This is a genomic window from Pseudomonas fragi, assembly GCF_900105835.1.
GTDB lineage: Bacteria > Pseudomonadota > Gammaproteobacteria > Pseudomonadales > Pseudomonadaceae > Aquipseudomonas > Aquipseudomonas fragi.
The window spans coordinates 2,535,001-2,592,002 of sequence record NZ_LT629783.1; the positions used below are offsets into that span (position 1 = coordinate 2,535,001).

51 protein-coding genes (1 of these 51 running past the window's edge) are annotated in these 57,002 nt (G+C 60.0%); 26 read left to right on the top strand and 25 right to left on the bottom strand.

Annotated elements, in window-relative coordinates; translation table 11 throughout:
* On the bottom strand, window positions 1-1,337 hold the 5' portion of the coding sequence (locus BLU25_RS11615; protein WP_016783595.1) for a CoA-acylating methylmalonate-semialdehyde dehydrogenase. The gene continues 157 nt to the left of window position 1, outside the view; 1,337 of the gene's 1,494 nt are visible here — the first part of the coding sequence; it begins with the start codon at window positions 1,335-1,337; its stop codon lies off the left edge, out of view.
* A gap of 82 nt (window positions 1,338-1,419) precedes the next feature.
* On the bottom strand, window positions 1,420-2,769 hold the full coding sequence (aptA, locus tag BLU25_RS11620; protein WP_016783594.1) for an omega-aminotransferase AptA: 1,350 nt from the start codon (window positions 2,767-2,769) through the stop codon (window positions 1,420-1,422).
* A 124-nt stretch (window positions 2,770-2,893) separates the two neighbouring features.
* Between aptA and BLU25_RS11625 the strand changes: the two genes are divergently transcribed.
* The 5 genes from BLU25_RS11625 to BLU25_RS11645 all read left to right on the top strand — a co-directional run bounded on the left by BLU25_RS11625 (window position 2,894) and on the right by BLU25_RS11645 (window position 7,015).
* On the top strand, window positions 2,894-3,814 hold the full coding sequence (locus BLU25_RS11625; protein WP_016783593.1) for a LysR family transcriptional regulator: 921 nt from the start codon (window positions 2,894-2,896) through the stop codon (window positions 3,812-3,814).
* 38 nt (window positions 3,815-3,852) lie between these two features.
* Entirely contained in the window at window positions 3,853-4,503 is a 651-nt protein-coding gene (locus BLU25_RS11630; protein WP_016783592.1) for a TetR/AcrR family transcriptional regulator, read from the top strand.
* Window positions 4,504-4,516: 13 nt separating this feature from the next.
* Entirely contained in the window at window positions 4,517-5,119 is a 603-nt protein-coding gene (locus BLU25_RS11635; RefSeq protein WP_016783591.1) for an IMPACT family protein, read from the top strand.
* Between the two features lie 157 nt (window positions 5,120-5,276).
* A complete protein-coding gene (locus BLU25_RS11640; RefSeq protein ID WP_016783590.1) occupies window positions 5,277-5,963 on the top strand; it encodes an SDR family oxidoreductase in 687 nt (228 codons plus the stop codon).
* A gap of 98 nt (window positions 5,964-6,061) precedes the next feature.
* A complete protein-coding gene (locus BLU25_RS11645) occupies window positions 6,062-7,015 on the top strand; it encodes an adenosine deaminase (RefSeq protein WP_016783589.1) in 954 nt (317 codons plus the stop codon).
* 140 nt (window positions 7,016-7,155) lie between these two features.
* Here BLU25_RS11645 and BLU25_RS11650 read toward each other — a convergent pair whose 3' ends face one another.
* Window positions 7,156-8,073: a LysR family transcriptional regulator gene (locus tag BLU25_RS11650; RefSeq protein ID WP_016783588.1), complete on the bottom strand. Its 918-nt coding sequence runs from the start codon at window positions 8,071-8,073 to the stop codon at window positions 7,156-7,158.
* 124 nt (window positions 8,074-8,197) lie between these two features.
* Here BLU25_RS11650 and BLU25_RS11655 point away from each other — a divergent pair, with 124 nt between their 5' ends.
* Together BLU25_RS11655 and BLU25_RS23595 are read left to right on the top strand one after the other, a co-directional pair.
* Window positions 8,198-9,223 carry a zinc-binding alcohol dehydrogenase family protein gene (locus BLU25_RS11655; protein WP_016783587.1) on the top strand — a complete coding sequence of 342 codons (1,026 nt, stop codon included), beginning with the start codon at window positions 8,198-8,200 and terminating at the stop codon, window positions 9,221-9,223.
* A 112-nt stretch (window positions 9,224-9,335) separates the two neighbouring features.
* Window positions 9,336-9,506, top strand: a complete 171-nt coding sequence (locus BLU25_RS23595; RefSeq protein WP_016783586.1) for a hypothetical protein — start codon at window positions 9,336-9,338, stop codon at window positions 9,504-9,506.
* A 1-nt stretch (window position 9,507) separates the two neighbouring features.
* On the opposite strand, the gene BLU25_RS11660 is transcribed toward BLU25_RS23595, so the two are convergent.
* Complete coding sequence (locus BLU25_RS11660) at window positions 9,508-10,704, bottom strand: multidrug effflux MFS transporter (RefSeq protein WP_016783585.1); 1,197 nt, start codon at window positions 10,702-10,704, stop codon at window positions 9,508-9,510.
* Between the two features lie 275 nt (window positions 10,705-10,979).
* Window positions 10,980-11,180: a heavy-metal-associated domain-containing protein gene (locus BLU25_RS11665; protein WP_016783584.1), complete on the bottom strand. Its 201-nt coding sequence runs from the start codon at window positions 11,178-11,180 to the stop codon at window positions 10,980-10,982.
* Between the two features lie 147 nt (window positions 11,181-11,327).
* Here BLU25_RS11665 and BLU25_RS11670 point away from each other — a divergent pair, with 147 nt between their 5' ends.
* The 3 genes from BLU25_RS11670 (at window position 11,328) to cueR (ending at window position 14,600) form a co-directional block, all read left to right on the top strand.
* Window positions 11,328-11,708 (top strand): hypothetical protein, encoded by a 381-nt coding sequence (locus BLU25_RS11670; protein WP_016783583.1) that lies wholly within the window; start codon window positions 11,328-11,330, stop codon window positions 11,706-11,708.
* Between the two features lie 123 nt (window positions 11,709-11,831).
* Window positions 11,832-14,180 (top strand): heavy metal translocating P-type ATPase, encoded by a 2,349-nt coding sequence (locus BLU25_RS11675; protein WP_050901304.1) that lies wholly within the window; start codon window positions 11,832-11,834, stop codon window positions 14,178-14,180.
* Window positions 14,181-14,189: 9 nt separating this feature from the next.
* Entirely contained in the window at window positions 14,190-14,600 is a 411-nt protein-coding gene (cueR, locus tag BLU25_RS11680) for a Cu(I)-responsive transcriptional regulator (RefSeq protein ID WP_016783581.1), read from the top strand.
* A gap of 124 nt (window positions 14,601-14,724) precedes the next feature.
* Here cueR and BLU25_RS11685 read toward each other — a convergent pair whose 3' ends face one another.
* From BLU25_RS11685 to BLU25_RS11695, 3 genes are read right to left on the bottom strand one after another with little or no spacing between them, the layout of a single operon-like run.
* Window positions 14,725-15,531 (bottom strand): sulfite exporter TauE/SafE family protein, encoded by an 807-nt coding sequence (locus BLU25_RS11685; protein ID WP_083369647.1) that lies wholly within the window; start codon window positions 15,529-15,531, stop codon window positions 14,725-14,727.
* 8 nt (window positions 15,532-15,539) lie between these two features.
* Window positions 15,540-17,105, bottom strand: coding sequence for a bifunctional protein tyrosine phosphatase family protein/NAD(P)/FAD-dependent oxidoreductase (locus tag BLU25_RS11690; protein WP_016783578.1), 1,566 nt, complete (start codon window positions 17,103-17,105; stop codon window positions 15,540-15,542).
* A 43-nt stretch (window positions 17,106-17,148) separates the two neighbouring features.
* Complete coding sequence (locus BLU25_RS11695; RefSeq protein WP_016783577.1) at window positions 17,149-17,478, bottom strand: ArsR/SmtB family transcription factor; 330 nt, start codon at window positions 17,476-17,478, stop codon at window positions 17,149-17,151.
* A 92-nt stretch (window positions 17,479-17,570) separates the two neighbouring features.
* On the opposite strand from BLU25_RS11695, the gene BLU25_RS11700 reads away from it, so the two are divergent.
* Window positions 17,571-18,434 carry an MBL fold metallo-hydrolase gene (locus BLU25_RS11700; protein ID WP_083369648.1) on the top strand — a complete coding sequence of 288 codons (864 nt, stop codon included), beginning with the start codon at window positions 17,571-17,573 and terminating at the stop codon, window positions 18,432-18,434.
* Window positions 18,435-18,596: 162 nt separating this feature from the next.
* On the opposite strand, the gene BLU25_RS11705 is transcribed toward BLU25_RS11700, so the two are convergent.
* Both BLU25_RS11705 and BLU25_RS11710 read right to left on the bottom strand, forming a co-directional pair.
* Window positions 18,597-19,490: a PA4780 family RIO1-like protein kinase gene (locus BLU25_RS11705; protein WP_016783575.1), complete on the bottom strand. Its 894-nt coding sequence runs from the start codon at window positions 19,488-19,490 to the stop codon at window positions 18,597-18,599.
* Window positions 19,491-19,616: 126 nt separating this feature from the next.
* Window positions 19,617-20,411, bottom strand: a complete 795-nt coding sequence (locus BLU25_RS11710; RefSeq protein ID WP_016783574.1) for an AraC family transcriptional regulator — start codon at window positions 20,409-20,411, stop codon at window positions 19,617-19,619.
* 82 nt (window positions 20,412-20,493) lie between these two features.
* Here BLU25_RS11710 and BLU25_RS11715 point away from each other — a divergent pair, with 82 nt between their 5' ends.
* Window positions 20,494-21,528: a bile acid:sodium symporter family protein gene (locus BLU25_RS11715; protein WP_016783573.1), complete on the top strand. Its 1,035-nt coding sequence runs from the start codon at window positions 20,494-20,496 to the stop codon at window positions 21,526-21,528.
* A 101-nt stretch (window positions 21,529-21,629) separates the two neighbouring features.
* On the opposite strand, the gene BLU25_RS11720 is transcribed toward BLU25_RS11715, so the two are convergent.
* The gene (locus tag BLU25_RS11720; protein ID WP_016783572.1) at window positions 21,630-22,904 is read right to left on the bottom strand and encodes an acetyl-CoA C-acetyltransferase; all 1,275 of its coding nucleotides are present in this window, start codon (window positions 22,902-22,904) and stop codon (window positions 21,630-21,632) included.
* A gap of 122 nt (window positions 22,905-23,026) precedes the next feature.
* On the opposite strand from BLU25_RS11720, the gene BLU25_RS11725 reads away from it, so the two are divergent.
* From BLU25_RS11725 to BLU25_RS11755, 7 genes are all read left to right on the top strand, one after another.
* Window positions 23,027-24,379 carry a 3-oxoacyl-ACP reductase gene (locus BLU25_RS11725; protein ID WP_016783571.1) on the top strand — a complete coding sequence of 451 codons (1,353 nt, stop codon included), beginning with the start codon at window positions 23,027-23,029 and terminating at the stop codon, window positions 24,377-24,379.
* Between the two features lie 2 nt (window positions 24,380-24,381).
* Window positions 24,382-25,236 carry a MaoC family dehydratase gene (locus tag BLU25_RS11730; RefSeq protein WP_016783570.1) on the top strand — a complete coding sequence of 285 codons (855 nt, stop codon included), beginning with the start codon at window positions 24,382-24,384 and terminating at the stop codon, window positions 25,234-25,236.
* Window positions 25,237-25,485: 249 nt separating this feature from the next.
* Window positions 25,486-25,791, top strand: coding sequence for a nucleotide pyrophosphohydrolase (locus BLU25_RS11735; RefSeq protein WP_016783569.1), 306 nt, complete (start codon window positions 25,486-25,488; stop codon window positions 25,789-25,791).
* Window positions 25,788-26,537, top strand: a complete 750-nt coding sequence (locus BLU25_RS11740; RefSeq protein WP_016783568.1) for a methyltransferase domain-containing protein — start codon at window positions 25,788-25,790, stop codon at window positions 26,535-26,537. The genes BLU25_RS11735 and BLU25_RS11740 overlap by 4 nt, the downstream gene beginning before the upstream one ends.
* A gap of 23 nt (window positions 26,538-26,560) precedes the next feature.
* A complete protein-coding gene (locus tag BLU25_RS11745) occupies window positions 26,561-27,175 on the top strand; it encodes a DUF4136 domain-containing protein (protein WP_016783567.1) in 615 nt (204 codons plus the stop codon).
* A 28-nt stretch (window positions 27,176-27,203) separates the two neighbouring features.
* Window positions 27,204-27,791, top strand: a complete 588-nt coding sequence (locus tag BLU25_RS11750; protein ID WP_016783566.1) for a DUF4136 domain-containing protein — start codon at window positions 27,204-27,206, stop codon at window positions 27,789-27,791.
* A 213-nt stretch (window positions 27,792-28,004) separates the two neighbouring features.
* Window positions 28,005-29,975 carry a pilus assembly protein TadG-related protein gene (locus BLU25_RS11755; protein ID WP_016783565.1) on the top strand — a complete coding sequence of 657 codons (1,971 nt, stop codon included), beginning with the start codon at window positions 28,005-28,007 and terminating at the stop codon, window positions 29,973-29,975.
* Window positions 29,976-30,103: 128 nt separating this feature from the next.
* Here the strand turns inward: BLU25_RS11755 and BLU25_RS11760 are convergent, their stop codons facing one another.
* Window positions 30,104-32,848: a PAS domain-containing sensor histidine kinase gene (locus tag BLU25_RS11760; RefSeq protein ID WP_169716052.1), complete on the bottom strand. Its 2,745-nt coding sequence runs from the start codon at window positions 32,846-32,848 to the stop codon at window positions 30,104-30,106.
* Entirely contained in the window at window positions 32,838-33,281 is a 444-nt protein-coding gene (locus tag BLU25_RS11765) for a TadE/TadG family type IV pilus assembly protein (RefSeq protein WP_016783563.1), read from the bottom strand. Before BLU25_RS11765 ends, BLU25_RS11760 begins: the two co-directional genes overlap by 11 nt.
* A 71-nt stretch (window positions 33,282-33,352) precedes the next feature.
* Between BLU25_RS11765 and BLU25_RS11770 the strand changes: the two genes are divergently transcribed.
* Together BLU25_RS11770 and BLU25_RS11775 are read left to right on the top strand one after the other, a co-directional pair.
* Window positions 33,353-33,826, top strand: coding sequence for a prepilin peptidase (locus BLU25_RS11770; RefSeq protein WP_016783562.1), 474 nt, complete (start codon window positions 33,353-33,355; stop codon window positions 33,824-33,826).
* A gap of 117 nt (window positions 33,827-33,943) precedes the next feature.
* Window positions 33,944-34,726, top strand: coding sequence for a response regulator transcription factor (locus tag BLU25_RS11775; protein ID WP_083369650.1), 783 nt, complete (start codon window positions 33,944-33,946; stop codon window positions 34,724-34,726).
* A gap of 150 nt (window positions 34,727-34,876) precedes the next feature.
* Here BLU25_RS11775 and BLU25_RS11780 read toward each other — a convergent pair whose 3' ends face one another.
* From BLU25_RS11780 to cpaB, 8 genes are read right to left on the bottom strand one after another with little or no spacing between them, the layout of a single operon-like run.
* A complete protein-coding gene (locus BLU25_RS11780; protein ID WP_016783560.1) occupies window positions 34,877-35,143 on the bottom strand; it encodes a DUF3613 domain-containing protein in 267 nt (88 codons plus the stop codon).
* 17 nt (window positions 35,144-35,160) lie between these two features.
* Entirely contained in the window at window positions 35,161-35,850 is a 690-nt protein-coding gene (locus BLU25_RS11785; protein ID WP_029611737.1) for a tetratricopeptide repeat protein, read from the bottom strand.
* A gap of 14 nt (window positions 35,851-35,864) precedes the next feature.
* Window positions 35,865-36,749 (bottom strand): type II secretion system F family protein, encoded by an 885-nt coding sequence (locus tag BLU25_RS11790; protein ID WP_016783558.1) that lies wholly within the window; start codon window positions 36,747-36,749, stop codon window positions 35,865-35,867.
* Window position 36,750: 1 nt separating this feature from the next.
* Complete coding sequence (locus BLU25_RS11795; RefSeq protein WP_083369651.1) at window positions 36,751-37,635, bottom strand: type II secretion system F family protein; 885 nt, start codon at window positions 37,633-37,635, stop codon at window positions 36,751-36,753.
* Window positions 37,636-37,645: 10 nt separating this feature from the next.
* Entirely contained in the window at window positions 37,646-38,920 is a 1,275-nt protein-coding gene (locus BLU25_RS11800) for a CpaF family protein (RefSeq protein WP_016783555.1), read from the bottom strand.
* A complete protein-coding gene (locus BLU25_RS11805; RefSeq protein WP_016783554.1) occupies window positions 38,917-40,122 on the bottom strand; it encodes a protein TadZ in 1,206 nt (401 codons plus the stop codon). Before BLU25_RS11805 ends, BLU25_RS11800 begins: the two co-directional genes overlap by 4 nt.
* Entirely contained in the window at window positions 40,119-41,345 is a 1,227-nt protein-coding gene (locus tag BLU25_RS11810) for a type II and III secretion system protein family protein (RefSeq protein ID WP_016783553.1), read from the bottom strand. Before BLU25_RS11810 ends, BLU25_RS11805 begins: the two co-directional genes overlap by 4 nt.
* Window positions 41,346-41,381: 36 nt before the next feature.
* Window positions 41,382-42,311 (bottom strand): Flp pilus assembly protein CpaB, encoded by a 930-nt coding sequence (gene cpaB, locus BLU25_RS11815; protein WP_016783552.1) that lies wholly within the window; start codon window positions 42,309-42,311, stop codon window positions 41,382-41,384.
* Window positions 42,312-42,644: 333 nt separating this feature from the next.
* Here cpaB and BLU25_RS11820 point away from each other — a divergent pair, with 333 nt between their 5' ends.
* Together BLU25_RS11820 and BLU25_RS11825 are read left to right on the top strand one after the other, a co-directional pair.
* Window positions 42,645-42,866 carry a Flp family type IVb pilin gene (locus BLU25_RS11820; protein ID WP_016783551.1) on the top strand — a complete coding sequence of 74 codons (222 nt, stop codon included), beginning with the start codon at window positions 42,645-42,647 and terminating at the stop codon, window positions 42,864-42,866.
* Window positions 42,867-42,914: 48 nt separating this feature from the next.
* On the top strand, window positions 42,915-43,328 hold the full coding sequence (locus BLU25_RS11825) for a response regulator (RefSeq protein WP_016783550.1): 414 nt from the start codon (window positions 42,915-42,917) through the stop codon (window positions 43,326-43,328).
* Between the two features lie 60 nt (window positions 43,329-43,388).
* Here the strand turns inward: BLU25_RS11825 and BLU25_RS11830 are convergent, their stop codons facing one another.
* From BLU25_RS11830 to pbpC, 3 genes are all read right to left on the bottom strand, one after another.
* Window positions 43,389-45,071, bottom strand: coding sequence for a ShlB/FhaC/HecB family hemolysin secretion/activation protein (locus BLU25_RS11830; RefSeq protein WP_029611736.1), 1,683 nt, complete (start codon window positions 45,069-45,071; stop codon window positions 43,389-43,391).
* Between the two features lie 193 nt (window positions 45,072-45,264).
* A complete protein-coding gene (locus BLU25_RS11835) occupies window positions 45,265-46,809 on the bottom strand; it encodes a collagen-like triple helix repeat-containing protein (RefSeq protein WP_037001783.1) in 1,545 nt (514 codons plus the stop codon).
* A gap of 324 nt (window positions 46,810-47,133) precedes the next feature.
* The gene (gene pbpC / locus BLU25_RS11840) at window positions 47,134-49,470 is read right to left on the bottom strand and encodes a peptidoglycan glycosyltransferase PbpC (protein ID WP_371838421.1); all 2,337 of its coding nucleotides are present in this window, start codon (window positions 49,468-49,470) and stop codon (window positions 47,134-47,136) included.
* A 91-nt stretch (window positions 49,471-49,561) separates the two neighbouring features.
* On the opposite strand from pbpC, the gene BLU25_RS11845 reads away from it, so the two are divergent.
* The 3 genes from BLU25_RS11845 (at window position 49,562) to BLU25_RS11860 (ending at window position 51,756) form a co-directional block, all read left to right on the top strand.
* Complete coding sequence (locus BLU25_RS11845; RefSeq protein ID WP_016783546.1) at window positions 49,562-49,855, top strand: hypothetical protein; 294 nt, start codon at window positions 49,562-49,564, stop codon at window positions 49,853-49,855.
* A 747-nt stretch (window positions 49,856-50,602) separates the two neighbouring features.
* On the top strand, window positions 50,603-50,896 hold the full coding sequence (locus tag BLU25_RS11855; protein WP_083369542.1) for a transposase: 294 nt from the start codon (window positions 50,603-50,605) through the stop codon (window positions 50,894-50,896).
* The gene (locus BLU25_RS11860; RefSeq protein ID WP_083369543.1) at window positions 50,893-51,756 is read left to right on the top strand and encodes an IS3 family transposase; all 864 of its coding nucleotides are present in this window, start codon (window positions 50,893-50,895) and stop codon (window positions 51,754-51,756) included. The genes BLU25_RS11855 and BLU25_RS11860 overlap by 4 nt, the downstream gene beginning before the upstream one ends.
* A gap of 159 nt (window positions 51,757-51,915) precedes the next feature.
* Here BLU25_RS11860 and BLU25_RS11865 read toward each other — a convergent pair whose 3' ends face one another.
* Entirely contained in the window at window positions 51,916-56,805 is a 4,890-nt protein-coding gene (locus tag BLU25_RS11865; RefSeq protein ID WP_083369653.1) for an alpha-2-macroglobulin family protein, read from the bottom strand.
* Window positions 56,806-57,002 lie beyond the last annotated feature (197 nt).

Here is a 57,002-nt window from a genome sequence, read left to right on the forward strand (position 1 = left end):
TAGGCAACAGGTACCGGTAGCGGAACGTTGACCCCTACCATGCCGACTTCAATCTCATCACAGAACAAACGGGCTGCTTCACCATCACGGGTGAAAATGCAGGTGCCGTTACCGTACTCGTGATCGTTGATCAGTTGCATCGCCTCTTCCAGGCTCTTGACTCGCACGATGCACAGCACTGGACCAAAGATCTCTTCTTTATAGATGCGCATCTCTGGCGTTACGCGATCGAACAGACAACCACCGAGGAAGAAGCCTTCTTCATGCCCCTTGATGCTCAACCCGCGACCATCAACCACCAGCTCGGCGCCTGCTGCAACGCCATCGTCGACATAGCCACTGACCTTGTCCCGCGCCTGTCCGGTTACCAGAGGCCCCATGTCCAGCCCGCAGGAAGTACCCGCGCCAATTTTCAGGGCCTTGATTTGCGGAACCAGCTTGGCCACCAGGGCATCGGCCACCTGATCACCCACGCACACTGCAACCGAAATGGCCATGCAACGCTCGCCGCACGAACCATAGGCCGCGCCCATCAATGCGCTGACTGCGTTATCCAGGTCCGCATCCGGCATCAATACCGCATGGTTCTTCGCCCCGCCCAACGCCTGCACGCGCTTGCCGCGCTTGGTGCCTTCGGCGTAGATGTATTCGGCAATCGGCGTCGAGCCCACAAAGCTCAAGGCTTTGACTTCCGGCGCTTCGATCAGCGCATCCACCGCTGACTTGTCGCCATGCACCACGTTCATCACGCCCTTGGGCAAACCGGCTTCTTGCAACAGTTGAGCGATCAGCAGCGTGGAGCTGGGGTCACGCTCCGACGGTTTAAGAATGAAACAGTTACCGCACACAATCGCCAATGGGTACATCCACAGCGGGACCATGGCCGGGAAGTTGAACGGGGTAATCCCTGCGACCACACCCAGTGGCTGGAAGTCCGACCAGGCATCAATGTTCGGCCCTACGTTACGGCTGTATTCACCCTTCAGGATTTCAGGAGCCGAACACGCGTATTCGACGTTCTCGATCCCACGCTTGAGTTCACCCGCAGCATCTTCCAGGGTCTTGCCATGCTCTTCGCTGATCAATTGGGAAATACGCGCTTCGTTCTGCTCCAGCAACTGCTTGAAACGGAACATGACCTGGGCACGCTTGGCCGGCGGTGTATTGCGCCATGCCGGGAAGGCAGCCTTGGCCGCATCAATGGCTTGTTGAATCGTCTCGCGACTGGCCAATGGAACCTGATGAATCACTTTGCCGGTAGACGGGTTGTAAACATCAGCGGTGCGGCCGGAATCGTTCAGCAACTCGCCATTGATCAGGTGTTGAATGGTGCTCATGGATGCTCCAGAAAAGTTGTCCACAGGCGCGAACGCTGCGCGCCTGGGTGAATGCCATAAGTGTCGCTTCTATATAGAAGGATCAGTCGATCTGGTTCAGTGCTTCGCCGACTGCATCGAACAAACGATCCAGGTCCTGCGGCTTGCTGTTGAACGTTGGCCCGAACTGCAGGGTGTCGCCACCGTAGCGCACGTAGAAACCGGCTTTCCACAGCTTCATCGCAGCATCGAACGGACGCACAATGGCATCGCCATCACGCGGCGCAATCTGGATCGCCCCCGCCAGGCCATAGTTACGAATGTCGATAACGTTCTTCACGCCCTTCAAACCGTGCAATGCATTCTCAAAATGCGGCGCGACTTCAGCCACGCTCTGCACCAGGTTTTCCTTTTGCAGCAAGTCAAGCGCCGCCAGGCCTGCAGCACAAGCCACCGGGTGAGCCGAATAGGTATAACCATGCGGGAATTCAACCGCGTACTCAGGCGTCGGCTGATTCATGAACGTGTGATAAATCTCGCTGGAGGCAATCACGGCGCCCATCGGAATTGCACCGTTGGTGACTTGCTTGGCGATACACATCAAGTCCGGGGTCACACCGAAGCTGTCAGCACCAAACATCGAGCCTGTGCGACCAAACCCGGTGATCACTTCATCAAATACCAACAGGATATTGTGCTGGTCGCAGATTTCACGCAGACGTTTCAGATATCCCTGAGGTGGAACCAATACCCCCGCAGAGCCTGCCATCGGCTCAACAAAAACGGCAGCAATGTTCGAGGCATCGTGCAACTCGATCAATTTGAGCAATTCGTCAGCCAGGGCAATCCCGCCCTGCTCCGGCATGCCGCGAGAGAACGCATTGCTGGCCAACAGCGTGTGCGGCAAGTGATCCACATCCATCATGGCCTGGCCAAACAGTTTACGGTTACCGTTCACGCCACCCAGGCTGGTGCCCGCAATGTTTACCCCGTGATAACCACGGGCACGACCAATCATCTTGGTCTTGGTCGACTGGCCTTTCAGGCGCCAGTAGGCACGCACCATTTTCACCGCAGTATCGGCACACTCCGAGCCTGAGTCAGTGAAGAACACGTGGTTCAGATTGCCTGGAGTCAGCTCGGTAATTTTTTCTGCCAGCTTGAACGACAGCGGGTGGCCGTACTGGAACGCCGGCGAGTAATCGAGGGTGCCCAATTGCCTGGCAACGGCTTCCTGGATTTCTGTACGGGTATGCCCTGCACCGCAAGTCCACAGACCTGACAACGAATCGTAAATCTGCCGACCTTTATCATCCGTCAGGTAACTGCCCTTGGCGGCCACGATAAAACGCGGATCACGATGGAAGTTACGGTTGGCGGTGTAAGGCATCCAGTGTGCATCCAGCTTGAGCTGGCTGGTCAGATTCAATTCGGCGTTCTCAGGCATGTTCATCAGCAAAACCTCGCAAGGCAAAAGCGGCGTGGGATGTTGAAAGCGTTGTTGCGTCTAAATTGCCACGGCTATAAAGTCGATGAAATCCAACTCTTCTAACCTTTAGTTAGGCGTTTACTAAACTATGAGCAGCCGTCGCCCCGATGCACTGGCCCAGGTCAGCGACTTTGATATTCGATTGCTGCGCATTTTTCGCAGCGTCGTGGAGTGCGGCGGTTTTTCGGCGGCAGAGACGGTGCTGGGCATCGGCCGCTCTGCTATCAGCCAGCAGATGAGCGACCTAGAACAGCGCCTGGGCTTGCGCCTGTGCCAACGGGGACGCGCAGGGTTTTCGCTGACAGAAGAAGGCCGTGAGGTCTATCACTCCGCGCTGCAATTACTCGGTGCACTTGAGAGTTTTCGTACCGAGGTCAACGGCCTGCACCAGCACTTGCGCGGCGAGCTGACCATTGGCCTGACCGATAACCTGGTCACCCTGCCCCATATGCGTATCACCCACGCCCTGGCCCAACTCAAGGAGCGCGGGCCTGATGTGCAGATCCACATCCGTATGATCTCGCCCCATGAAGTCGAACAGGGGGTGCTCGACGGCCGCCTGCATGTGGGCGTTGTGCCCCAGGCCAGCACATTGTCCGGGCTGGAGTATCAACCGCTCTACAGTGAGCGCTCGCTGCTGTATTGCGCCGTGGGCCATCCGCTGTTTTATGTTGACGACCGGCAGCTGGAAGACGCACGGCTGAACACTCAGGATGCCATCGCTCCGACCTTTCGCCTGCCCTCGGAGATTCAGGCCCATTATCAGGCGCTCAACTGCACTGCCAGCGCATCTGACCGCGAAGGCATGGCCTTTTTGATTTTGACCGGGCGCTATATCGGTTACCTGCCCGACCATTACGCCAGCCTGTGGGTTCAGCAGGGCCGCTTGCGGGCGCTGAAGGCAAAAACACGTTTCTACGACTTGAGCCTGGCTTCAGTGACACGCAAAGGCCGGCGCCCGCATCTTGTCCTGGAAAGTTTCCTTGAGAGCCTGGAAGCGACGCGTTAACGTGAAAAACTTCGCTACACACATTGCCCGGAGTGCCCATGCCCCTTGAAGTCCCTGCCCATGACGGCAAGCCTCCCAGCCGTATCCGGCAGAAAAACGAAGAGGCCATTCTCAAGGCCGCCGAAGATGAGTTTGCCCGCCACGGTTTCAGAGGCACCAGCATGAACGCCATCGCGTTGAGTGCCGGGCTGCCCAAAGCCAATCTGCATTATTACTTCACCAATAAGCTAAGCCTCTATATCGCTGTGCTGAGCAATATCCTCGAGCTATGGGACAGCACCTTCAACGCCTTGACTGCTGACGACGACCCGGCTCAAGCCCTGAGCCAATACATTCGCGCCAAAATGGAGTTCTCTCGCCGACAGCCCCAGGCTTCGCGCGTGTTTGCAATGGAGATCATCAGTGGTGGAGCCTGCCTGACCGAGTATTTCACTCAAGACTACAGAGCCTGGTTTCAAGGTCGCGCAGCGGTGTTCCAGGCCTGGATAGACGCAGGCAAGATGGACCCGGTCGATCCGGTCCACCTGATTTTCCTGTTATGGGGCAGTACCCAGCATTACGCCGACTTTTCGACACAAATTTGCCGCGTAACGGGGCGCAGGCACCTGAGCAAACAAGATATGCAGGCGGCCTGCGATAACCTGATCCGTATCATTCTCAAGGGCTGCGGCCTGACGCCCACAGTCTAAGCCTGGAACCGACATGCCTTCGACCCTCACGGGGCTTTGCGAGTACCGCGAAGAAATCCGTAAAAGCCGCTTTATTACTTACGCCGCCCCCATCACCAGCGCCCAGCAGGCCCTCGAATTTATCGAGCAATACAGCGACCTGAATGCGTCGCACAATTGCTGGGCCTGGAAGCTCGGGGATCAGTACCGCAGCAGTGATGATGGTGAACCCGGTGGCACCGCCGGCCGGCCGATACTCTCGGCCATCGACGCGCAGGATTGCGATCAGGTCGCGGTCCTGGTTATCCGCTGGTACGGCGGTATTCAGCTGGGCACCGGAGGCCTGGCCCGGGCTTATGGCGGCGGAGCGAACAAGTGCCTGCAAAACGCCGAAAAACTGCCGCTGGTCAGCCGCGTAGCGCTCAGTTGCTCATGCAGTTTCAGTGAACTTGCCCTGGTCAAACTGCGCATGGCCGAGTTGAACGGCGTGGTCATCGACGAAACGTTCACCGCCAATGGCGTGGATCTGCAACTGGCGCTGGTCGAAGAACAGATTGCCCCTGCACAGCAACAACTGGCGGACCTCAGCCGCGGCAGAATTCTACTGAAACGCCATGCCTTCAATGCTGACGAGTAAAAGTGCTATTTTCCTGCATCCAGAGTTGCCCACAGCCACTGTGCACCCGCCTGTGGATAACCTGAGCACATACCGCTACAGCCCCTGCCGGGCATGCGCTTCAGACACTTGTATGCTTTTTAACCAACGCACATCCGCTTTCTAGAGGACGCTACTCATGACTGCAAAACATGCACTGATCATCGGAGCTTCGCGCGGCCTGGGCCTGGGTCTGGTCAAAGAACTGCTTGCCGATGGCTGGACAGTGACCGCGACTGTCCGTGACCGCAAAAAAGCCGAAGCGCTCAAAGCCTTGGGCCCGGTGCGTATCGAGCAACTGGACATGGACAACCAGCAGGCGATCAAGGCCTTGAGCAAGACGCTGAGCGACGAAGTTTTCGACCTGATTTTCGTCAACGCCGGGGTCAAGGGCCCGGACGATCAGCTATCGGGGAATGCGACGTTGGCTGAGGTGGGCCAGCTGTTTTTCACCAACAGCGTGGCGCCGATCAATCTGGCTCGCGAGTTTGTCAGCCGGATCCGTAAAGACAGTGGCGTACTGGCATTTATGAGTTCGGTACTTGGAAGCGTCACCCAACCTGATGCACCGGAAATGGCCCTCTACAAGGCCAGCAAAGCGGCACTTAACTCGATGACCAACACCTTTGTGCGTTACGAATTGGGCGACAACAACCCGACCGTGTTGTCCATGCACCCGGGCTGGGTGAAAACCGATATGGGCGGCGAAGGCGCCGATATCGATGTGCAAACCAGCACCCGTGGCCTGGTCGAACAGGTCAAGGCATTTGCCGGTAAAGGCGGCCATCACTTTATCGACTACAAGGGGCAGACGATTCCCTGGTAGGCAGCCTGCGACAAATGGCAGGGGCTTTTTTACAAATTGTGTAGCCCCTCGCCTGTAGAATGTCGCCATCTGTACCCGATTTGATGAGAAAACCTTTTATGTATGACTGGCTGAACGCCCTGCCAAAAGCTGAACTGCACATGCACCTGGAGGGTTCCCTGGAACCTGAGTTGCTGTTTTCGCTGGCCGAGCGCAACAAGATCGCCTTGCCGTGGAACGACGTTGAAACCTTGCGCAAGGCGTATGCCTTCAACAACCTGCAAGAATTCCTCGACCTTTACTACAAGGGCGCTGACGTACTGCGCACCTCTCAGGACTTCTACGACCTGACCTGGGCCTACCTGTTGCGTTGCAAGGAACAGAACGTCATTCACACCGAACCCTTCTTCGACCCGCAAACCCACACTGATCGTGGCGTGCCGTTTGAAGTCGTGCTCAATGGCATTGCCAGCGCACTTAAAGATGGCGAGCAGCAGCTGGGCATCACCAGCGGCCTGATCCTCAGCTTCCTGCGCCACTTGAGTGAAGAAGAAGCGGAAAAAACTCTCGATATGGCCCTGCCATTTCGCGATGCATTTGTCGCCGTTGGCCTCGACAGTTCAGAAATGGGCCACCCGCCGAGCAAGTTTGTACGCGTTTTCGACCGTGCCCGTGATGAAGGCTTCCTGACCGTTGCCCACGCCGGCGAAGAAGGCCCGCCGGAGTACATCTGGCAAGCCCTGGACCTGCTCAAGATCCAGCGTATCGATCATGGTGTGCGCGCCATTGAAGACGAACGCCTGATGCAGCGCATCATCGACGAACAAATCCCGTTGACCGTATGCCCGCTGTCCAACACCAAGCTGTGCGTGTTCGATCATATGTCGCAACACAACATTCTCGACATGCTTGAGCGCGGCGTAAAAGTGACGGTCAACTCGGATGACCCGGCCTACTTTGGCGGTTACATGACCGAGAACTTCCACGCGCTGTACACCGACCTGGGCATGACCCAGGACCAGGCCAAGCGCCTGGCGCAAAACGGTCTGGATGCGCGGCTGGTCAAGCCGTAACAGGCTGCTTGCCCTGTGGGAGCGGGCTTGCTCGCGATTGGATCAACTCGACCCGGCAGATACACCGGGTTGTTTGCATCGCGAGCAAGCCCGCTCCCACAGAAAGCTGAGACTGCACCAGGGTCAGCCTCACAACAGTTTTAGTATTCTTCCGCGTACTGCTTGCTCAACATCCCACAGCGCTCACTGAGCATGTCGTGCAACAACCGCACCGGTTTGCTCAACTGCGCACGATGGCCACACAACAGATTCAGCGGCGCCCGCTCACACACCAGCTCCGGGAGTAATACCTTGAGCCGCCCGGCCTGCACATCCCCCGCCACATCCAGCCACGACTTGTAGGCAATGCCCTGCCCGGCAATCGCCCACAGACGCACCACATCGGCATCATCGCTAAAGCGGTTACCGCTTACCGTCAGCCCCAGTTCGCGCTTGCCGTCATTGAATTGCCAATGGTCATGAACCCGCGTGCCGAGCATGTACAGCAGGCAATTGTGTTGCAGTAGTTGTTCGAGCTGATGCGGCTCGCCCTGGCGCGCCAGGTAGTCGGGGGACGCGCACAGCACCCGGCGGTTGTTCGGGGCCACCGGCAGGGCCACAAGGCTGGAGTCTTCCGGCTCGCCGTAACGCAAGGCGACATCCACCGGCTGGCGGAACAGGTCGGCAATCCGGTCACCCAATAACAGGCGCACAGTGAGTTGCGGATGTTCGCGCTGGAATTCGTCCAGCCAGGGCAGTAACAGATTACGGCCGAAATCGGAGGGTGCTGACAGTTGCAGTACACCGCTGACCTGATCCTGCCCACGCGCCAGCAAGCGGCGCCCCTCATCAAGGCTGGCCAACGCCGTACGCGCATATTCAAGAAACCCTTCGCCTTCGGCAGTCAGGCGCAAGCTGCGGGTTGAGCGCGCCAGCAACCGTGCGCCCAACTGCGTTTCTATCCGCTTGAGGGCGGCGCTGGCCACCGCCGGGGACATGTCCATCACCCGGGCCGCCGCCGACAGGCTGCCCAAATCAGCCGCGCGCACAAACAATTGCAGATCATCGAAACGCAGCATGCAGAGCCCACCCGGCCATTATCAATAAAATATTGAAAGAGACTGCTGTTTTAGCCGGTTTTATCGCGCTGCGAAATAGCCAATTATCACAGCCAGTTTCTTACTCATCTTCAGGACATGTCCTATGAAAGCTGTCGCTTACTACCATTCGCTGCCAATTCAAGACCCGCTGGCCCTGCAAGATATCGAGTTGCCCGAGCCGGTGGCTGGCCCCCGGGACTTGCTGGTCGAGGTCAAGGCCATTTCCGTGAACCCGGTGGACACCAAGGTGCGTCAGAACGTGCAGCCCGAGGCCGACAGCGCCAAGGTACTGGGCTGGGATGTGGCCGGCGTGGTCAAGGCTGTCGGCAGTGAGGTCAGCCTGTTCAAGGTCGGTGACAAGGTGTTTTACGCCGGCTCCATTGCCCGCGCCGGGGCCAACAGTGAACGCCATGTGGTCGATGAACGCATCGTCGGGCACATGCCCAACAGCCTCGATTTCGCCCAGGCTGCAGCATTGCCGTTGACCGCCATCACGGCCTGGGAGTTGTTGTTCGAACGCCTTGGCGTCAGCGAGGGCAAGGCCGACGAGCAACAAAGCCTGCTGATTGTTGGCGCGGCGGGGGGCGTGGGTTCGATCCTGACGCAACTGGCCAGCCATCTGACCGCGCTCAAGGTGATTGGCAGCGCATCGCGCCCTGAAACCCAGGCCTGGGTCCGTGAGCTGGGCGCCGATCTGGTTATCGACCACAGCCAGCCCCTGAGCGAAGAACTCAAGCGCCACGGTATCGACGCCGTCACCCATGTGGCCAGCCTGACCCAGACCGATCAGCATCTGGACCAATTGGTGGAGGCCCTGGCACCACAGGGCAAACTGGCGCTGATTGATGATCCCAAGGCGCTGGATATCACCAAGCTCAAGCGCAAGAGCCTGTCACTGCACTGGGAGTTCATGTACACCCGCTCGCTGTTCCAGACCCCGGACATGATCGAGCAGCATCACCTGCTCAATCGCGTCGCCGGGCTGATCGATGCCGGCACCCTGCGCACTACGGTCGGCGAGCACTTTGGCAGCATCAATGCCACCAACCTGCGCCGCGCCCATGCGCTGCTGGAAAGCGGCAAGGCCAAGGGCAAGATTGTGCTCGAAGGGTTCCGGCAAGACGCATGACGGGACCCATACGGTCATTTTTTAACCGTCAGTCAGAGACTTGATCCCGGACATATTTGCCCCGGTCTTTCGGCTTACACTGGCCTCCTTTGCGAACCGAAGGAGGCCAGTCATGAAAATCCTGATAAGAGCGTTAGCAAGATCCCGCGACTGCAAATGGCAGGTTCAGATCGACCAGCAGGCCGTCAATTTCCGCAGCGAGGCCGAGGCCCGGGCCTTTGTCGACAAGCTGCAATCACGCCTGCAAGCCCCGCACCGCCTGCCCGAACGTTTGGCCGGCTGAGTCAGGCCGACTGCTCTGCGGCGATCCGCGCGGTGTACAAACGCCGGGTCGCCATTGCCAGGCCCACGGCCAGAAGCCCGCACAGGGTGATGACCATTGCCATTGGCATGGCGCTGCCGTCGTGCAATACCCCCACCAACGATGCCGCCCCCGCCGCCACGCTGAACTGCAAGCAACCCAGCATCGCCGAAGCGCTGCCGGCGCGCGCGCCCTGCCCGCTCATGGCGCAGGCCGAGGCGTTGGGAATAATGCAGCCCAGGCTGGCAATACAGATAAACAGCGGCACCAGCAGCGGCCACAGTTGTTCGGTATGCAAACTGCTGACTCCTAGCAAAACCAGCCCCGCCGCCAGATACACCCACACCATGCGCGCCAGCAAAAAGGCCGGGCCACGCTTGGCCAGCAGGCGGGCGTTCAACTGCGCCACCAGAATAAAACCGGCCGCATTGGTGCCAAACAGCCAGCCGTAATGCTCGGCAGGTACGCCATAGAGTTTGATAAATACGAAAGGCGAGCCGGCAATGTAGGCAAACATCCCGGCCATTGCGATCCCCCCGGTCAGGGCATGGCCCAGGAACTCGCGGTCCTTGAGCAAACGCCCGTACTGGCGCAATGCCCCCGAGAGCGGCTGACGCGGCACATTGGCCGGCAGGCTTTCAGGCAGGCCCAGCGCCACGGCGGTTGCGGCCAATGCGCTGAACACCGTCAACACCAGGAAAATCGACTGCCAGCCATACAGGTTGACCAGCAACCCGCCCAGCATCGGCGCCAGAATCGGCGCCAGGCCCATGACCAGCATCAGTTGCGAAAACACCTTGGCCGACTGAACGGCGTCGCATTTGTCACTGACAATCGCCCGCGACAGCACCATGCCAGCACAACCACCGAGCGCCTGGACAAACCGCGCGCCAATCAGCCACTCCAGGGTCGGGGCAAAGGCGCACGCCAGTGACGCGACAGTGAACAGGCCGACGCCCACCAGCAGCGGCACGCGCCGGCCGAAGCGGTCCGCTACCGGGCCGTAGGCCAGTTGCCCGATGGACAGGCCCAGGAAGTACACGGCCAGGGTGAGCTGGATTTGGGTTTCGTCGGTTGCAAAGGCTTGCGCCATCGCCGGGAAGCCCGGCAGGTAAAAGTCGATCGCCAACGGACCGAAGGCGCTCAGGGCGCCAAGAATCAAGATTGTTCGAAGGTTCATCAGGTATCCAGGGATCAGGCTGCGGTTAGCGCAGCCTGACAGTTTAGCCGTGGTTACCGGCCCTGAACATTAAGTTAGCGAGCTAGCTAATAAATCACCTTGAACCCGTCCTGAAACAACACCCCCGTAGCAGTTGCCGAGGTACGAGGCTGCGTTCGGCGGCGCGGCCGTCGTAAGTCTGACATCGCGGTGCGCCAGTCAGAGCTTGCTCTTAGCATTCACGACGACTACGTCGCCGGACGCAGCCTCGTTCCTCGGCAGCTGCTACATACAGGTTAGTGCGCCGTGCGCGCCTCAAAACCGGCATTGGTGATCACGTCGATAATCTGCAAAGGCGACACATTGCTGTCGACCTTGACGGTTTTGCTCGCCAGATCCACTTCAACCTTCGCGTCTTTATCCACCGTCTGCACCGCACGGGTCACCGCGCCAACACAGCCACCACAGGTCATACCGTCTACCTTGAACGTTTGCATGATTACGCCTCCTGTTTGAGATATGCCTACAGCTTCGACCTTGCCATCGTGGCAAGGTCAAGCCCGTTGTTTTACGCGCTGACTGGCAATCCATGCCCTGCTCGGCCAAGCTGCAAGCCTTGCGATTTGAAAACAGGATACTTAGCCATGCGCTGGACCGCTTTGAGCCTAGTCAGCCTTTTGGGTCTTGCCAGTGTGCCGCTGTGGGCAAATGCCGATCAGGACTACGGTGTGCTGATTATTTCCCGCGAGCGCCTTGAGGTGCCGACCAACTGCGAGGTGGGTGTGTATATCGACGATCAACTGGCCGGGCGATTGTTTCAGGAGCAGGCCCTGGCCTTTAACCTGCCGCCCGCCAGCGTCGATATCCGCCTCAAGCTGCTCCCCGGGCAAGCTCCCGGCTGCCTGCCCGGCATGCTGGTGCCGCCCGCGCAGCAGTTCACCCTCAAGGCAGGGGATGTGCGCAAATACCGCATCGCCCTGGGCAAGCAGGGTATGTACCTCAAGCCCGCCAAACTGGAATATTGAGCGGCAAATAACGAACAGCAAGAAGCCTTGACCTTGCCACGGGGTCAAGGTCGATTCTATGGATAGACAACTTCTTGAGGAGGACTGCTCGTGCCCACCCAATTCGATCTGCCGATTGACGGCATGACCTGTGCCAGTTGCGCAGGCCGTGTAGAGAAATCTCTGGCCAAAGTGCCCGGCGTGCGTTCGGTCAGTGTCAACCTGGCCACCGAACAGGCCCGCGTCGAAGCACCTGCCGAGAGCCTGCCAGCGCTGGTCGAGGCCGTGCAGCAGGCCGGCTACAGCGTGCCCGCCCATAGCCTGGAGCTGGATATCAGCGGTATGACCTGTGCCTCGTGTGCAGGGCGCGTCGAAAAAGCCCTGGCCAAAGTGCCCGGGGTCAAGAGCGCAAGCGTCAACCTCGCCACCGAGCGGGCTCACGTCGAATTACTCGGTCAGGTTGATCCCGGCCTGCTGATCAACGCGGTCACTCAGGCCGGTTATGGCGCCAGCCTGCACCAGAGCGAAAAAGCTGCCGAGGACGATCAGCAAAAGCGCCTGCACCGTGAGCGCTGGGCGCTGACCCTGGCGATCGTCCTGGCCCTGCCGCTGGTACTACCCATGCTGCTGGCGCCTTTTGGTATCCACTGGATGCTGCCTGCATGGGCCCAGTTTGTATTGGCGACCCCGGTGCAGTTCGTGCTGGGCGCACGTTTTTATGTGGCCGCGTGGAAAGCCGTCAAGGCCGGCGCGGGCAATATGGACCTGCTGGTCGCCCTGGGCACCAGCGCCGGTTATGGCCTGAGCCTGTACGAGTGGGCCATCACCAAACCCGGCACCATGCCCCATCTGTACTTTGAAGCCTCGGCGGTGGTGATCGCCCTGGTGCTGCTGGGCAAATACCTGGAAAGCCGCGCCAAGCGCCAGACTGCCAGCGCCATCCGCGCCCTTGAAGCCCTGCGCCCCGAGCGCGCCCTGCGCATGGTCGATGGCCAGGAACAGGACGTTGCCATCAGCGATTTACGCCTCAATGACCTGGTGCTGGTCAAACCCGGTGAACGCTTCCCGGTCGATGGCGAAGTGGTCGAGGGCCAAAGCCATGCCGACGAGGCCCTGATCAGCGGTGAAAGCCTGCCGGTACCGAAACAGCCTGGGGATAAGGTTACTGGCGGTGCCATCAATGGTGAAGGCCGGTTGGTGATCAAGACCCTGGCGCTGGGGACAGAAACCGTACTGGCGCGCATCATCCGCCTGGTGGAAGACGCACAATCTGCCAAAGCACCGATCCAGAAGTTGGTGGACAAGGTCAGTCAGGTGTTCGTGCCCGTGGTGCTGCTGATTGCCCTGGCCACGCTGCTGGGCTGGTGGCTGTATGGCGCGCCGATTGAAACCGCACTGATCAACGCTGTGGCCGTATTGGTGATCGCTTGCCCTTGTGCCCTGGGCCTGGCGACACCCACCGCGATCATGGCCGGCACCGGCGTTGCCGCCCGTCACGGAATCCTGATCAAGGACGCCGAAGCGCTGGAGCGCGCCCATGAAGTCAGCGCCGTGGTTTTCGACAAAACCGGCACCCTGACCTCCGGTACTCCGCAAATCGCTCACTTCAGCGCACTCGACGGTGATGAGGCACGCTTGCTGCAAGCGGCCGGCGCCCTGCAGCGCGGCAGCGAACACCCGCTGGCCAAGGCCGTGCTGGATGCCTGCGCGGCGCGTAACCTCAACGTGCCGGACGTTACCGACAGCCAGTCGCTGACCGGCCGTGGCATTGCCGGCACCCTGGAGGGCCGCCGTCTGGCGCTGGGGAACCGTCGCTTGCTGGAAGAAACCGGGCTGGCCCCAGGCTCGCTTGCCGCATCGGCCAGCGCCTGGGAAACCGAAGGCCGCACCCTGTCCTGGCTGATCGAGCAAAGCCCGCAGCCGCAGGTGCTGGGGCTGTTTGCCTTTGGTGACACACTCAAGCCCGGCGCCCAGTCGGCCATCGCCCAGCTCAATGCACGGCATATCAGTAGCCACCTGCTGACCGGTGACAACCGCGGCAGCGCCAAAGTGGTGGCCGAGGCACTGGGGATCAGCGATGTTCACGCCGAAGTACTGCCCGCCGACAAGGCCGCGACCGTGACCGAACTGAAAAAAACCGGTGTGGTGGCAATGGTTGGCGACGGTATCAACGACGCTCCGGCACTGGCCGCAGCCGATATCGGTATCGCCATGGGCGGTGGCACCGATGTGGCCATGCATGCAGCGGGCATCACCCTGATGCGTGGCGACCCGCGCCTGGTACCGGCGGCACTGGAGATCAGCCGCAAGACCTACGCCAAGATCCGACAAAACCTGTTTTGGGCGTTTATCTATAACGTGATCGGCATTCCGCTGGCGGCCTTCGGTTTTTTGAACCCGGTACTGGCAGGTGCGGCGATGGCTTTTTCCAGTGTCAGCGTGGTCAGCAATGCGTTGCTGCTCAAATTCTGGAAACCCAGGGACCTTGAATAAGGAGTTGTGATGAATATCGGCCAAGCCGCCAGACACAGCGGCCTGAGCGCCAAGATGATTCGTTATTACGAATCCATTGGCCTGCTCAAGCCCGCCAGTCGCAGTGATAGCGGCTACCGCCTGTACAGCGATGACGACCTGCACACCCTGGCGTTTATCAAGCGCTCGCGGGACCTGGGGTTTTCGCTGGAGGAAGTCGGCAAGCTGCTGACCCTGTGGCAGGATCGCCAGCGCGCCAGCGGTGATGTAAAGGCTCTGGCGCGCCAGCATATTGATGAGTTGAACCGCAAAATCGCCGAGCTGAGCAGCCTGCGCGATACATTGCAGGACCTGGTCGAAAGCTGTCAGGGCGACCACCGCCCTGACTGCCCGATTCTCAAGGACCTGGAGTCAGGCCCCTGCTGCGTCGTAAGGGCATGAACATCTGCATGACTGGCTGATAATCCTGTGGGAGCGGGCTTGCTCGCGATTCAGGCGCCAAGGTGTATCTGGCTGACCAGGGTGATGCCATCGCGGGCAAGCCCGGCTCCCACAGGGACGTTAATCAGAAAGCCGTCAGCAGCACTTTAGCCAGCATCAGCACGCCAATCACCGCACACAGCCCTGCGAAGCCCTGCTGTAGCCACTGGGCCGAGACATGCGGGGCGGTGACACGCCCGGCAACCATCCCGGCCAGGGTGGCGGCAATAAACATTACCCCTTCACTCGACAGGCTCACGCCCTGACTCATCAGGTTGCCCAAGGTGCCCAGCGAGACCAGCGCCACGACCATCAACGAAGTGGAGACCACCGCGTGGATGCGCACGTCACTGAATTTGCGAAACGCCGGCACGATCAAAAAACCGCCACCGACACTCAACAACCCCGTCAGCAACCCCGAAGTGGCACCAATCGATACCAGCGTCATGCTGCAGCGGGCATTCCAGGTCAGCCGCCCGGTAGCCGGGTTGAGCATGCAGTTTTTCTCCAGCGCGCCAATGCTGGCGTCTTCGCGTGCATCGGCTCTGGCCTGCATAAACATGCGCAGCGAAACAAACATCATCACGGCACTGAACATCAATACCAGCGCCTTGGCGGGCAGCAATCTGGCCAGGTGCAAGCCGATCGGCGAAGTGCTCGAACCCACGATTGCCATCAATGCAGCCGCCTTGTAACGCACCAGGCCCCTGCGCAAACCGTCCAGTGCGCCCAGTGCGGCCGCCATGCCGACCGCCAGCAGGGCCACCGGCGTGGCTTGCGCCAATGTCCAGCCAAGCCCCAGGGTCAGCGCCGGTATGGCCAGAATCCCGCCGCCGGCCCCCGTCAGCCCGAGCACCAACCCCACCAGCATGCCTAACAGAATAATCAACATGGTCAGGCTCAGTCCGGCTTGCAGTCAGTGAACCACTCGCGCCCTTTGAGCATGCCCTGCCAGTAGAACCACGGCAGCAATGTGGCCTTGAGCAGCCACGCTGACTTGCGCGGTACGGTGGGGTCCAGAGGGAAAGTGGGGAGCAGTTTGCCGCCATAACCGAACTCGGCCAGGATCACCTTGCCGTTTTCCACGGTCAGCGGGCACGAGCCATAGCCGTCATAGCGCTTGGGCAAAGCCAGGCCCTTGCGCAGCGCCAGAAGGTTTTCGGCCACGATGACCACTTGCTTGCGGGTGGCTGCAGCCGTCTTGGCATTGGCCGTATTGCACACATCGCCAAGGGCGAATATTTCGGGGTAGCGCGGATGTTGCAGCGTTGCCGGGTCGGTCTCGAACCAGCCCGCCTTGTCCGCCAGCTCGCTGCGGCGAATAACATCGGGCGCCTGCTGCGGTGGTACCACATGCAGCAGGTCGAACGTTTTGGCCACGCGGGTCAGGCCGCCTGCTGCGTCAGTCACATCAAACCACGCCGTCTTGCCCGGCCCGTCGACCTTGACCAGAGTGGACTGGAAAGCCAGTTGAGCGTTGTAGGCCTCAACGTACTTCATCAACGGCGGAACGAAAGCGGCTACGCCAAATAACACCGCCCCGGTCAGGTTGAACTCCACCGCAATCGAATCCAGCACACCGCGCTTGCGCCAGTGATCACAGGCCAGGTACATGGCTTTCTGCGGCGCACCTGCACACTTGATCGGCATGCCCGGCTGGGTAAACAGTGCCTTGCCGCCATTCAGGCTGCGCACCAGCTCCCAGGTGTAAGGCGCCAGGTCATGCCGGTAGTTGGACGTTACGCCGTGCTTGCCGAGGGTTTCTTCAAGGCCTTCGATGTTCTCCCAGGCCAGCTGCAAACCGGGGCAGACGATCAGTTGCTGATAGCTCAGCTCGCTACCGTCGCTGAGCAGCACAACCTTGCGCTGCGGGGCGAAGGCGCACAGTGATGCCTTGATCCAGTCAGCACCTTTGGGCATGACCGCAGCGGTGGGGCGAACGGTGTCTTTGATATCGTAGGCACCGCCCCCGACCAGCGTCCAGGCGGGCTGGTAATAGTGTTCGGTGCTGGGCTCGATCACGGCGATCCGCAACCCGGCGTCGCGCTTGAGCAAACTGGCCGACACAGAAATACCGGCCGAACCCCCGCCAACCACGACCACATCGTATTGCCTGGCCTCTCGTGGGGCCTGGGTTGCAGCTTCATAAAGCCTGGAGGAGCGGTTCCCCGTGCGGCAGTACGCCAGCACCGGCTGGGGCAGCTCGCTGAGTAATTGACGCATCTCTTGCGCCTGCCCGGCTGTGGCGCCGGTGGTCAGTACCGGCAAATACGCAAAGCTCAGCCCCAGGGCCTGCGCAGCCTGCTGCATCGAGGCGTGATCAGGCTGCTCGGGGCCACCTTCGAAGTCAGGTCGGTTGCAGATCACACTGGCAAAACCCAGCTCGGCCAATGATTGAAGATCAGACAGCTCGATCTGACCGGTCACGGAAAATGACGCGTCGATTCGCTTGATGCTTTGCTCCATTGAGCACTCCAGGCACAACAAAAATGAATGGATTGGGCGGGCGTTACTTTTTCAGTGCTTGCCCGCAATACAGCCCCGACAGGGTCTGCATCACAGAAACCACTTCAAAGCTGGCGAGTGAATAGAAAATATATTTCCCCATCCTTCGGGTATTGACCATGCCTTCATCGCGCAACACGCCGAGTTGTTGCGACAGTGTGGGTTGTCTGATGCCTGTCAGCGCTTCAAGTTCGCCGACATTGCGCTCACCTTGAGTCAACTGGCAGAGCAACAGCAGTCGATCTTCATTGGCCAACGCTTTGAGAAGGGTGCAGGCTTTGGAGGCAGAGTCGCGCAGAAGGCCGATTTCTTCGCGGGTTAGCTGAGCAGTCATGAAAAGCTCCGGGGCGTGATGGTCGACAGTCTACGACTCGATAATATATCTTTCAATATATTGATCATTCACTGACAACCACGAGGCCCCTCATGCACCCCGAAATTCAAGGTTTCTTCGACCCTGCGACGTCGACCGTGAGCTACGTGGTGCATGCCGCGGGCGCCGAGGAATGCGCCATCATCGACCCGGTGCTGGACTACAATGCCGCCGCCGGGCGCATCAGCACCGCCAGTGCCGACGCTATCGCCGCTTTCGTCCAGGCTGAAGGCCTGAAGGTGCAATGGCTGTTGGAGACCCACGCCCATGCCGACCACCTGTCTGCCAGCGCTTACCTCAAGCGCAAGCTGGGCGGGCAGATCGGCATCGGTGCGGCCATCACCCAGGTCCAGGGGGTGTTTCGCGATATCTACAACCTTGAGCCGGAGTTCAAGCTTGACGGTTCGCAGTTCGACCGCCTGTTTGCGCCCGATGAGCTGTTTCATATCGGCCGACTAGAGGTGCGGGCGCTGCATGTGCCCGGGCATACCCCGGCCGATATGGCTTACCAAGTCGAACACCACAGCCTGTTTGTGGGCGATACCCTGTTTATGCCTGATGTGGGCACCGCCCGTTGCGACTTCCCGGGGGGCGATGCGCGGCAGTTGTATCAATCGATCAAGCGCCTGCTGGCATTGCCGGAGCAGACCCGCCTGTATATGTGCCATGACTACCCGCCAGCCGGGCGCGAAGCCTGCTGGTCGACCACCGTTGGTGAACAGCGGGCACAGAATATTCATGTCAATGACAGCATCGATCTGGAGGGTTTTGTCGGCATGCGTACAGCCCGCGATGCCACCCTCGGGGTTCCGGCGCTGCTGATTCCGGCCATTCAGGTCAATATTCGGGCAGGCAACCTGCCGCCTGCTGATGACAGCGGCCTGTGCAGCCTGAAGATTCCGCTGAACCGGTTTTGACCCATCACACATTGTGGGAGCGGGCTTGCTCGCGATGGCATCACTGTGATTTTCCTGACAGACCGCGTCGCCTGCATCGCGAGCAAGCCCGCTCCCACCAGAACCCGGGCTGTTTCAGGGGCATAAAAAATCCGGCCTGAGCCGGATTTTTTACTTAGCCAATCACTGCATCCACGGGGGTGGCGGCTCTTCAGCCTTGCTCGGTGGCGCATCATCGGCAGCACGTACCGCCTGACGAAAGGCTTCGTCCAGGCGTGCCGCTTCGATTTCGCGCATCACGCCGCCGACATCTGCCAGCTCGTCCGGCTCGTCAAACTCGCCCGTCAACACACTGCCAGGGTGCAAGGTGGCGGCTTCGTAAAGCGCCCACATTTCCTTGGCGTATTTGGTCTTCTTCAGTTCCGGCGCAAAACGCCCGAAGTAGGAAGCCATGTTGCCCACATCACGCTCCAGCATGTTGAAGGCGTGGTTATTACCCGCCGCATCGACCGCCTGGGGCAAGTCGATAATCACCGGGCCGGTTGGCGTCAGCAACACGTTGAACTCGGACAAGTCACCGTGAACCAGCCCCGTGCACAGCATCAGCACAATTTGCTGGATCAGGAACTCGTGGTACTCGCGGGCCTGATCCGGCTCCAGCACCACGTCATTGAGGCGCGGAGCAGCATCGCCGTACTCATCCGCCACCAGTTCCATCAACAGCACGCCTTCGAGGAAGTCGAACGGCTTGGGAACCCGCACACCCGCACCGGCCAGGCGAAACAACGCCGCAACCTCAGCGTTCTGCCAGGCATCTTCGGTTTCTTTACGACCGAACTTCGAGCCCTTGGCCATCGCCCGGGCCTGACGGCTGTTGCGAACCTTGCGACCCTCCTGATATTCGGCGGCCTGGCGGAAACTTCGTTTGTTGGCCTCCTTGTAAACCTTGGCGCATCGCAGCTCATTGCCGCAGCGGACTACGTACACAGCTGCTTCCTTGCCACTCATGAGTGGGCGCAGCACCTCGTCGATCAGACCGTCTTCGATCAGGGGTTCTAAGCGTTTTGGAGTCTTCATCAGCTTTTATTGTGGGTCCTTTATTACCAAACACGCGAATGTCATTCGTTATACGGCAATCCACTCACCACGGGGAGAGGGCAAACGATTTGAATGATAGACGAGCAACACGTTTTGAGCACCGACTTAACCCTGACGAAACAAGTCGCCCGGAGTAAAACCGAACATCTTTTTAAACGCCGCGATAAACGCCGACGTTGATTCATACCCGCAAGACAACGCCGCCTGCGTGACATGGCCGCCCTCCTCCAGCACCCGCAGCGAAGACAGAAGCCGCGCTCGCTGGCGCCAACTGCGAAAACTCAAGCCTGTTTCACGCTGAAACAAACGCATCAGGGTTTTTTCAGACATGCCCAGACGATCCGACCACAAGCCCAGGTTCGCCTCGGCATCAGGGCTTTCGATCAGTTCGTTGCACAGCACCAGCAGACGCTCATGGCGGGGCAATGGCAGCGAAAAGCCGACCTCGGGCAGGTTTGCCAACTGGTCCAGCAGCACCGCCACCAAGCGCTGCTCGCAGCTGCCACCCTCGGGGTAGTCGACGGGCAGCGCGCAAAAACTTTTGATCAGCTCCCGCGCCAGTGGTGTGACTTCCAGCACCCGGCACTGCCCGGGTGCCCACTGGCAGTCCTCGCGACGCACATACAGGCTGCGCATTTCCGCACGCATCGAGGTGATCACTTCATGCTCCAGCCCGGCCGGAATCCAGATACCCCACTGCGGCGGCGCAAAAAAACTGCCCTCGTCGGTATGCACGCCCAATACGCCACTGATCGCGTACGAAAACTGCACCCAATCGTGCCGATGACGCGGCGTCCACGAGCCCGCGCCCAAGCTTTCGGCCCGGGCATACAGCGGCCGTGGCAAGGCATCCAGCAGTGGAATGGCGCGCGGCAGCCCACGTTGTCCGTTTGGCGGCATTGATTGGCCTTATATCGCAAGACGACAGATACCGCCGACGTTAGGCTAACTCATCAATTCTTACAATATTCCGGTACCGATAATGCCTGTGCTCAAACACCTCAAACGCATGTTCACCGACTGGTTTCTGTGCGGCATGCTACTGGCGACTTTTCTTGCCTATGTGTTCCCGCATTTCGGCAGCACAGGCGGTGCAATGCACGCGGAATGGGTAATCAATATCGGTGTGTTTCTGGTGTTTTTCCTGCATGGGGTCAACCTGTCCAGCGAACAGATCAGCCACGGCCTGAAGAACATCCGCTTGCACGTCATGGTGCAGGGCTTCACCTTTATCGTCTTCCCGCTGATCTGGGTGGTCGCCAACAAGCTGCTGGGCGCCCATATCCCGCCGCTGCTGATGCTGGGCTTCTTCTACCTGTGTGCCCTGCCCTCGACCATTTCCTCGTCGGTGGCCCTGACCGGCAGCGCAGGCGGCAACGTGCCAGCAGCGATTCTCAACGCCAGCCTGTCCAGCGTGCTGGGGATTTTCCTGACGCCGTTGCTGGTGAGCTTTGTGGTCGGCAGCGGCGCGGGGGGCATTGACCTGGGCTCAACCCTGCTCGACCTGTGTGCCATGCTGTTGCTGCCGCTGGTGCTGGGCCAGTTGGTACGCCCGCTGTGCGGACGCTTTTTTGCCCGGCACAAGCGCTACACCAACATCTGCGACAAGGTGGTGATCCTGCTGCTGGTTTACGCGGCGTTCTGCAACTCGATGGTTTCGGGCATGTGGCAACAGCAAGGCAGCTCGGTGATTCTCAGCGCCCTGATCGGCAGTGCGGCCCTGCTGGCTATTATTCTGTGGATGACCACCCGCACCGCCCGCGCCCTGAAATTCAGTACTGCGGATGAAATCGCCGCGGTGTTCTGTGCCAGCAAGAAATCCCTGGCCGCAGGGGCACCGATGGCGGCCCTGATCTTCGGCGCCAACCCGGGGCTGGGGCTGATTTTGCTGCCGATCATGATCTACCACCCGTTGCAGTTGATCGTGTGCTCGGTGATGGCTGAGAGTTATGCCACGCGCAGTCGCCAGGAGGCCGCAGAGCCAAACCCGGCAGTAGCGTCTGCCGGTCAAGCATAACCCTGCCCTTGTGGGAGCGGGCTTGCTCGCGATGCAGGCTCCCCGGTTTGTCAGGCATATTGAGGTGATGCCATCGCGAGCAAGCCCGCTCCCACAGACGGCTATCGCTCAATTATTGCCGTAACGCCCTGCCCGCCCGCTGCGCAGATCGAGATCAAACCTCGGCCCTGCCCGGCGGTGGCCAGCAGCTTGGACATATTGGTCACGATGCGCCCACCCGTCGCCGCAAACGGATGGCCCACCGCCAGCGAGCTGCCTTTGACGTTGAGCTTGCTGCGGTCAATCGCACCCAGCGGTGCATCAAGCCCCAGCCGGCTTTTGCAGTAAGGCCCGTCCTCCCAGGCCTTCAAGGTGCACAGCACCTGGGCGGCAAATGCCTCGTGAATCTCGTAGTAGTCAAAGTCCTGCAAGGTCAGGCCATTACGCGCCAGCAGCCGCGGGACGGCATATACCGGCGCCATCAGCAAACCTTCGGCACCGTGTACGAAATCCACAGCCGCTGTTTCACCATCGCGCAGATAAGCCAAAACCGGCAGGCCGCGCTCCCTGGCCCATTCTTCGCTGCCGAGCAAGACCGTTGATGCACCATCGGTCAGAGGCGTGGAGTTGCCCGCCGTCAGCGTGCCCTTGGCACTGCGCTCGAACACCGGTTTAAGGGCGGCCAATTTTTCCAGGGTCAGGTCGGCACGCAGGTTGTTGTCGCGGCTCAAGCTCATAAAGGGCGTGAGCAAGTCATCTTCCCAGCCCGCGTGATAGGCAGCCGTCAGGGCCTGATGGCTGTGCAGGGCCAGCTCGTCCTGTTCAACCCGGGGGATGTTCCAGGCTTGCGCCATCAACTCGCAGTGCTGGCCCATCGACAGCCCGGTACGGGGCTCGCCATTACGGGGGAATTCGGGTTTCAAAAAGCCCGGGCGCAACTGCAGCAGCGCCTTGAGCTTGTCGATCGGCGCCTTGGTGCGGTTGAGCCGCAACAGCCATTTGCGCAGCCCGTCATTAATTTCGATCGGCACATTGGAGGCGGAGTCCACGCCACCGGCAATCGCGCACTCGATCTGCCCCAGGGCAATCTTGTTGGCCACCAGTAATGCCGCCTCAAGCCCTGTACCGCAAGCCTGCTGCAGATCATAGGCCGGGGTTTGCGGCGACAGCCGTGAGCCCAGCACGCATTCGCGGGTCAGGCTGAAATCCCGCGAATCCTTGAGCACCGCCCCGGCCACCACTTCGCCCATGCGCAACCCGTGCAGGTTGTAACGCTCGATCAGCCCTTCCAGCGCCGCGGTCAGCATGTCCTGATTACTGGCGGTGGCATACGGCCCGTTGGCGCGGGAAAACGGGATACGGTTACCACCAATAATTGCTACACGACGCAGACTCATACGATTGCCCCTATTCTCTTAAATCCATTGATCGTTACTAGCGTAGGCCTTATCGCCGATAACGAACGACCACGGCCTGTTTGTGGTCAACCCTTTGAACCCCACCTGTCGGAGAGTGTTCCATGTCAGACCGTTATATCGACTTCGTCAACTCATCCCTCGGCCAGCGACTGGTCGGCGCGTTGGGGCTGCCGTCACCGGGACGACTGGAACGCTGGCAGGCCGGGCGGCTGCGCCCCGTCGAAGGGCCGCTGCTGATTGGCGGCGGCGCCCTGGCAGGCCTCGTGAACCAATTTGCCAGCAAACTCACCGATGCCGTATTCAGCTACGGCCCCGAACCCTTGCACGCCACGCCGTGGATTCCAGGCCAGGGGCCAAAGCTCAAGGCGGTGGTGTTCGATGCCAGCGAGCTGCTGCACACCGATCAGCTCAAGCAACTGCGCGAATTTTTCCAGCCGCTGCTGCGCAATCTCGAACATTGCACCCATATGGTGATCCTGGGCCATGCTCCTGAAACATTAAGCGACCCTTTTGCTGCCAGCGCCCAGCGTGCACTCGAAGGGTTCAGCCGGTCGCTGGCCAAGGAGTTGCGCAACGGCAGCACCTTGCAACTGCTGTATATCGGCGAGGGGGCCGAAGAGCAGCTTGAGGGCGCACTGCGCTTTTTCCTCTCGCCCAAAAGTGCCTTTATCAGCGGCCAAGTGCTGCGCCTGACAGCCTGCGCCAACCAGGTACAGGACTGGACCCGCCCCCTGGCCGGGCGCAAGGCGCTGGTGACCGGTGCCGCCCGCGGCATTGGCGCCGCCATTGCCGAAACCCTGGCCCGGGACGGCGCTGAACTGATCCTGCTGGATGTACCAGGGGCCAAGAGCGATCTCGATGCACTGGCCGCGCGCTTGGGCGGACGCAGCATCGCGCTGGACATCTGCGCCGCCGATGCCGCAGAACAACTGATCGGGCAACTGGCCGACGGCGTCGATATTGTGGTGCACAACGCCGGCATCACCCGCGATAAAACCCTGGCCAATATGACCCCGGAATTCTGGGACTCGGTACTCGCCGTTAACCTCAATGCTCCACAAGTGCTGACCAAGGCCCTGCTCGACAGCGGCACCCTGCGTGATAACGGCCGGGTAATCCTGCTGGCGTCCATCAGCGGTATTGCCGGCAATCGCGGCCAGACCAACTACGCCGCCAGCAAGGCCGGGCTGATCGGCCTGGCTCAAGCCTGGGCGCCGCTGCTGGGCGAGCGCGGCATCAGCATCAATGCCGTGGCCCCCGGTTTTATCGAAACCCAGATGACCGCGCATATTCCCTTTGCCCTGCGCGAAGCGGGCCGGCGCATGAGTTCACTGGGCCAGGGTGGCCAGCCCCAGGACGTCGCCGAGGCCGTGGCCTGGCTCGGCCAGCCGGGTTCTGGTGCGGTCAGCGGCCAGGCGCTGCGGGTGTGCGGGCAAAGCATTCTGGGAGCATAAGCATGAGCGTAAAATGGCTCGACCTCAGCACCCCGCCGCACTTGCCAGCGCTGTACGCCCACGCGGCCGCCCGCCGCAAGATCACCGGCAGCACCTTGCCAGAGCAAGGCTTGCGCTGTTGGGTCGAGGTTGAGCCCAAGGCCCTGGCGGCTTTTCGCGATGTTTGCGAGCTGGTGCCAAGCCCCTTGCTGCCGCCCACTTATCCACACATCCTGGCCTTCGGTCTGCAAATGCAGTTGCTGACGGCCAAGGACTTCCCCTTCCCGCTGCTGGGGCTGATTCATCTGACCAACCGGATCCGCCTGCTGCGCCCGATGGGCAGCGTGACGCAACTGCGCATCGGGGTATATGTACACAACCTGCAAAAACACCCCAAGGGCGCGACCTTTGAGGTGGTCACCCAGGTAGACGATCTGCTGGGGCCACTATGGGAGGCCGAAAGCACCCTGCTGTGCAAAGGCGTGGAGCTGCCGGGCGACCTGCCGCAAGTCACCGAACCTGCGCCGGTGGCCCTGAGCGAACTGACCCGCTGGTATGCACCCGCCGACATTGGCCGGCGTTACGCCAAAGTTTCGGGCGACTACAACCCCATCCACCTCAGTGCTGCCAGCGCCAAATTGTTTGGCCTGCCCAGTGCGATTGCCCACGGCCTGTGGATAAAAGCCCGGGCTCTGGCGGTACTCAATTCGCACCTGCCGGCGGCCAATGTAGAGATTGTCGTCGCCTTCAAAAAGCCGGTGCGCCTGCCCGGCGAAGTGATTTTGCTCAGCAGTGAGGCAGGTTCCAGTGGCGATTTTCAAATCAACGGGCATGACGGCCTTGTACACCTGATCGGCAACTGGCGACCAGTCAGTTAAACCGGCATCCCCTCCTTGTGTAGCAGCTGACGAGCGGAGCGAGGCTGCGTCCGGCTGCGAAGCAGTCGCAGATCCTGAGTACGAGGCTTGTCTGACACACCGCACAATATGACTTCACGACTGCTTCGCAGCCGGACGCAGCCTCGCTCCGCTCGTCAGCTACTACAGGGTAATGTGAGCCCGCGCCTTTCACTTGCACCAATCCCCGTTCGGTCGCAAGCTTTGCGCCTTCTGGAGAGCACGCCCGCAATGAACCTCGACGAAATCACCCGACGCATGCATCGCATCCGCGATAACAACGACTGGAAGCAGTTCCATAGCCCGAAAAACCTGGCCATGGCCGCCAGTGTCGAAATGGCCGAGCTGGTGGAAATCTTTCAGTGGCTAACCGAAGACCAGTCCCGCCAGCTCCCCGCCGACAAGCTCGCCCACGCCGGTCAGGAAGTGGGCGATATCGTGCTGTATCTGGTGTTGCTCTGCGCCGAACTGGGGCTGGACATGAATGAAGTGGTTCGCAATAAACTGGCTGACAATGAAAGGCGTTTCAATAAATGAGTGACCGTCACTTCGATCAACTGGCCACCCGCTTCGCCGAGAAAATCTACGGTGGCGCCAAGGGTGCGATTCGCCTGGCCGTGCTCCAGGCCGACCTGCAGGAAGCCCTGCCCAAACGCCCGCTGCGGGTGCTGGATATCGGCGCCGGGCTGGGCCATATGTCTTTGTGGCTGGCCCAGCAAGGCCACGATGTGACCCTGGCCGAACCCGCCGCGCCGATGCTTGAAGGCGCCCGCCAGCGGTTTGCCGAGGCAGGCCAGACTGGCACCTTTATTCAGGCGCCGTGGCAGGAGCTGCTTGGCCAACTGACCGAGCCCTACGATCTGGTGTTGTGCCACGCCGTACTTGAATGGCTGGCCGAACCCCACGCGATCCTGCCGGTGCTGCATCAGTTGACCGCCAAGGGCGGCTGGTTGTCGCTGGCGTTTTACAATCGCGACGCACTGATTTATCGCAACCTGCTCAAGGGTCACTTTCGCAAGATGCGCAAGAACGACATGGCCGGTGAAAAACAGAGCCTCACACCGCAGCAGCCCCTTGATCCACGGGAACTGGCCGCGGCACTCGAAGGCCTGTGGCAGGTCGAGAGCCAGAGCGGCGTGCGGGTATTTCACGACTATATGCCAGTAGAATTCCAGGCCCGCGCCGAGCTTGAAGCGCTGGTAGAAATGGAGCTGGCCCACCGTCGCCATCCTGCCTTTGCCGGGCTGGGACGTTATCTGCATTGGGTGTGCCGCCCGGTTTAAATCGCCCTGCGGGGGAGACCATCATGTATCGCCGCGTTGCCTTGATTGTTTTGAGCCTGGGGCTGGGCGCCTGCCAGAGCCCCAACCCTTACACCGCTAGCTCCATGCCCATGCCGCCGGCGCCGGCACAGGCCGCCAACACCCTGGACTTGAGCGCCTACCCGGCACCGCCACGGGATTACGGGCGTTACCAGAGCTGGGCCTGGCTCAATGGCCGCTTGCCGGTTGGCACGGCCTGGGCCGACTCGGCGCAAATCGCCGAAGCGGTGAACAATGCCCTGGATCAGCGCGGCTTGCGCCCGGCACAACCCAACCGTCCGGCAGATCTTTGGGTCAGTGCAGATTTGCACACCGAAAAACGCTTGCGCCAGGTGCAGGACGACTATGGTTACGGGGCTGGCTACGGCAGCGGTTACGGCCGCTATGGCAGTCAATATGGCATGTACAACTCCGTACCCGTCATCCGCACTTACGAAGTTGAGGTCATGGTGGTGCGACTCAACCTGTATGACGGCAAAACCGGCCAGCCGGTGTGGAGTTCCAGTGCCGAAACCAGCAGCAAAGGCAGCCTGAGCGAACGCAGTGACGCCCTGCGCGAATCACTGAACAAGGCAGTGCAGGCTTACCCTCCTCATTGAGTTTCAATCGTGAAGTGGAGAAATCATCATGCTTCGTCGCATTGCATTACTGGGCCTGGCCCTGCTGCTCAGTGCCTGCGAAACCATGCAGGTCAGCCATGATTACAACCCTGCTGTCGATTTCGCCCAGTTCCGCACCTGGGCCTGGAAAGACCCTGCCGTGCAATACCAGCCCAACAACCCGATGCTCAGGAGCGACCTGACCGAGCAACGGATTGTCCAGGCCGTGAGCAGCCAGCTGGACCAACGCGGCTTGCGCCCGGTGGCGGCAGGCAGCAAACCGGACTTGCTGGTGCAAACCTGGCTGATCGTGGCCAACCGCCAGGAACAGGTGGTGACCAACTACGGTTACGGTGGCCCCTGGGGCGGCCCGTGGGGTGGTTACTGGGGCGGCCCGTGGGAAGGTTACTGGGGCGCACCGATGTATAACGAAACCCGCAACGTGGTCTACCAGGTGGGCACCCTGCAGATCGACCTGATCGATGCCAAGGACGGCAAGCTGGTCTGGCGCGGTAGTGCCGAAAAAGCCATTGACAGCAGCCCGACCCCGGCCGAGCGCAGCGCGGCGATCAGCGAAGCGGTGACCAAGATCCTTGCTACCTATCCACCCAAGTAAGTTGCCCGGCACTCACTTGCTCACGATGTATATAAGTAAGTTGGTATTAATACTTTCGTGAGCAAGTTAGCGCCCTGTCTGTTTTTTTGATTAATCGTTCACAGCACGCCTATAAAACTGGCAACTGGCCAGCGCACTGATCACTTCTTGTCTACACTCGCTGAAACTTTGGAGAGTTAGCGCTGGGCAATGTTCCAGCATCAGGAGTGCTCGATGTCTCCCCAACTACGCGGTATGGGTTTTAATGGTTCCCGGCAACAGCGTGGTGCGATCGGCCTGATGGCTGCCGTGACCCTGGGCATGGTGCTGCTGTTTATGTTGCTGGTGGTCGACAGCGGGCGCCTGTACCTGGAGCAACGCAAGTTGCAGCGGGTGGCGGATATGGCGGTGCTGGAGGCGGTGAGTCGGGGCGGCAATTGCACCGGCACCAGCACGGCCGCGGGCTTCGCCAACCAGAGCGCCACCCGCAACAGCTTCACGCCCGGTAGCGTACAAAAAGTAAACACCACTTGCGGTACTTTGAGCACCAACAGCAGCCAGTTACGGGTATTCACTGCGGATGCGACCAAGTCCGATGCGATCCGGGTGATAGCCACCACCACCGTGCCTACCAGCGTGGCCGGGGGGTTGTGGAGCCTGTTTTCCAAAGGCGGATTTAACCTGAATACCAATTTGACGGCGAGTGCGGTGGGGAGCAATGGTGGGGCGCCGTTGGCGCAGTTGACTATTCGTAGTGCGCTTCTGACCATCGACAGTACGCAGTCTCCTATTTTAGATCAACTTGTCGGCGGGTTACTGGGCGGTTCAATAAAAGCAGGCATAGTGTCCTGGCAGGGGCTGGTGGATACAAATATAAATCTGCTGAGTTATTTAAATCAGTTGATTTCACTCAACGCCAACGCCGGCAACTTAGACCAGCTATTGAAAACTAACATTCATGTTACTCAACTATTAGATGCTGCCATTACCGTACTGCAAAAAAATGGCCCAACGGCCGACGTCGCAGTCAAGGGACTCACCGCAATACGCGCAGTCGTCAGCTCCACTCAAGTATTAAAACTGGGGGACTTGATCAATGTACAAAGTGGAACACCCAACGCCGGCCTCGATACAAACTTGCGAGTTTTTGATCTCTTACAGGGCATTGTTCAGCTTGCGGGACAACAAAGTGCTGCCACAGTCAATGTGCAAATAAACCCTTTCAATCTGGTCAACATCAACGTCTACACCAAGATCATTCAACCGCCTCAGCTTTCTGCCATTGGCAACCCAGCGCTAATACGAAACAACCCTACCGGCCCCAATCAAATATCTGTGCGCACTGCACAAGTACAGACGAGAATACAAATTGGGCTTCCCGTATTGAATGCGCTAAAGCCACTGACCGACCTGATCACAAATGCTTTATCCACCGTCACGGAAATTGTTGGCAAACTTTTAAACCTTAAATTAGTCGATGCCATCTCATGCTTGTTTAGCTGTGATTCAGTGGCCAGTATCAGCTTGGTAAATGACATCAATGTTTATATAGAGGCTGCCAGCGCCAACAGTTATGTAACAGACTACCGGTGCACAAGCGACACCTCTAAGAGTTTAACTGCCCAAGCCAACACCGCCCTGGCCAAAATCAGCATTGGTGCTTCGCCGTCAACGGGTATGTTGCCAACCGTTGACGTGGCAACCAACAGCTTCATCATTTCACCTGTGAAGCTTATAAATATCAACCTGAAAACCTGTGCACTACTTGGTCTTGGCGGGTGTTCAACAGGCGTAGGCGATGGAGGCAGTTTTAACTTACTGGTTCAAACAAACCTGTCGCCGACCACTCAAAGCCTGGATTACGCCTCTCCCACACTGTTGAATATCAATCAAGCCCCGTATTACAAAAAGTTCGGTTCAAACGCTAACGTGCTAACCATTGGAAGTGCCTCAGGCAGTATTGTGACAACCTCATATACTCCCCCTACGGGCAAATCAGTCACTGGATCCCTTCTTCAGGCAGTCGCCGGATTGATAACAACACTCACCACCGACATTGTGTCGGCCCTGAATAAAGTACTGGTTTCTCTGGTTAACCCGATCATCAACACCTTGCTAAGTGCTCTGGGCGTGAATGTAGCCGTGGCCGAAGTCGGCGCCAACCTCTCCTGCAACCAGGGTGGCCGCGCCCAACTGGTGCTTTGACCTAGATGGAGTGCAATACCTTGTGGGAGCGGGCTTGCTCGCGATTCAGGCACCTCGGTACATCTGATATACCGTGGTGATGCAATCGCGAGCAAGCCCGCTCCCACATCAAAAGCGCAGCGCTGAATTCAGCCTGCTACCACCGGCAACTCCACACAAAACCGCGCGCCGTGTTCAGTATTGCTCACGCTTAACCGCCCGCCCATGTTGTCGATAATGCCGTAACTCACGGACAGCCCCAGCCCCGTACCCAGGCCGATGGGCTTGGTGGTGAAAAACGGCTCGAAGATCCGCTCCAGCAGGCGCGGATCGATACCGCCCGCGTTGTCGTCAACCAGCAGACGCACGCTTTGCCCATCGGACTCAATACTCAGGGCTATCCAGGGGGCAAAATCCTGGTCGGTTTCACGTTTGCTCATGAGTGCATCACGGGCATTGACCATCAGGTTGATCAGCACTTGCTCAAGTTGGTCTACATGCCCGCGTACCTGTACTTCGCACACTTGCCCTTCGTTGCGCAATTCCACGCCCTTGCCGCGGAAACCTTCGCCGAGCAAGGCCACGGAACCTTCCATGGCCTGCGTCGGGTTGAACACTTGCTGTTCAATTTCAGAACGACGGCCAAACACCCGCAAGTGGTCCACCACCCGCGCCGCACGCTGGATCTGGCCGTCGATACGGGTGAGCTTGTCCTGTAAATAGTCGATCTGCGCATCGCCATTGCCCAGGCGCTTGAGCACGTTGACCACGGCCATGCGCATCACGTTCAGCGGCTGGTTGATTTCGTGCGCCAGCCCCGTGGCCATTTCGCCCAGGGTGGCCATTTTCGCGCTGTGGGTCAGTTGCTGCTGGGAGCGGCGTACTTCGGTGTTGTCGCGGCCCACGGCCTGCACTTCAAGCAAGTTGCCCAGTTCGTCGAAAATGCCCCGGTCGGACCACACCCACCAGGCATATTCTCGCCCCGGCAGTTGCAGGCTGATTTCCGCCGTACTGACCGGTGCCTGGGGGGTCAAGCTGGCAATACGCTGCACAAAGGCCTCGCGCTGCTCTGTGGATAACCAACTGCTCAGGTTGATGCCCGGCAGTTGCGCAGTGGTGCATTCCAGGTAGCTGGCCAACGGCTGGTTGCCGAAGGTCAGGGTCAGGTCGGGCAGGTAACGGCAGATCATGGCAGGCGAGTCTTCAACCAGAATCCGGTAGCGCTCCTCGCTGTTTTTGACTCGCTCGGCCGCTTCGGTGGCCTCGGTTATGTCCAGCCACAAACCGACCACTTCCACCGGCAAACCCAGGTCGTTACGCAACAGCTTGGCTTCATCCAGCAGCCAGTGATAATCGCCACGCCGATCGCGAAGGCGATAACGGTTGCGGGCGCTGCCTTCGCGCAGCAACTGCCGGGTACGGCCAAAAAACTGTTCGCGGTCATCGGGGTGGACCCATTCGATCAGGGTTTCGCTGGTGCATTCTTCCAGCGTCCAGCCCAGCAGGGGCTTGAGGCTGCCACTGAAAAATGCCGGCACCAGCGCACCTTCAACATAGCGCTGTACATAAATCACCGCCGGGGAACTGGCGATCAGGTTGTCCAGCCGCGCATGGGCAGCCGCGACCTGTTGCTGCTGGTTCTTGATATCACTGACATCCAGCATATAACCGACGATACGCCGCCGGGTGCCACTGCCCAGCATCTGGCCTTGAATCCGGTACCACCGGGCTGGTTCTGTGCTCCCGGATTGATGCAACCGGGCGAACAGCAATAATTCCTTGCCGTGCTCCAGCAGCTCATTGAAGCGACCGCTGAGTTCATCCCGATCCGCCGGGTGAAACAGCGCCAGCCATGCCTGACGGGTCATGGCCTGTGGCTCGGCCACCGCATCCAGGTTGATGGCCAGTTGCGGGGCCAGTTCCAGCAGTTCGCTGGTCAGCGACCACTCCCACCAGCCGGTGCCGAGCAAGCCTTGCAGGGCCTCCATGCGCTCGCTCTGCTGCAGGTGCTGCTGCTCACGCAAACGGTCCAGCAGCGGCGCGGCCAGGGCGGCGCAGACCTGCATCCAGTCGCTTTCACTCATTTGCGGGCCATGCAGGGACGCCGGATAAAACCCCAGCATCAACCAGGCACACAAACCCTGCTGGTCGCTGTAAGGCACCAGCACGCCGTCGGCATTGCCAAACAAGTCGTTTAACCGCGGGTTGCCGTCGCGCTCGACACGCAGGGGCGACGTTGCGCAAAGCGGGTCAAGCAAGCTGCCCAGGTTTTGCTCGGGCAGCCACAGTTGCGGCGCATCAAAGGCGTGATATGTGCTGTGCATGTACCAGGAAGCCCGCGGGTCTTCGCGCAGGGCCAGCGCCATGCACGGCACCCGGGCGTGCTGGGCGACGCTGCGCAATGCTTCGTGCATCACCTCGGACAGCCGCTGAGCACTGCACTGGCGCAATTGTTCGCCCAGGCTGAGGATCAGTTGCGTGCAGCGCTCGCGGCTGCGGGCTTGCTCGCTGCCAAGGCGCAGGTCACTGATATCCAGCAACTGCAAAAGCCAGGCGTCGCCCTGGGGCTGTACCCAACCCCGGGTATGCACCACACGCAGCCCCGCGCATTGAAAATCCAGGTCAAGGCTGTGGCCAACCCAGTCCGCCGGTACGCCCTCAAGGGCCAGGGTACTGCCCGGCACCAGATAGCTCAGGAGCAGGCGCGGCAAGCCATCACTGCTACTGCGGGCCAGGCCGTAGCGTTGCAGGCCGTGGATCTCAATGACGTGCCCCTGCTGATCAAGCATCAGCCGGATACCCGCATGGGTGCGTGATTGCGGATCGCTGGATTCAGGCAAGCGCTCGTCGGTCCGTCCCAACATGCGCCCGAACAGCCCGTCACTAGGGGACAAGTTGAGCACTCGATTCGGCTTTCAAACTTGTCGGCAGGTTAGGCACTGTGATGATTCCCAATTTGAGCACCGGCATGATGGAGGTCAACGCCGTGGCTGGCAGCGTGACGCTGGCGGTCAGCACCTTGGTTGTCGCGTTGTAGGTAGCCGCCGGGACCAGACTGCCCTTGACTGCCGTCGGCACCCAGCTCAGTTTCTCGTTCAGTACGTTCTTGGCCAATGTCTCCACCAGCCCGCCATAGTTGGCCGCCGTCGGGTCCACCGCCATGCTGCGACGCACCGCTTCGGCCGTTGCATTATTGAATGACTGCACCAGCAACAGCGGCAGGCTGTAGCTGACCACGCCGTAAAGCACTGCGAAAAAAATCACGAACACCAGTGCGAACTCAATCGCTGCAGCGCCCTTCTGCTTTTTGCCAAGTCTTGTTTTCATGACTGCGTCTACCCTGACTGTCGACAGTAATATCATCATAGAATCATTGGTAAAAAACGGAGGCTCTTTACGTGATCCAGTTAGCGGTTGTGTTGCTGTGGTTTGTTGCGTGCTCCATTCAAGACCTGCTCCAACGCCATATTTCCAACGTGCTGACAGTGGGTGGCGCAGCGCTGGCGCTGTTGTATCTGCTGTGGGCCGGTCACACCTGGCTCGGTGCAAGCGCAGCCGAAGGTGGCTGGGCGCTGCTGGTCGCGCTGGCACTGACACTGCCCGGTTACGCCCTGAACAAGCTTGGCGCCGGCGACGTAAAGCTGTTGATGGCCCTGGCGCTGGCAACCGATCGTCCGACAATTCTGGGGACCGTTATCGGTGCTGGCATCTGTAGTGGCATCTGGTGGTTTTTCGCGTCAAAAATACTGCCGTCAATAAATCAAAGAGTTAAGACGCTCCCATTTGCCAAAGACGTCCCAATGTCAAAAAAGCTTCCCTTTGCGCCCTTCCTTTTCGCGGGGTTTACCCTGACAATGGCTCTGCTTCGCTAGCCATTACGAAGGATTAATACCTTGTACATAGTCGTAAAGTAGGTCTACGTTTAATTCAATCGCCGCAAGTAAGTGGACCAAGATGTCCCTGATTGGTTTACCAGGAAGGAGAACCGCGTGAACACGTCCAACCCCCTAATAAAAGTGCTCGTGGTCGACGATCAACCATTGATTGTCGAAGAACTGTGCGAATTTCTAGAAAGCAGCGGTTACCGTTGCGTGCCTTGCAATACAACCCGTGAAGCCATCGATGCTTTCGTTGCCGATTCAGAAATCGGTCTGGTGCTGTGCGACCTGCACATGCCCGACAAGAACGGCATCGAACTGACCCAGCACCTGCAAAAACTGGCGGGCAAGCAGCGCGCCTTTGAAACCATCCTGCTGACCGGTCGTGCCGACAAACAGGATGTGATCAAGGCCCTGCGTATCGGTATCGCCGACTACTATCAAAAGCCGGTCGACCTCAATGAGCTGCTTGAGGGCATCCAGCGTCAGGAAGCCATTTTGCGTGAACGCCACAAAAGCGATCAGCTGGGCCACCTGAACCAGAAACTGCAGTACCTGGCCGAATCCATCGATGACCTGTATCAGGACATGGAATCCGCCCGCCGCCCTCCGCAAGCCGCCACCCACCCCTTGAACAATCAGGAATCAGGTGAAGGCCCCTGGCAACAGATCCCGACGATTTTCAAACAGCTGTCGCCACGCCAGCTGGACGTGGCCAAGCTGGTGAGCAAGGGCCAGACCAACTACCAGATTGCCTGCGACCTGGGCATCACCGAAAACACGGTCAAGCTCTATGTATCGCAAGTACTGCGCCTGCCCCATATGAACAACCGCACCCAGCTGGCTCTGGCGCTGTCGCCAAACGCCACCGCCCATCGGCAAACTGCGCATTAACTCTGCGATCACTGTGGCGGTGCGACCTGCTCGCGATACAACTGGCGCGACAGGCAAGTGACACCGCACCGTTCCCATCGCGGGCAAGCCCGCTCCCACAGGTCTTGCGCCGCGTACTGCCTGTGAGGGCCCGTTCTTGCAGGCAATGGCTTATTCCTGACTGGCTTTACCACCCTCTTTCTGCCCGTAGTACTCCGGAATCTCGTGTTTATAGCTGTCCAGCCAACGCTGCAGGCTGAGTTCACGCTCCGCCGGACTGGCCGTCTGGCGGATGGGCGACTGGACGCTGCCGCTCACCTGTAACTGCAACCAGTTCTCGGTTTGTTGCTGGTTTTTGGGTGTAGGCCCAGGCTCGATAGCCAGCGCACCCAACGGCAGCAGGGCCAGCAGCACCCCCACACGAATAGATAAAGTCATGGCAAACCTCCAACGCGTTATTTGACGACAGCCACCTGATTGCTGGCGACCTTGGCTTGAGCTTTCAAAGCTTGTGCCCGGTACTGGGCATCACTCACCTGTTCGGGGGTCAGGCCCGCGCGGGTTACCAGTTCTGCGGCCTGCTTCCACTGGTCCTGATAAATCAGCAGGGTCACCAGATTCAATGCCGCCGGCGATTCATCCTGCTTGAGCTCCAGCGCGGTCAAAAACTCGAACCGCGCCTCATCAACCCGCCGTTGATTGAGATACACCACGCCCAGGTCATTGCGGATCTTGGCATCGGTGGGCGCCATTTGTGCCGCACGCTCCAGATGGGTGATCGCCAGGGCATTATCGCCATGCCCCGCTGCCAGCTGGCCCAGACCATGCTCGCCTTCGGCTGCCAGGCACGAGCCCAGCAACCCCTGGTACAGCGGCCCGGCTTCATCGCGACCCAACTGGCGATAGATCCGCGCCTTGCGCAGCTGAACCTGCGCCGAGCCCTGAGGCAGGTTTTGCAGGTTGGCCAGGCTGGCGTGCAGCTTGCCTTCCTTGGCCATGTCATCGGCCAGGTTCAGTGACAGCTCCTGGTCACCACTCAACTTGGTACAACTGCCGCCCATGGCCATCCACGGCGGATTACTCTGACCTCCTGTCGCACAGCCGCCCAGCATCAGCAGCCCACACACGACGATGACAGCTTTCATGTTCATACCCCTGGTCAAGAGAGAAAGGCTCGCGAGATAGCGACAAAACTCGGCCCGGCCAAGACGATCATCAAAGCGGGGAACAGAAACACCATCATCACTACCGACATTTTGGCGGACATTTTGGAGATGTACTCCTCCATGCGGGTCAAACGACGGTCATCCAGCAGCTCCTTGAGTGCCTGCAATGACTTCATCGCGCCACCACCCTGCTGAATCAATTGCTGCAGAATCACGCAGGTGTCATTGAACTCGTCCACATCCAGCAGACTCGCGGTTTTGCTCAGTTCCTGGTTCAACTCCAGCCCCGAGTCGACCCGGGCCAGAACCACACGCAACTCACCGGTCAGCACCGGCAGCAAGTGCCGCGCTTCCTGGCTCAATACCCGCAACGCCTGTTCGACTGCCATGCCCGACTCAAACAGAATACGCAGCAACGGGATAAAGGTTGAAACTTCGATCGCCACTTCCTGCTGGCGCCTTTTTGCAGCATAGGCCAACAATCGCTTGGGGATCAGATAGCCCAAAGCCAGGGAGAACAGCAACACCACCAGCAGATTGCCCGAACGCGGGAAAAACAGCTCATGGCCCAGAAACACCAACCCGGCAAAGGCTATCGGCGTGCCGATCTGAAAGGCGGCAAACAGCGAGCGCTGACTGGCGGTACGCCAGCCGATGCGGTTGAGCAGGGTCTGGGTCTCGCTGTCCATCGACACCGAGCGCTGGCCAAACTTGCTGTTGCCCACCGCCCGCATCCACAAGGTGAGCTTGCCGGGGCCGGTCTTGTCACCTTCCAGGCGCTGCATGACCCGTTGCTGGCTCACGCGGTCCTGGACCACGTTATTGATCAGCAGCGCCATGGCGCCCAGCAGCAACACCACACAAATCAAAAAGGCCATGTCATACGCTCCGTACCATGCGCCACAGCGCCACACTGCCGACTATCTGCATGGCCATTGCCGTCAGGAGCATGTGCTGCCCGCCGCCGTCCTGCCACATCTTGAGCATGTAGCTGGGGTTGGTGACCATAAAGAATCCCACCACAAAAACTGGCAACGAGCCCAATACCAGCGCCGTCATCCGCGTTTCACCCGTCATGGCCCGCAGCTTGCGGGCGCCCTGTTCGCGCTCGCGAATCAATACGATCAGGTTCTCCAGCAACTCACTGGCGTTGCCGCCATAACGGTGGTTGACCTTCAGCCCCAGGGCAAACATGCGAAATTCATCGCGTTCATAGAGCTCGGCAAAATCGTTCACGGCTTCGGGCAGGCTCACCCCCATCTGCACGTTGCGCGACACCCGGCTGATGCTGCTCTTGAGCGGGTCACTGGACGCCTCGATGGCGGTCAGCACCGCATCGGCCAGGGTGCGCCCGGCCTTGAGGCTGCGCACACAGTGATCGAGCAACAACGGCAGTTGCTCAACCATGCGCCGAACCCGGCGATGGTAACGCCAGCTGACAAACAGCTTGAGCAGCACCGGCGGCAGCACCAGCAACGCGAGCAAGAACACCCAGCCTCCGATCAGGCCCGCCACAATCACCGCTGCGGCCCATAGCGACAGCCACACCCCCAGCCGTTCTGAAGGACGCCCCAACCCGGCCTGCAAAAAGGCCCGGTCGAGCCAGGCCAGCCCCTGGTGTTTCTCCGCCAATTGCGGCTGGCCTTCACCCAGACGCTCCAGAACACGGCCCGTGGTCGGGTCGGTCAGGGCGCGATACACCAGGTTCAACGACAAGGCGAACATCAGGAAACTGATGGTAAAAAGCAGTAAGGCCGGGTTCATATGCAGTGCCTCAGCCGTGGGCGTTCAGGACGGGATCACGACGCAACTTGTCGCTTGCCGGGTTCAAGGCTTCGCGCATAAAACCAAAGCCGGTGCGCTTGTCGAGACGGAACAGGGTGTTGGTCACGTACACATCGTCACGCACCCCCACCACTTCCAGCACCTCACTGACGCAACGGCGACCATCGGGCATGCGCGTCAGCTGGATAATCACGTCCAGTGCGGCGCAGATCATCTGGCGCAGGGTTTTTTCCGCCACCGTGCGCCCGGTCAAGCCCACCAGGGTCTCCAGTCGCAGCAGGGCGTCCTGTGCGGTGTTGGCGTGCACGGTACTCATGGAGCCATCGTGACCAGTGTTCATCGCGGTCAACACATCGAGCACTTCCACACCACGGATCTCGCCGAGGATGATGCGGTCCGGGCGCATCCGCAGGGCGTTGCGGATCAGGTCGCTGGATTTCACCTCGCCATGCCCTTCGGCATTGGGCGGGCGGGTTTCGAGGCGCACCACATGGGGATGGCCCAACTGCAATTCGGCTACGTCCTCGATGGTGACCAGGCGTTCATGGGGGTTGATCAGCTGGCTGAGGATATTGAGCAGCGTGGTTTTACCGGTACCGGTACCACCGCTGATCAGGATATTGCAGCGCTTGCCCACCGCCTCCTGAAAGAACTCATAGATCGCCTGGTCGATGGTCTGCATGGCCACCAGGTCGCTGCTTTGCAGCATGTCCTTGCGAAATTTCCGGATCGACAGGCACGGGCCATCCAGGGCAATGGGCGGAATGATCGCGTTGACCCGGCTGCCATCGGGCAGGCGTGCATCGACCATCGGCGAGGACTCGTCCAGACGCCGCCCCAGAGGCGCCAGAATGCGCTGCATCACCCGTTCCACATGATGGTCATCGATAAAACGCAGATCGCTCTGGCTGAGCCGCCCCTCGCGCTCGACAAACACCCGATGGGGGCCGTTGACCAGGATTTCAGTCACGGCCGGGTCGCGCAGCAGCACTTCGAGGGGGCCGAAACCGGTCAGCTCGTCGACGATCTCTTCGGCCAGCCGCTCCATTTCATAACGGGAAATGGCCAGGTGCAGACGCGACACATACTCGGCTACCCGCTCGGTAACAAACTGGGCCAAAGACACACGGGAGCCTTCCAGCAGGTTTTTCCCGGTTTCTTCAATGGCATCGATGATATAGCGGTGCAGCACCAGTTTAAGGCCGTCATGGTCCGCCCGGCCGTCTTTATACAGGCCTGAGCCAAACAGCTGTTCATTGCTCATTTGGCCCCCCACAGGCGGTTCAGGTTTAGCCAGGCACCTGACTTGGAAGCCGCTTGTTCAGGGACTTGCGAACGCAGGACCAGCCGCTCGCCGAGTTTTTTCAGGGCCTGGCTCAGGGCTTCGCGGGGGGCCAGGTCAAACAGGGTGGTGGCCTGGTTCTTGGCATTGATGCGCAATTCAGGGCTGGGCGGCAGTGTCGCCATCACTGGCAGGCCAAAGCTTTTACCCAGGGCATCGGCATTGGGCGCAACGCCACTCATGTAGCGATCGATCAGCAAGCCCGTATGCTCGAACTTCATGCCCTTGGCCCGCCAGCGGCTGAGCACGTCGAGGTTGCGGCGGCAATCGAGCACGCTTTGGTCGGTGTACCACAACAGGCTGTCGCAATGGGTGGCAAAGGTGCGCAGCGCTTCACTGTCAGGCTGCCCCGTGAGGTTAACGACAATATGCTGGAAGTGCTGGCGCAAGGCGCTGAGCAACATATACAGCTCGGCAGCACTGGTTTGCTCCAGTGGCTCGTCACTGTCGCTATGGGCCAATACCCGCAAACCACTGGCGGTCTTGGTAAAGGCGCTGTCAATCAAGGTGCTGTCCAGGCGCCGCAAATGGCGCAGGGCATCACCAAAAAAGAACGAGCTTTCCAGGCCCAGCACCGCCAGGCCATCGCCACGGGGTACGCCCAGGTCCAGAAACAGGGTTTTTTGTTCACTCTTTTGCACTACCAGCCCCAAGTGGCTGGCCAGCAATGCACCATCGGCATTGCATTGCGCACTGAACAACACGCTCAAGCCACCCAACTGGGCGTTGGGTGCCACGGGTGGCAGGCGCTTGCTCAGGCGCCGGACCAGCCCGGCCACCTCGCTGGAACGCGAACCGTAGGCGACAAAATCCCTCGCCCCGGCGCGCATGGCATTGAGCACCAGCTGGTTATCCATACCGTCGCCCAGGGCAACGATGGCCAGCATGGGCTTGGCTTCCAGCGCGCCTTCGATCAGCGCGCACTGGTTAACCACCTTGTCCCGATCCAGGCCCACAAATATCAGGCCAGCAAACGTCACATCAACCAGGGCCAGCAGTTCATCCAGGCTACTTGTGCCTGCACCCACCACTTGACCCAACGGCGCTAATGCTCCCTGCAGCCACTCAAGATCGGTGTTGTTGCGCGTCAGCGCGAGAAATGTCTGGCTTAGGCTTTGGCTCATTGAGATAACCCGCTGCGGCTATTGAATTTGCCGTTCTCAAGGAAATACAGGCGATACCAGTTGGGGTCGTAATTGCGCAATTGCTCCCCGGGCATCGTCGGCAGTGCCGCATTGACAGCCAGTGGCTGAACCAGATGCGGAGTGACGATCATCAGCAGTTCTTTCTCTTCACGACTGATATTGGAGTCGCGGAAAAAAGCGCCAAGAATCGGAATGTCGCCCAGCCCCGGGAATTTGTTGACCTGGGAACTGTTGCGCGAACTGATCAAACCACTGATCACAAAGCTTTCGCCATCGGCCAGGGAGATGCTGGTATCAGTGCGGCGAACCGTCAGGCCCGGTACCAGGGTGCCAGCGATATTCACCGCATTGGTGTAGTCCAGCTCGCTGACCTCGGGGGCCACCTTGAGCATGATGCGATCACGACCCACCACGGTCGGGGTCAGCGTGAGGCGGATACCGAACTCCTTGTACTCGATCGACACGTTATCGCTGCCGCTGCTGGGCACCGGGATCGGTACTTCGCCACCGGCCAGAAAGGTCGCGCTCTGCCCGCTCATGGCCACCAGGCTGGGACGCGCCAGGGTGTAGGCAAAACCGCTGCCTTCCAGGGCGTTGATCATGGCCCTGACCTTGCCGCCGCCAAAACCGATATTGAAATACTTGGCATTGGCCACTGGGCCACCGGTGATGATCCCTTCAGCGGTACTGAGGAATGAACCCGGCGAGCCGAACAGAAAGTTGCTGCCCATGCCGAAGATCGAAGTACTGGCTTCCTGCAGCTTGGTGCGGCTGACTTCGACAAAGCGGATATCGGTTTGTACCTGCACCGGCAAGGTCGGGTCTTCGGAAGGCGGCAACGCCGTACCGGTCAAACCCGAGGCGGCCTTGCCCTTGACGAACAGCATGGTCTGGTGCGGCTCTTTCGAGCAGGCGCTCCAGACCATCAGGCTGGTGGTGCCCGAAGCAATACCGGTGAGCAAAAAGGCGTTGGGACCATTGGAGCGAATATCGGCAATGGTGGGATCGCCCACGGCAATGCGCGAGATACTCACCGGGAAACCCATAGCCTTTTGGGCCCCCTGGGCCACTTCCAGTACCGACGGCAAGGCGTTGAAAGCCGCGCAGTTTTCGCCTGCGGCCAAGGCCATTTGCAGGGGCAAGCTGCTCAGCAGCAGCGTCCAGACAGCACGTTTATAAAGTGGAGCGCAACGGTGGCTCATGTTGGTTTTCCTTGCAGATAAGGATTTTTATTGGGCCTACTGCTGAGCCGTTTGATTGCCTCGGATCACTTCAATACCGCGCACCCGGGGGGCGACTGCGGGATTGCTGCTGACTGGCACTCTTGCCGGACTGGCCATGGCTAACTGGTTAAATTGATAAAGACTGCGTTTGGCATTCTCAAGGTTAGTCGCAGATTCCTGCTCACCCGCCCAATATTTGCTCAAACGTTGTTCATCGGCGCTGCGCACGGCCAGGCGCAGGGTGCCTGCCTGGGTCGCGAGCATCAGTTGATTAAGAAGCAGTTCAGGCACAGCCAGAACTGCGGAGCGCGCATTGATACGGCTTTGCTCTTGCTTGAGCGCTTCTTCGGCGTTTTTCGGTTGGCTGGCCAACTTGCCATCACTGGTCAAACCCAGCTCGCCCCCCACACTCAGCACCCGCACTGCCGGCAATACCACTTGCGCCGACTGCTGTGGATTGCCACTGTCCTGACGCAAGAACAACAGGATATCGACGTAATCGCCGGGGCTGAGCTGCCCTCCTGCAGCGCTCACTTCGTCAATCATCACCCCCAGTGCGCGCTCATCCGGGCGAATCATGCGGGCCAGCGGGCCACCCATTTCAAAACTTTGCTCGCTCAGCCAGGTGCCTGCACTCAGGCTGCGCCACGGGGTGCGCCCCACCGCCTGATCAATGGCAGTCAGGCTGCCAGCAGGTGCGGTACGGAGTTTTTCCAGGGTCAGATCATCGGCCGTCAAGGCCACATTCGGGGGGACATCACGGACCAGTACCACTACCGCCTGGCGGGTTTTGTCTTCAACTGCCGCTACACCTTGCTCTACCGACTGAGCCACCGGAACTTCGGCAACCGGCTGCTGTCGACTCAATACCAGCCCCCAGTAACCGGCGGCAATTGCCCCGACAAACAAAATGGCGGCCAGTATCAGACTGCGTCGATTGTTCATGCACAAACTCCCTTTATCACTGCGCACTGCAGACTAAAAAACCCATTCACAATCAGGCAGCTATGAACCTTTAATGCTTTTGCAACCATTCGCTATTTAAAAATAACTCAGGTAAAGCAAAATGCCATTAGCGAACTAAAAAATCTCTAGTCAATTGTGAATAGTTTGATTTGATACGCATTTTCTAAATACTCATTTGGATTAATACTTTGTGATTAGTCCAATGATACAGTTGTGGGAAATTCATTTATTGCCAATGCTGTGACTGCAGATGGAAATCACCCTGCACCCTTGTTACGCAGTGCCCGACCCGGCGCACTAAGGAGAAGTCAGATGATGTTAAATACTGTTCTGAAAGTGTATGTACCTGCACAGGTATTTGTAGCGCGCCAGGCCAAGTTGTTTGCAAAACGGACTGAAGGTGCCTCGGGTATTGAATATGCAATTATTGCGGCGATGGTGGCGGTGGTGATTGCGGGGCTTTCACCTGATGTACAAACAGCGGTCACAGGTATATTCACCAAAATCAAAACCGGTCTAAACCCTCCTGCCTGATATTTAATTGCGGAGCCATTACATTCACTCGTATAAAGAGTAATTAACATGCCCCTCTCCCCATCACGCCAACAACTACTCCTGGTGGATGACGAAGAGGACGCACTGCTGGAGTTGGCTGAGCTGCTGGAGGGCGAGGGCTTTTGTTGCTATACGGCAACTTCAGTCAAACTCGCCCTTTCGCAGTTGACCCAACATCCGGATATTGCGCTGGTCATCACCGACCTGCGCATGCCGGAAGAGAGCGGTATTGCGCTGATAAAGCGCCTGCGCGAGCACACATCGCGCCAGCATTTGCCGGTGATTGTCATTTCCGGGCACGCCGATATGGACGATGTAAGCGACCTTCTGCGCCTGCAGGTGCTGGACCTGTTTCGCAAGCCCATCTACCATGTGCGCCTGCTCGACACCCTCGAAAACCTCTTCCCTCAGCCCACACAATTGCACCTGGCCAGAACTTGACCTTTCTAATATAAAAGCCCGCACCTATAACTTATAGATGTGGGCTTTTACTGTCATGGCCTACAACTGATAACTAAAACTCAACGTATAGCGCGGCCGACGATTAAAACTGTCCAGGGCGATATCCGACATCGGTTTGGCAACTTCCAGGGCAATGTTGTAATAGCGCTTGTCACCAAAGCGCAACCCCAGTGCTGCCGAGGACATATCCGAGCCTTTGAGCGGCAGTTCGTTGTACCAGGCCTTGGCCCTGTCCAACACGGCATAAGGCTGGAGCAACTTCACCCACTCACCGTCGCGATTGAAACTGTAGTTAAGTTCGTAAGCCACGCCCCAACCCTTGTCCCCCGAGGCCTGGTCGTCCGGATAGCCACGGCCGAAGTTCTGCCCGCCGAATACCGCCCGCTCGCTGTCAGGCAGGGTGTCGTCACTCCAGTACAGCGCGCCCGAAACCACGCCCTGCCAGTTGTCGAAGTAGCCGTCACTCTGCACGCCCGACAGGCGCAAACGGAAGAAGTCCAGGTCGTACTGGGTGCTGGTCAGGTTGGTCTCGCTCTTGGCGCCCAAGCCATTGATGCCCTGATACAGACCCGCACTGACAATGCGCAACTGCTTGGCATCGGACTTGCGCCAGTCCCCTTCCAGGGCCACGGCCCGGGTGTTGGTTTTTTCGCTGATAGTCTGCCCGTAGCCGACGATTTCGTAGTCTGTATTGTCGTTCACCCCATACAGGCGGCCAGCGACACTGAGCCATTGATCCGGTGCGGCAATCAGTGGATGGCTGACGCCGATGGAGAAGCGGTCGTTCTCGCGGTGCGGCTTGAGTTCAAAGCCATCGGTGGTGGCAATGTTGGTGCTCGGGTCGCTGCGATAGCTTGAGCCATACAGGCTCAACTGCGTGCCTTCGGCATTCAGGTACTGGCTGTAATCGAGGCGGTAGTAGTGCTCCTTGTCATTGCCCGGCGGAAACAACCCGCTCAGGGTCAATTGTTCGGCCATCGCCGTTTGCGAGTTGCTGCTGGCAGAAAGCAGCGCCTGGGTACTGCTGCGGTTGCCTTCGACCAGGCTCATGCTGGTGGTGAAAGGTTTGCGGCTGGCACTGATATGCAACGTCGATGCGCCATCGGTGGTGCCCGGCGGCGGCACTTGCGCCTCCAGGGTCACCCCGGGAATGCGGCTGAGCAGCGTGCTGTAGCGGTTGAAGGTTTTACGCGTCAGCGGGCGTTCGCCCTTGAGCTTGTCGACCAGTTCATCCACAAACCCTTTAACCCGCCCGATATCGCCGTCAACCTTGTACTCGCTGATATAGCCTTCGACCAGCACCACACGCACCAGGCCCTGGTCGAAGTTCTGCTGCGGCAAGAACGCATAGGACAATAAATAGCCGTCATCCTGGTAACGCTTGGTGATCTGGCGCGTGGCCTCGATCAGTTCGGCCAGGGTGATTTCATGGCCCAGCAGCGGTTTGTAGACCGCCCCCAGCTCTGGCAGCGGATAAATCGTGCCCCCTTCGATCTGCAACTTGCGAATGGTCAGGCGGGTGCCCATTTCCAATGGCCGGGCTTGCGCAGCTGCCGGCTTGGGCAACTCCAGCGCAGGCGCTGCAGGGCGGTAGGCATCCACCGGCAGGTTGGGCGTGGGCAGGGTTTGCATGCTGTCGTTGCTATTTAGAAAGCGCGGAAGCGACTCGGCACCGGCATAGGGGGCCAACGCCAGCAATAGAAAGGGAACGCAATTACGCATAGGACACTCCATGTTCAACTACGGCGGCATAACGAGGGGCTTCATTTTTAGAATGCTTTGCGAAGCGGCCCGAGCATCAGTCCTACAACCTGCACATGAAAAAAGACGAGAGACTCATCTGAATCTCTCGTCCCAACCAAGCGTAGGCGCTGTAGGTAAGGCCGTCGAACCGGCCAGGTGCAATATTCTTCAGTTATTTCTTGCCCAGGTTACCCAGCCCGCCTACCACGCCCCCAAGCACCCCGCCCAGGCCACCGGTAGCCGCACCTGCTGCTGCGCCGCCGGCTGCGCCCACTGTTGTACCCGCAGTGTTGCTGCCTGAATCCACCTTGACACCCAGCAAGCCGCCAAGACCACCCACTACGCCACCGACGACACCACCAACACCCCCGGCTGCACCAGCACCTGCACCAGTTCCAGTAGTGCCAGCACCTGCCCCGACGCTGCCGCCAGCGCTTGCCCCCACACCCAGACCGCCCAGCAGACCGCCAACCCCGGCGCCTACACCTGCGCCTGCACCGGCCCCCGCACCGGCGCTCACACCGCCTGTACCAGCCCCGGCACCAGCACCTGCCCCGGCGCTTGCGCCCACACCCAGGCCACCCAGCAGACCACCCAGACCTGTCCCGGTACCCGTACCGCTACCCGTGGAGCCCGCTGCCGGATTGACGTAGCCGCCAGCCTTGTCAACCGCACCGCCCACACCGGTCAGCACGCCACCGACCAGAGAGGTCACCGGGTTGTCGCCACCGGTAGCCGTGACCTTGCCGCCCAGGCCGCTTACGGTGCCACCCACCTTGTTCAGCAAACCGTCCACCGGCGCCCCCAGACCTGTGGTGGTGCCCACTTTGCCGGTCACGTTTTCAACCAGCGAAATCACCGGCACCAGCACTTTGTCATTCACTCCGCCGGTCAATGCGCCCAACTTGCCACTGCTCACATCGGTGGTCAGGGTGTTGCCGAGCATGGTCACGGTGGTGCCCACTTTGTTGACCAAACCGCCGGTGGTGTCTGTCACCTTGCCAACCACGCCACCCACCAGCGGGATCTGGCTGATCGGGGTGTTGTCCAGCACGGTAGTCAGACCTGTACCCACTGACGAAACGCCTTTGCCTACATCACTAACCGCGTTGGTTACACCACCAACAGTCAGGCCGAGGGAGTTCTTGTCGGTGCCCAGCGACCCCAGGCCACCGCTAATGCCGTCAGTTACCGAGGTCACGGCATTGCCGGTGTTGGTCACCAGGCCGCCAGCCACGGTGCCCACTACAGGCACGGTGCTCAGGGTGCTGCCAACCCCGCTGACGGTGGTGCCCACGCCGCCAAGGGCGCTGCCGACCTGACCGACAACCTGGCCTGTGACCAGAGGCGTAGTACCTGCACCTGTACCGCCACCAGTGCCGCCACCGGTTCCGCCACCTGTACCGCCGCCAGTGCCGCCGCCAGTGCCGCCACCGGTTCCACCGCCTGTACCGCCGCCAGTGCCGCCACCGGTTCCACCGCCTGTACCGCCGTCAGTACCGCCACCGGTCCCACCGCCTGTACCGCCGTCAGTGCCGCCACCGGTTCCACCACCTGTACCGCCGTCAGTGCCGCCGCCTGTACCCGCGTCAGTCCCGCTATCACTGCTGGCTACATAACTCTTGTGGCCACCACCACCGCCGCTGCAGCCAGCCAGGCTGACAGTCATGACCAAGAGGAGAGCGGTACTGGTTTTCAGAAAAAGTTGAGTGTTCATGATTAAGTCCCTTGCACCTGTTACGCCTGAGTTCGAAGTTCCCTGCTCTGTGTCCGGGATACATTCGTCCGTTGGGTACATAACAACGCCGCGGGCCTGATCAAACAATTCACAACTTGGTATTAACCCCTTATATACAACGCCTGCACTCCCTCTTGAGGACTAATACTTTGGCGTTAAGTGCCGGTAAAAAAACTATATATATCAATGCCATTACTGCCCCCGGAAAACACCGCCCCCGGCGACCCTACTTTAGGTATAAGCCTAATTGACGGGTTTTAAGTTGATAGTAAGTGCGTAAAAACAAGCGCACAGGGGGGGAGATTATTCCACCACACTGAACTCGACCCGGGCGGTTTGCCCGCTTTCGTCGAGCACACTCAGCTCATAACGCCCCGGTTGTTCCAGGGGGGTGTTGAATACTTCTGGTTGTGCGCTATTGCCTATCGGTGCGCCGTTGATAAACCACCAGCGCCGACCGTCACCGCCCAGGGCCGATAGCGCCAGGCGCAGCACTGCCTGGCTGGCAGCAGGACGGCGCAGGCGGTCGCCATCACGCACGCCGACAATCGACAGCGGGGTTAGCGTATTCAAGGGTGGCGGCGGGCACTGCGTGGACGCGGCGGGCATACGCGCTTCACGCCGCTCGACCCGAGGCAGCCAGGGTTCAAGGGGGGCAGGCCACAATGCCACTTCGCGTTGTTGACCGTCAGCGCATTGCGGGCCAACGCGCAAACCTTGCGGGTTGACCCGGATCGTTTCACGCAGGCCCACACCCAACGGCTGATCCGCCGCCAGCAAGGTTGGCGGCGTGGTGTGATCCAGGGTCCAGGCAAAACGTTGCCGGCGACAATTGGGGTCATCCTTGTTCATCGGCTGGCCCAGCGGCCAGCAAATCGCAGCTACACCGACGCTGCCCGGCACTGCCTGCACCGGCGCGACAATGCCGCGCTGGCTGTCACGGTTGCTCAGCACATCGTGGACTTGCAGCATCAAGGGGGCTGCCGACGCCAGGCCAAACTGCCCGGGCACCGGGGTACCATCCGGGCGGCCGATCCATACACCGATCAAGTAACGCGGCCCCACGCCAATCGCCAGCGCATCACGAAAGCCATAGCTGGTACCGGTTTTCCAGGCCAGTTGCGGGCGCTGCACCAACTCGGCAGTCGGGTCGCGGTCCGGCCGCGCCTGCCCGCTGAGGATGCGCCGAATCACCCACGCCGCCCCCGGCGACAACATGCGCCGCTCGCGCAACGCGTCATCGGGTTGCAGGCGCAGATTGGCGCTGCGCCCTTCTCGCGCCAGGGCACTGTAACCGCTGACCAGATCTTCCAGACGGCTGCCTGCACCGCCCAAAATCAAGGCCAGATTGGGCTCGGCCAGTGCCGGCAGGCTCAAGGGCACGCCCCCATTGCGCATATCGGCGGCGAAGCGTTTAGGCCCGTAGGCCTCAAGCAATTGCACGGCAGGCAGGTTCAGTGAGGTCACCAGAGCAGCACTGGCCGACACTGGCCCGCTGAACCCCTGGGAAAAGTTTCCCGGCCGATAGTCGCCAAATCGTCGGGGCACATCCTGCAGCAACGACTCAGAGTGAATCAGCCCCGCATCCATCGCCATGCCGTACAAAAACGGCTTGAGGGTCGAGCCCGGCGAGCGCATGGCCGTGATCATGTCCACATGGCCGAAGCGACGCGCATCGTTAATGTCCACCGAGCCAAGGTAGGCGCGCACGGCCATGTTTTCGGTTTCGACCACCACAACGGCCGCCGAGGTGTGATCAGGCAAGCGGGCACGCCAACCCAGCAGCAAGTCTTCGAGACGGCGCTGCAAGCCGACATCGATCGTGGTGCGGATCAGCGGCGGGCTGCCGGGCCGGTTGAGGCGTCGAGCCAGCAACGGTGCCAGGCTTGGTTCAAGGCGCGGGGCCAGCAGCAGCGGCTCTTGCAGCGCCTCACTGACTGCCGTCTGCGGCCAAACCCGGTACTCCGCCAACCGGCGCAGCACCTTGTCCCGGGCCACTTGTGCGCGCTGCGGGTGACGGTCGGGCCGCAAGCGACTCGGGGCTTGCGGCAACACGGCGAGCAGAGCAGCCTCGGAACGGGTGAGCTGCTGCGGCGACTTGCCCAGATAGGCCCAACTGGCTGCAGCAACACCCTGCAGGGTACCGCCAAATGGCGCGCGATTGAGGTACAGCTCAAGAATCTGCGGCTTGCTCAGGTGCCATTCCAGCTGAGCGGTGCGCCATAGCTGACGCAGCTTGCCGGGCAACGTCCGCTCATGCGGGTCGAGCAGGCGTGCAACCTGCATCGACAACGTGCTGCCGCCTGACAACACCCGCCCGCCGCTAAGGTTCTGCCAGGCTGCACGGCCCAGCGCCAGCGGGTTGACCCCGGGGTGTTGAAAGAACCAGCGATCTTCGTAGGTCAGCAAGGCATCCAGATACAGCGGCGACACCTCACTGACCTGCACCGGGTAACGCCACACACCGTTGGCATCGGCAAAGCGCCACAGTGGCGTGCCGTCTTCGGCCAGGACAACACGGGCCTGGTCATCCCTGGGCAACGGCAGCGGCCAGATCCTGTCAGCCAGCCACAGCAAGGTACACAGCGCCAGCAAGCCGCCGGCCGTCCAACCCAGTATTTTTTTGATCCCTGGCGCCACTCAAACTTACTCGCTACGCAACTTGCGCGATGGATGGATGCCTAATGTGTATATCTGGCACAGTGGCCACCTTACTCATCGGAACATGACCATGCACGTCGAAAGTTTTATCGGAAATCTTGGCCTGTGGCTGGGCACGCTGGTGCGTTTTATCGTCGAGACCCTGAATGGCCTGTTCGGCGCCATCACCGAGGCGGGCAGCAACTTCGTCGATGGCATGGCCCGGGCGCTGGGCATGGACACCTCAATCATCAGCATTGCAGTGCTGATCATCGGCCTGCTGTTTTTGTACAACGCTGTTCGCTCCTTTATTCGCGCCTCGATTATCGGCGGTGTGATCTGGCTGGTGCTGGGGCTGTGGATTTTGAGCTGGATCATCAGCTGACCTCTTGTTCCTGTGGGAGCGATGCGTCAAATCTGCTGCCGCTTTAGCGTTTTAACAGGTACACCGGGTACATATCCGGCATCTGCGGTTAACTGAAATATTGGTTTCGCCCTACCATACGGCCGACTCGCCAAGGCTCGCCGATTCCCTCTCTCCGGCACTGTTATGGGGGCACGCCGCGACGGGCCATCCATGGCCCATCGCGGCTGGCGCGGCGTCCTGCCGCGCCCCCCCCCATAACAGCACCTGCGTTCGGCCTTCTGTGAGGGGCATTCGCGTCGCCTGCACAATCGAGTGGTCACAACAAAAGCAAAAGCAAAAGCAAAAAACTTAAACAACACCAATCCCTTGTGGGAGCGGGCTTGCCCGCGATGGCAGCACTTTGTCCCTCCAGATAGAACGAGGTGCCTGCATCGCGGGCAAGCCCGGCTCCCACAGGGAAATATGTCGGTCGCAAATCCTGCATTCAAACAGGCCGGCCGGTCGGCCGCCTCGACGGCTGTTGATCTACCCGCCCCATCGGGAGGCCGAGAGGAGGTTCTGCGCAGTGGGCCTCCCGGCATGGATGCCGGGAGAGCCGCGATGGGCCATGGATGGCCCGTGGCGGCGTGCCCACGGAGCGGGACCGGAACGAGGGAACCTGAGCGCAGCGAAGGCCGGACGCCAGGGGCAAGCCTTTTTGGTGGGCCTGTCCCGTGACAACGGACGCCAAGAAGCGATACTTAAATCGTTCTCTTGGAGGTTGCCATGTATCCATCTACTCGCCGTAACTATACCGATGAGTTCAAGACTCAAGCGGTTGCGCTGGCTGAAAGCGTTGGCAGAACCGAAGCGGCCCGCCAGCTAGAGATGTCAGTCAAAACGCTCGATAACTGGGTGGACGCCACGCGCAGGGGCCAACCGCTGAGTTCGCCCGAGCGCAAGCCAATTACGAAGGAAGACAGTGAGCTTGCCCGCCTGCGAGCCGAGGTTGCCGAGCTGAAAATGGAGCGTGAAATCCTAAAAAAGGCGGCGGTATTCTTCGCCAGAGAGTCCAGGTGAGATACGCCTTCGTCGCTGCTGAACGGACTCAATACCCGGTACAGGTGTTGTGTCGGGTGATGGAAGTCTCGACTTCAGGTTTCTACGATTACACGCACAGACAGCCTCGCCCTGATCCTGACGCTCAGATTCGCATTGCGTTGCGCAGTGCTTATGCGGCCAGTCGAAAAACCTATGGGCGGCCACGGTTGGTAGCCGCCTTGCGCCAGAAATCGTTCGCAGTGGGCCACAAACGGGTCAGGCGGTTGATGCGCGAGGAGCGGATACAGGGCAAGTCCAAAGGAGGTTTCAGGCCCTGCACCACTGACAGCTGTCATTATTTGCCGGTGGCGAGCAATGTGTTAGCGCGTCAGTTTTCTATCGATAACCCCACGCCGACCTGGGTCAGTGATATCACCTATCTCCCAACCAGAGAGGGTTGGTTGTATCTAGCGATAGTGTTAAGCATCCAGACCCGCCAGATCTTGGGCTACAGCTTGTCGGACCGCATGCCAGATGGTTTGGTCGAAAGCGCGTTTTTGAATGCCTGGAGCGCCTGTTCTGGCAGCAGTGGAGCAGTATTTCACTCCGATCAGGGCCGTCAGTACGCAAGCAGTAAGTTCCGTTTGACGCTGGCCAAGAAGGACTTCACCCAGAGCATGAGTCGAAAGGGAAATTGCTGGGACAACGCAGTGGCCGAGAGCTTTTTCGCTACGCTGAAAAGAGAGGAGGCTTTCGGGGTCTACCCCACAAAAAAACAGGCACAGCTATCAATCGCCAGCTATGTACATGGGTTTTACAACAGCAGTCGACTGCACTCAGCTCTGGGATATCGTTCTCCGAACGAATATGCAAAGAGCTTGAGGCAGAAGACTCGATAGCCAGCTTCTTGGCGTCCGCTGCAGGGAGACAGGCCCATGGTTACTTTTTCGGCGTCTGGAAAAAGTGACTCGCCGTAAGGGCGAAACCAATATCCCGTTTAAACGCGAATGCCGGATATGTACCCGCAACACCAGTTAAACCCTTCAGCAGCCACACGCCTAACGCCCCTTGATCACCATCTCCCCCACCGTATCCCCCACCGCCTGCCAGTTGGGCCGGTACATCGACTCCACTTGCGGCGGCGGTACCCGGTAGGTACCCGGAGTCACGGCCCGGGCCAGGTACAGCAGGTGCGTGGTGCCATAGCCATCCAGTTTCAGCGCCGCCACATAACGGTCATCCCGATATTCCTGATGCTGCACGCTGGCATTCTGCATCGACTCACGCCATTGCTTGACCTGGCTACTGGCGTTCTCAAGGCTCGCCGCGCTCTGGCCCAGGTTCTGGTTTTCCAGTTCCAGGCCCGCAGGCAGCAAGTCGACCACCAGCGCATCCGGTACCTGCTGCTTGGCCGTCACGGCCAGATGCACCAGCACCAAATCACCGCTTTTCAGTGCCTTGAGGTCCAGCGGCTCACCGTTCATTCCCAGGTAATCACGACGAATGCTCATGTTTTCGCCACCCGCGGCCGGGGCCTGCTGTGGATATCCGGAAATCGTCAGCTGTTGATAAACCGGCACGCTGCCTTCGTTGCGCAGGGTCACGGGCGAGGCCAGCAACGGCCCGTCGAGCTTGAGACCCGAGCTGGCGTTATTCAGCTCGCGGGTCTGGCCGCCACTGCTGAGCTGCGCTGACCAGTCAGCCTCAGGCTTGCCCAGCAGATCACGACCGGCGAGGAACAGCGAATTGCGCTCCTGAGTCGACAGCCACGGGCTTGCCGCCAGTTGATCGGACAGGTCGAACAGGCGTTGTTCACGCTGGCCGCTCATCAGGTTATTCTCTTCCAGCAAGGCCAGAATCAACGCCTGATCACGCAGCGGGCTGCCGTAGTCGCCCAGCCACTGATCAGCCTTGCGCGTCGCAGCCAGCCCCGCCACCAGCGCCTGGTCGGCGCGCGGCTGATCGCCCATCTTTTGCAGGGCAATCGACAACTGCACCAGCGGCAAGCCGGAGCGGGCATCGCTGCGCCGCTCAAAAATGCTGCGCAACGCGCCCAGCGGCGCCTGTTGACTACGCGCCAGCACCAGCGCCGCATAAGCCTGTACGGCAAAGCGGGTGTGGTCGAGGTTGTCGCTGTAGTCGGCCTCGATCAGGTTGCGTTCCTGCACATAACGCAGCAACCGTTCACTGGCCTTTTTCAACGCCTCGGGCGGTACCGCGTAGCCCTGATCGCGGGCGCGCAGCAGGAAGTCGGTGATATAAGCAGTGAGCCAGTACTCCTCCTGACCGTCCGCGCCCCACAGGCCAAAGCTGCCGTTGTAGCGCTGCATGCCCAGCAGGCGTTCGATGCCCAGCTCGATCTTGCGTTTGCGTTCGGTGTCCAGCTCACCTTCAAGGCCCAACCGCTGCAACAGTGCAGCATCGGCATACAGCGCCGGGTACAGGCCGCTGGTGGTTTGCTCGGAGCAGCCATACGGGTAAGCCTTGAGCGCACGAATCTGCTCGCCGAGGTTGAGCGGCGGACGGCTCGACAGGCTCAGCAGGGCTTCGCGCCCGGCCGGTTCAAAGGCTTGCAGCTCGGCGTCCGGCAAGCTCCACGGCTGCTCGTTGAGCACCGTACGGTAGTGCTTGAGCAAGGCCGGGTACGCCGGGCGCACGCCCAGCGTCCACTTGCGGGTAAAGGGTGCCAGGGTCTCGCCTGGCAGCTCCAGGCCGCTGACCGTCACCTTGACCTGACCGCTGCCATAACCCCCCAGCGCCTTGACCGGTATGTGCAAGGTGCTGCGCTGGCCGGGGCTCAGGGTCACGCTTTGGTTCGTATCCGCCAGCAGGCTCAACTGGCCTTCAGTATTGAGTTGCACGCGCAGCGTTTGCGCTTTGTCAGTGAGGTTGGACAGGTCCAGCGCCAGCCTGGTCTCGTCGCCACCGGCCAGAAAGCGCGGCGCGGCCAGCTCGGCCACCAGTGGCGCGGCGACCACGGTCTTGCCTTCGGCCATGCCGTAGCGATCGTCGGTCCATGCTTGTGCCATCAAGCGCAACTCGCCGTTGAAGTCAGGGATATCCACACTGACTACACCCTCGCCCTGCTCGTTGAGCGTCACCGGCGCGCTTTGCAGCGCCACGATGGTCACGCTGGTGGATGGCCGCTTGCCGCCCTTGGCCAGCGCTGCATCACCGCCGAACGCCAGGCTGGCAAGACGGCCCTGCCCGGCTTCGATCAATTGCCCGTAGATATCCAGTTGGTCGGCACCGTAAGCCTTGCGCCCGAACAGGCTGGTGAACGGGTCGGGGGTTGGGTAGTCAGTGATATTGAGCACCCCGACATCCACGGCAGCCAGCAACACATGGGCCTGTTTGGGGATACTGCCATCAGCGTTTTTAGCCGAAAACTTCACCGTCAGCGGTTGCTTGGGGCGCATTTTTTCAGGGGCATCGAGCGTAAGTGCCAACTTGCGCTGGCTACGGTCGATCGGCAGGTGCAGCACTCCGACAGCGCGCTTGGGCGTGATATTGGTCTTGCGCTCACCAGGGCGAATCACCAGCGCGCTGACATACAAGTCATGGCGTGCCCAGCTTGGGTCAAGCTTGATATCGAATGCCTTGCCCTCGGCTGGCACCTCGATCTCCTGCCACCACAACGGGCCATCGCTGCCTTCGACCAGCAAGTAGCCCTTGCCAGCTGCAGGGGGCGTCACGGTGACCTTGGCCGTATCGCCATCGGCATAGGCGGCCTTGTCCAGCGCCAGCTTGACCTGGTCAGGGCGCACGGCACCGCCTTCGGCGTTGTCCTGGGCACGATAACCGGCCCAGAAGCGCAGGCTGCTGATCAAGCCGGTTTGCGGATCTTCGACTTCAACACGGTAAGGGCCCCACTCCACCGGAAAACTGACCCTGGCGGTTGCGCCCGCCTTGAGGCTGAGGGTTTCTTCGTTGAGGTTCAAAAACTTCTCGTTGTAGTGATAGCTCCAGCCGTCGTTGTCCGAGTAGTTCCAGTAGTAATCGCGGCGTTCACGCACCAGGCGCACCTTGAGGTTGTCGGCCGCCAGCTTGTTGCCCTGGCTGTCAGCAACCAGCAGCTCGAACTCAGCCGGGCCGTCGCCATCGGTTTCAGTGCCGTCAAACAGGCCGCGCAGCCCCGGCAGACGCTCTGCCGGCCATACCGGCTGCACCAGGCGCCGGGTAATCGGACGCCCGCCGGACTCCTGCAAACTGGCCTGTACGATCAGTTGCAGCGGTGACTTGGCATCGCTCCACTGGCTGTCGATGCGCAGGGTTTCCTGGCCTTCGGCGTTGAGCACGCTTTCATCCAGCTCCAGATCCTGAGTCAGCTCCGGCTCTGTCACCGAACCGAACTGATAGCCCGGCAAAGCGCTGACCGCTTCGCGCAACGGCCGCACATAGACCTGACCGCTCAGGCGGTTACCGGCTGCCGGAGCGCCGTACAGGTAACGCCCGGTTACCTGTACCTCGGCGGTTTGCTCAGGGCTTAGCGGCGTGTCGCTGCCTTTAAGCTCCAGGGCCATGCGCTCCGGCAAGAAATCTTCGACCAGAAACTCATACAACTGCGGCTTGCCATCGCCAAAATCAAACACAAGTTGCCAGCGCCCGGTCGGCGCTTCGGCGGCCAGTTGCAGCGGGTATTGATACAGGCCCGAAGCGTCCGCTGACCAGACAAACTTGCGGCTGACCTGCTCGTCCGGGCGGCGCACTTCAACACTTACAGGCTGCGGCTTGACCGGATTGCCATCGCGATCACGCAGCAGGGCATTGAGCAGCACGGTTTCGCCGGGGCGATACAGATCACGCGGGCCAAATACAAAGAACTGCAACGGATGCGCCTGCGGGCCGCCGATATCGAATTCAGCCAGATCCAGCGCCGCCGTGTTCAAGCGCAACAGGCTGGTTTGATCGCCCTGGCGTGCTACCAGCACTTCGGCCTTGGGCGGCAAGGCCAGTTCGGCGTGACCGTCCTTGCCGGTCTTGCCCTGACCGAGCATGCGCCCTTTGCCGTCGAGCAACTCAAGTTCGACCCCGCTCAAGGCACTGCCACCTTCCAGCGCCTGGGTGAACACATCCAGGCGCTTCTGATAACGATGCACGGAAAGGCCGATATCGCTGAGGGTAAACAAGGTGGCAGGAGTGGAATAGTTGTAACTGCCCGACGCGGTCATCACCGCCAGGTACACGCCCGGTTGCTGCAAGGGCTTGATGCCGGCCGTTGGCAGGATCAGGGTTTCCCGGGTATTGCGTGCCGGATTCAAGTCAAAGCGCCCGGCGTATACCAGATCAGCCATGTTCAGCAGGTCTTTGGCTTCGTAGCTCTGCAGGCTGCTGTTGCGCCCCCACTGGCTGAGAAATGCCGGCAGCGACTCGGGTTTGACCCGGAAGAACTCGACATCGACCTTGTCGACGTTCAGCGCGATGACCGGCAAACCTTCCGCCAGACGCGTGGGCAGCAGATTGCCGCGGCTGGCGAAACCGACCGTAGGTTGCAGATCACGGGTTTCGAGGCGGCTGACGTACTCGGCGGCCAGTTTGGCGTCGTTGACCGCACGCAGGCCGGGGTCAACGGTGAGGATCAGTTTGCGCTGCGGCTCAAGGTGACGCAGGCGCAGCTCCATCAGGTTGTCCGACAGCTCCCAGGCGCCATCGACCTTGCCGGTTTTGGCGTCTACCAGGTGTAGTTTGTCGGCAAAGTTCTGCTGCGGGTCCAACGGCACCGAGAAGCTCACGGACAAGGTGCTGGCCCCGTCCAGTTGCACCTCGGAGACATCCACCACACTCAACTCGCGCCCGGCATAACGTTCGGCCAGCACCTTGACGTCCTGTACCGGCCTGGCCGGCTGGGTGGCGGTAACCTGTGGCGCGGCGGGTTTGTCGACGCTGGAAGAATCACAAGCGCTCAGCAGCGCCAGTGTGCAGGCCAGAAGCAGTCCTTTGTTCAGCATGGTGTGCTCGTTTACTGGGCAGATAAGGGCGACTATATAACAGCCGGTGGCGGACCACAGGCGCACTGGTCAGAAAGCCCCCCTCACCCTGGCCCTCTCCCGGAGGGAGAGGGGACTGATTGGGGGAAATTTTAGAATCTCTGCAATCTGAAAGTATTGAGCTGAACCCAGGATCGACTCGGCCAGCCCCCTCGCCC

What these genes read in the sequence shown, in the direction of transcription:
- aptA (WP_016783594.1), bottom strand. Translation starts at nt 2,769, where the DNA reads ATGAACATGCCTGAGAACGCCGAATTGAATCTGACCAGCCAGCTCAAG.
- BLU25_RS11625 (WP_016783593.1), top strand. Translation starts at nt 2,894, where the DNA reads ATGAGCAGCCGTCGCCCCGATGCACTGGCCCAGGTCAGCGACTTTGAT.
- BLU25_RS11630 (WP_016783592.1), top strand. Translation starts at nt 3,853, where the DNA reads ATGCCCCTTGAAGTCCCTGCCCATGACGGCAAGCCTCCCAGCCGTATC.
- BLU25_RS11635 (WP_016783591.1), top strand. Translation starts at nt 4,517, where the DNA reads ATGCCTTCGACCCTCACGGGGCTTTGCGAGTACCGCGAAGAAATCCGT.
- BLU25_RS11640 (WP_016783590.1), top strand. Translation starts at nt 5,277, where the DNA reads ATGACTGCAAAACATGCACTGATCATCGGAGCTTCGCGCGGCCTGGGC.
- BLU25_RS11645 (WP_016783589.1), top strand. Translation starts at nt 6,062, where the DNA reads ATGTATGACTGGCTGAACGCCCTGCCAAAAGCTGAACTGCACATGCAC.
- BLU25_RS11650 (WP_016783588.1), bottom strand. Translation starts at nt 8,073, where the DNA reads ATGCTGCGTTTCGATGATCTGCAATTGTTTGTGCGCGCGGCTGATTTG.
- BLU25_RS11655 (WP_016783587.1), top strand. Translation starts at nt 8,198, where the DNA reads ATGAAAGCTGTCGCTTACTACCATTCGCTGCCAATTCAAGACCCGCTG.
- BLU25_RS23595 (WP_016783586.1), top strand. Translation starts at nt 9,336, where the DNA reads ATGAAAATCCTGATAAGAGCGTTAGCAAGATCCCGCGACTGCAAATGG.
- BLU25_RS11660 (WP_016783585.1), bottom strand. Translation starts at nt 10,704, where the DNA reads ATGAACCTTCGAACAATCTTGATTCTTGGCGCCCTGAGCGCCTTCGGT.
- BLU25_RS11665 (WP_016783584.1), bottom strand. Translation starts at nt 11,180, where the DNA reads ATGCAAACGTTCAAGGTAGACGGTATGACCTGTGGTGGCTGTGTTGGC.
- BLU25_RS11670 (WP_016783583.1), top strand. Translation starts at nt 11,328, where the DNA reads ATGCGCTGGACCGCTTTGAGCCTAGTCAGCCTTTTGGGTCTTGCCAGT.
- BLU25_RS11675 (WP_050901304.1), top strand. Translation starts at nt 11,832, where the DNA reads ATGACCTGTGCCAGTTGCGCAGGCCGTGTAGAGAAATCTCTGGCCAAA.
- cueR (WP_016783581.1), top strand. Translation starts at nt 14,190, where the DNA reads ATGAATATCGGCCAAGCCGCCAGACACAGCGGCCTGAGCGCCAAGATG.
- BLU25_RS11685 (WP_083369647.1), bottom strand. Translation starts at nt 15,531, where the DNA reads ATGTTGATTATTCTGTTAGGCATGCTGGTGGGGTTGGTGCTCGGGCTG.
- BLU25_RS11690 (WP_016783578.1), bottom strand. Translation starts at nt 17,105, where the DNA reads ATGGAGCAAAGCATCAAGCGAATCGACGCGTCATTTTCCGTGACCGGT.
- BLU25_RS11695 (WP_016783577.1), bottom strand. Translation starts at nt 17,478, where the DNA reads ATGACTGCTCAGCTAACCCGCGAAGAAATCGGCCTTCTGCGCGACTCT.
- BLU25_RS11700 (WP_083369648.1), top strand. Translation starts at nt 17,571, where the DNA reads ATGCACCCCGAAATTCAAGGTTTCTTCGACCCTGCGACGTCGACCGTG.
- BLU25_RS11705 (WP_016783575.1), bottom strand. Translation starts at nt 19,490, where the DNA reads ATGAAGACTCCAAAACGCTTAGAACCCCTGATCGAAGACGGTCTGATC.
- BLU25_RS11710 (WP_016783574.1), bottom strand. Translation starts at nt 20,411, where the DNA reads ATGCCGCCAAACGGACAACGTGGGCTGCCGCGCGCCATTCCACTGCTG.
- BLU25_RS11715 (WP_016783573.1), top strand. Translation starts at nt 20,494, where the DNA reads ATGCCTGTGCTCAAACACCTCAAACGCATGTTCACCGACTGGTTTCTG.
- BLU25_RS11720 (WP_016783572.1), bottom strand. Translation starts at nt 22,904, where the DNA reads ATGAGTCTGCGTCGTGTAGCAATTATTGGTGGTAACCGTATCCCGTTT.
- BLU25_RS11725 (WP_016783571.1), top strand. Translation starts at nt 23,027, where the DNA reads ATGTCAGACCGTTATATCGACTTCGTCAACTCATCCCTCGGCCAGCGA.
- BLU25_RS11730 (WP_016783570.1), top strand. Translation starts at nt 24,382, where the DNA reads ATGAGCGTAAAATGGCTCGACCTCAGCACCCCGCCGCACTTGCCAGCG.
- BLU25_RS11735 (WP_016783569.1), top strand. Translation starts at nt 25,486, where the DNA reads ATGAACCTCGACGAAATCACCCGACGCATGCATCGCATCCGCGATAAC.
- BLU25_RS11740 (WP_016783568.1), top strand. Translation starts at nt 25,788, where the DNA reads ATGAGTGACCGTCACTTCGATCAACTGGCCACCCGCTTCGCCGAGAAA.
- BLU25_RS11745 (WP_016783567.1), top strand. Translation starts at nt 26,561, where the DNA reads ATGTATCGCCGCGTTGCCTTGATTGTTTTGAGCCTGGGGCTGGGCGCC.
- BLU25_RS11750 (WP_016783566.1), top strand. Translation starts at nt 27,204, where the DNA reads ATGCTTCGTCGCATTGCATTACTGGGCCTGGCCCTGCTGCTCAGTGCC.
- BLU25_RS11755 (WP_016783565.1), top strand. Translation starts at nt 28,005, where the DNA reads ATGTCTCCCCAACTACGCGGTATGGGTTTTAATGGTTCCCGGCAACAG.
- BLU25_RS11765 (WP_016783563.1), bottom strand. Translation starts at nt 33,281, where the DNA reads ATGAAAACAAGACTTGGCAAAAAGCAGAAGGGCGCTGCAGCGATTGAG.
- BLU25_RS11780 (WP_016783560.1), bottom strand. Translation starts at nt 35,143, where the DNA reads ATGACTTTATCTATTCGTGTGGGGGTGCTGCTGGCCCTGCTGCCGTTG.
- BLU25_RS11785 (WP_029611737.1), bottom strand. Translation starts at nt 35,850, where the DNA reads ATGAAAGCTGTCATCGTCGTGTGTGGGCTGCTGATGCTGGGCGGCTGT.
- BLU25_RS11790 (WP_016783558.1), bottom strand. Translation starts at nt 36,749, where the DNA reads ATGGCCTTTTTGATTTGTGTGGTGTTGCTGCTGGGCGCCATGGCGCTG.
- BLU25_RS11795 (WP_083369651.1), bottom strand. Translation starts at nt 37,635, where the DNA reads ATGAACCCGGCCTTACTGCTTTTTACCATCAGTTTCCTGATGTTCGCC.
- BLU25_RS11800 (WP_016783555.1), bottom strand. Translation starts at nt 38,920, where the DNA reads ATGAGCAATGAACAGCTGTTTGGCTCAGGCCTGTATAAAGACGGCCGG.
- BLU25_RS11805 (WP_016783554.1), bottom strand. Translation starts at nt 40,122, where the DNA reads ATGAGCCAAAGCCTAAGCCAGACATTTCTCGCGCTGACGCGCAACAAC.
- BLU25_RS11810 (WP_016783553.1), bottom strand. Translation starts at nt 41,345, where the DNA reads ATGAGCCACCGTTGCGCTCCACTTTATAAACGTGCTGTCTGGACGCTG.
- cpaB (WP_016783552.1), bottom strand. Translation starts at nt 42,311, where the DNA reads ATGAACAATCGACGCAGTCTGATACTGGCCGCCATTTTGTTTGTCGGG.
- BLU25_RS11820 (WP_016783551.1), top strand. Translation starts at nt 42,645, where the DNA reads ATGATGTTAAATACTGTTCTGAAAGTGTATGTACCTGCACAGGTATTT.
- BLU25_RS11825 (WP_016783550.1), top strand. Translation starts at nt 42,915, where the DNA reads ATGCCCCTCTCCCCATCACGCCAACAACTACTCCTGGTGGATGACGAA.
- BLU25_RS11830 (WP_029611736.1), bottom strand. Translation starts at nt 45,071, where the DNA reads ATGCGTAATTGCGTTCCCTTTCTATTGCTGGCGTTGGCCCCCTATGCC.
- BLU25_RS11835 (WP_037001783.1), bottom strand. Translation starts at nt 46,809, where the DNA reads ATGAACACTCAACTTTTTCTGAAAACCAGTACCGCTCTCCTCTTGGTC.
- BLU25_RS11845 (WP_016783546.1), top strand. Translation starts at nt 49,562, where the DNA reads ATGCACGTCGAAAGTTTTATCGGAAATCTTGGCCTGTGGCTGGGCACG.
- BLU25_RS11855 (WP_083369542.1), top strand. Translation starts at nt 50,603, where the DNA reads ATGTATCCATCTACTCGCCGTAACTATACCGATGAGTTCAAGACTCAA.
- BLU25_RS11865 (WP_083369653.1), bottom strand. Translation starts at nt 56,805, where the DNA reads ATGCTGAACAAAGGACTGCTTCTGGCCTGCACACTGGCGCTGCTGAGC.